Source organism: Nocardia veterana NBRC 100344, from assembly GCF_000308855.1.
GTDB classification, from domain to species: domain Bacteria; phylum Actinomycetota; class Actinomycetes; order Mycobacteriales; family Mycobacteriaceae; genus Nocardia; species Nocardia veterana.
Genome location: NZ_BAGM01000033.1, coordinates 1 through 57,671 on the forward strand (window position 1 = coordinate 1; position 57,671 = coordinate 57,671).

48 protein-coding genes and 1 pseudogene (1 of these 49 running past the window's edge) are annotated in these 57,671 nt (G+C 68.5%); 28 read left to right on the forward strand and 21 right to left on the reverse strand.

Annotated features, from left to right (window positions below; translation table 11 throughout):
• Positions 1–142: 142 nt before the first annotated feature.
• The 4 genes from ON37_RS06170 to ON37_RS06185 all read left to right on the forward strand — a co-directional run bounded on the left by ON37_RS06170 (position 143) and on the right by ON37_RS06185 (position 3,290).
• Positions 143–757 carry a DUF4232 domain-containing protein gene (locus ON37_RS06170; protein WP_040717782.1) on the forward strand — a complete coding sequence of 205 codons (615 nt, stop codon included), beginning with the start codon at positions 143–145 and terminating at the stop codon, positions 755–757.
• Positions 758–914: 157 nt separating this feature from the next.
• Positions 915–1,865 (forward strand): hypothetical protein, encoded by a 951-nt coding sequence (locus tag ON37_RS34555; protein WP_306306458.1) that lies wholly within the window; start codon positions 915–917, stop codon positions 1,863–1,865.
• Positions 1,866–1,882: 17 nt separating this feature from the next.
• A complete protein-coding gene (locus ON37_RS32735) occupies positions 1,883–2,218 on the forward strand; it encodes a hypothetical protein (RefSeq protein ID WP_040717784.1) in 336 nt (111 codons plus the stop codon).
• A 16-nt stretch (positions 2,219–2,234) separates the two neighbouring features.
• Positions 2,235–3,290, forward strand: a complete 1,056-nt coding sequence (locus ON37_RS06185) for a glycoside hydrolase family 183 protein (RefSeq protein WP_040717785.1) — start codon at positions 2,235–2,237, stop codon at positions 3,288–3,290.
• A gap of 10 nt (positions 3,291–3,300) precedes the next feature.
• Here the strand turns inward: ON37_RS06185 and ON37_RS06190 are convergent, their stop codons facing one another.
• The 3 genes from ON37_RS06190 to ON37_RS06200 form a co-directional block, all read right to left on the reverse strand.
• A complete protein-coding gene (locus tag ON37_RS06190) occupies positions 3,301–3,774 on the reverse strand; it encodes a hypothetical protein (RefSeq protein WP_040717788.1) in 474 nt (157 codons plus the stop codon).
• 92 nt (positions 3,775–3,866) lie between these two features.
• The gene (locus ON37_RS06195) at positions 3,867–5,402 is read right to left on the reverse strand and encodes an acyl-CoA synthetase (RefSeq protein WP_040717792.1); all 1,536 of its coding nucleotides are present in this window, start codon (positions 5,400–5,402) and stop codon (positions 3,867–3,869) included.
• A 74-nt stretch (positions 5,403–5,476) separates the two neighbouring features.
• Entirely contained in the window at positions 5,477–6,235 is a 759-nt protein-coding gene (locus tag ON37_RS06200; protein ID WP_040717852.1) for an IclR family transcriptional regulator, read from the reverse strand.
• Positions 6,236–6,513: 278 nt separating this feature from the next.
• Here ON37_RS06200 and ON37_RS06205 point away from each other — a divergent pair, with 278 nt between their 5' ends.
• From ON37_RS06205 to ON37_RS06240, 8 genes are read left to right on the forward strand one after another with little or no spacing between them, the layout of a single operon-like run.
• Complete coding sequence (locus ON37_RS06205) at positions 6,514–7,557, forward strand: NrtA/SsuA/CpmA family ABC transporter substrate-binding protein (RefSeq protein ID WP_040717795.1); 1,044 nt, start codon at positions 6,514–6,516, stop codon at positions 7,555–7,557.
• A 1-nt stretch (position 7,558) separates the two neighbouring features.
• Positions 7,559–8,398 (forward strand): ABC transporter permease, encoded by an 840-nt coding sequence (locus ON37_RS06210; RefSeq protein ID WP_040717796.1) that lies wholly within the window; start codon positions 7,559–7,561, stop codon positions 8,396–8,398.
• A complete protein-coding gene (locus ON37_RS06215) occupies positions 8,395–9,162 on the forward strand; it encodes an ABC transporter ATP-binding protein (RefSeq protein WP_051031267.1) in 768 nt (255 codons plus the stop codon). Before ON37_RS06210 ends, ON37_RS06215 begins: the two co-directional genes overlap by 4 nt.
• A complete protein-coding gene (locus ON37_RS06220) occupies positions 9,159–10,184 on the forward strand; it encodes an ABC transporter substrate-binding protein (protein WP_040717797.1) in 1,026 nt (341 codons plus the stop codon). Before ON37_RS06215 ends, ON37_RS06220 begins: the two co-directional genes overlap by 4 nt.
• Positions 10,181–11,311, forward strand: coding sequence for an LLM class flavin-dependent oxidoreductase (locus tag ON37_RS06225; RefSeq protein ID WP_040717798.1), 1,131 nt, complete (start codon positions 10,181–10,183; stop codon positions 11,309–11,311). The genes ON37_RS06220 and ON37_RS06225 overlap by 4 nt, the downstream gene beginning before the upstream one ends.
• Positions 11,308–12,477 (forward strand): LLM class flavin-dependent oxidoreductase, encoded by a 1,170-nt coding sequence (locus ON37_RS06230; RefSeq protein ID WP_040717800.1) that lies wholly within the window; start codon positions 11,308–11,310, stop codon positions 12,475–12,477. Before ON37_RS06225 ends, ON37_RS06230 begins: the two co-directional genes overlap by 4 nt.
• Positions 12,478–12,484: 7 nt before the next feature.
• Entirely contained in the window at positions 12,485–13,192 is a 708-nt protein-coding gene (locus ON37_RS06235; protein WP_040717801.1) for a class II aldolase/adducin family protein, read from the forward strand.
• Between the two features lie 35 nt (positions 13,193–13,227).
• Positions 13,228–14,175 (forward strand): ABC transporter substrate-binding protein, encoded by a 948-nt coding sequence (locus ON37_RS06240; protein ID WP_040717803.1) that lies wholly within the window; start codon positions 13,228–13,230, stop codon positions 14,173–14,175.
• 11 nt (positions 14,176–14,186) lie between these two features.
• On the opposite strand, the gene ON37_RS06245 is transcribed toward ON37_RS06240, so the two are convergent.
• On the reverse strand, positions 14,187–14,462 hold the full coding sequence (locus tag ON37_RS06245; RefSeq protein WP_040717805.1) for a hypothetical protein: 276 nt from the start codon (positions 14,460–14,462) through the stop codon (positions 14,187–14,189).
• A 160-nt stretch (positions 14,463–14,622) separates the two neighbouring features.
• On the reverse strand, positions 14,623–14,820 hold the full coding sequence (locus ON37_RS06250) for a hypothetical protein (RefSeq protein WP_040717807.1): 198 nt from the start codon (positions 14,818–14,820) through the stop codon (positions 14,623–14,625).
• Between the two features lie 222 nt (positions 14,821–15,042).
• On the opposite strand from ON37_RS06250, the gene ON37_RS06255 reads away from it, so the two are divergent.
• Positions 15,043–16,578 (forward strand): aldehyde dehydrogenase family protein, encoded by a 1,536-nt coding sequence (locus ON37_RS06255; RefSeq protein ID WP_040717855.1) that lies wholly within the window; start codon positions 15,043–15,045, stop codon positions 16,576–16,578.
• Between the two features lie 125 nt (positions 16,579–16,703).
• Here ON37_RS06255 and ON37_RS06260 read toward each other — a convergent pair whose 3' ends face one another.
• Complete coding sequence (locus ON37_RS06260; RefSeq protein WP_040717809.1) at positions 16,704–16,919, reverse strand: Rv3202a family protein; 216 nt, start codon at positions 16,917–16,919, stop codon at positions 16,704–16,706.
• Positions 16,920–17,354: 435 nt separating this feature from the next.
• Between ON37_RS06260 and ON37_RS06265 the strand changes: the two genes are divergently transcribed.
• Positions 17,355–17,720 carry a MerR family transcriptional regulator gene (locus ON37_RS06265; protein WP_040717811.1) on the forward strand — a complete coding sequence of 122 codons (366 nt, stop codon included), beginning with the start codon at positions 17,355–17,357 and terminating at the stop codon, positions 17,718–17,720.
• Positions 17,721–17,747: 27 nt separating this feature from the next.
• Here the strand turns inward: ON37_RS06265 and ON37_RS06270 are convergent, their stop codons facing one another.
• A complete protein-coding gene (locus tag ON37_RS06270; RefSeq protein WP_040717813.1) occupies positions 17,748–18,917 on the reverse strand; it encodes a zinc-dependent alcohol dehydrogenase in 1,170 nt (389 codons plus the stop codon).
• Positions 18,918–18,926: 9 nt separating this feature from the next.
• The gene (locus ON37_RS06275; protein WP_040717856.1) at positions 18,927–19,442 is read right to left on the reverse strand and encodes an SRPBCC family protein; all 516 of its coding nucleotides are present in this window, start codon (positions 19,440–19,442) and stop codon (positions 18,927–18,929) included.
• 220 nt (positions 19,443–19,662) lie between these two features.
• On the opposite strand from ON37_RS06275, the gene ON37_RS06280 reads away from it, so the two are divergent.
• Positions 19,663–20,412, forward strand: a complete 750-nt coding sequence (locus tag ON37_RS06280; RefSeq protein WP_157171359.1) for a phosphodiesterase — start codon at positions 19,663–19,665, stop codon at positions 20,410–20,412.
• On the opposite strand, the gene ON37_RS32740 is transcribed toward ON37_RS06280, so the two are convergent.
• Entirely contained in the window at positions 20,387–20,527 is a 141-nt protein-coding gene (locus ON37_RS32740; protein WP_157171360.1) for a hypothetical protein, read from the reverse strand. The two genes, ON37_RS06280 and ON37_RS32740, sit on opposite strands and share 26 nt — an antisense overlap.
• Position 20,528: 1 nt before the next feature.
• On the opposite strand from ON37_RS32740, the gene ON37_RS32745 reads away from it, so the two are divergent.
• Together ON37_RS32745 and ON37_RS33415 are read left to right on the forward strand one after the other, a co-directional pair.
• Positions 20,529–20,927: a hypothetical protein gene (locus ON37_RS32745; RefSeq protein ID WP_157171361.1), complete on the forward strand. Its 399-nt coding sequence runs from the start codon at positions 20,529–20,531 to the stop codon at positions 20,925–20,927.
• Between the two features lie 113 nt (positions 20,928–21,040).
• Positions 21,041–21,196, forward strand: coding sequence for a DUF6131 family protein (locus ON37_RS33415; protein ID WP_085997234.1), 156 nt, complete (start codon positions 21,041–21,043; stop codon positions 21,194–21,196).
• A 331-nt stretch (positions 21,197–21,527) separates the two neighbouring features.
• Here the strand turns inward: ON37_RS33415 and ON37_RS06290 are convergent, their stop codons facing one another.
• Positions 21,528–22,751: an oxygenase MpaB family protein gene (locus tag ON37_RS06290; RefSeq protein WP_040717816.1), complete on the reverse strand. Its 1,224-nt coding sequence runs from the start codon at positions 22,749–22,751 to the stop codon at positions 21,528–21,530.
• Positions 22,752–22,893: 142 nt separating this feature from the next.
• Between ON37_RS06290 and ON37_RS06295 the strand changes: the two genes are divergently transcribed.
• Positions 22,894–23,565, forward strand: coding sequence for a TetR/AcrR family transcriptional regulator (locus ON37_RS06295; protein WP_040717859.1), 672 nt, complete (start codon positions 22,894–22,896; stop codon positions 23,563–23,565).
• Positions 23,566–23,978: 413 nt separating this feature from the next.
• Here ON37_RS06295 and ON37_RS06300 read toward each other — a convergent pair whose 3' ends face one another.
• From ON37_RS06300 to ON37_RS06320, 5 genes are all read right to left on the reverse strand, one after another.
• Complete coding sequence (locus tag ON37_RS06300) at positions 23,979–24,536, reverse strand: DUF488 domain-containing protein (RefSeq protein ID WP_245553084.1); 558 nt, start codon at positions 24,534–24,536, stop codon at positions 23,979–23,981.
• A gap of 25 nt (positions 24,537–24,561) precedes the next feature.
• On the reverse strand, positions 24,562–25,674 hold the full coding sequence (locus tag ON37_RS06305; protein WP_040717817.1) for a glutamate--cysteine ligase 2: 1,113 nt from the start codon (positions 25,672–25,674) through the stop codon (positions 24,562–24,564).
• 73 nt (positions 25,675–25,747) lie between these two features.
• Positions 25,748–26,329 (reverse strand): carboxymuconolactone decarboxylase family protein, encoded by a 582-nt coding sequence (locus ON37_RS06310; protein WP_040717818.1) that lies wholly within the window; start codon positions 26,327–26,329, stop codon positions 25,748–25,750.
• A complete protein-coding gene (locus ON37_RS06315) occupies positions 26,329–26,643 on the reverse strand; it encodes a carboxymuconolactone decarboxylase family protein (RefSeq protein ID WP_051031260.1) in 315 nt (104 codons plus the stop codon). The genes ON37_RS06310 and ON37_RS06315 overlap by 1 nt, the downstream gene beginning before the upstream one ends.
• Before the next feature lie 96 nt (positions 26,644–26,739).
• Complete coding sequence (locus ON37_RS06320; protein ID WP_040717820.1) at positions 26,740–27,633, reverse strand: LysR substrate-binding domain-containing protein; 894 nt, start codon at positions 27,631–27,633, stop codon at positions 26,740–26,742.
• A gap of 87 nt (positions 27,634–27,720) precedes the next feature.
• On the opposite strand from ON37_RS06320, the gene ON37_RS06325 reads away from it, so the two are divergent.
• From ON37_RS06325 to ON37_RS06355, 7 genes are all read left to right on the forward strand, one after another.
• Complete coding sequence (locus tag ON37_RS06325) at positions 27,721–28,188, forward strand: GNAT family N-acetyltransferase (RefSeq protein WP_051031261.1); 468 nt, start codon at positions 27,721–27,723, stop codon at positions 28,186–28,188.
• 61 nt (positions 28,189–28,249) lie between these two features.
• On the forward strand, positions 28,250–29,032 hold the full coding sequence (locus tag ON37_RS06330) for an acyl-CoA thioesterase domain-containing protein (RefSeq protein ID WP_040717822.1): 783 nt from the start codon (positions 28,250–28,252) through the stop codon (positions 29,030–29,032).
• 122 nt (positions 29,033–29,154) lie between these two features.
• Positions 29,155–30,678, forward strand: a complete 1,524-nt coding sequence (locus ON37_RS06335; RefSeq protein WP_040717826.1) for an acetyl-CoA acetyltransferase — start codon at positions 29,155–29,157, stop codon at positions 30,676–30,678.
• A gap of 13 nt (positions 30,679–30,691) precedes the next feature.
• Positions 30,692–32,311: a fatty-acid--CoA ligase FadD8 gene (gene fadD8, locus ON37_RS06340; RefSeq protein ID WP_051031262.1), complete on the forward strand. Its 1,620-nt coding sequence runs from the start codon at positions 30,692–30,694 to the stop codon at positions 32,309–32,311.
• 52 nt (positions 32,312–32,363) lie between these two features.
• Positions 32,364–34,088, forward strand: a complete 1,725-nt coding sequence (locus tag ON37_RS06345; protein WP_040717827.1) for a DUF3556 domain-containing protein — start codon at positions 32,364–32,366, stop codon at positions 34,086–34,088.
• 127 nt (positions 34,089–34,215) lie between these two features.
• Positions 34,216–35,037: an SAM-dependent methyltransferase gene (locus tag ON37_RS06350; protein WP_245553085.1), complete on the forward strand. Its 822-nt coding sequence runs from the start codon at positions 34,216–34,218 to the stop codon at positions 35,035–35,037.
• 121 nt (positions 35,038–35,158) lie between these two features.
• Complete coding sequence (locus tag ON37_RS06355) at positions 35,159–36,634, forward strand: glyceraldehyde-3-phosphate dehydrogenase (RefSeq protein ID WP_040717865.1); 1,476 nt, start codon at positions 35,159–35,161, stop codon at positions 36,632–36,634.
• A gap of 45 nt (positions 36,635–36,679) precedes the next feature.
• Here ON37_RS06355 and ON37_RS06360 read toward each other — a convergent pair whose 3' ends face one another.
• The gene (locus tag ON37_RS06360; protein WP_217999920.1) at positions 36,680–37,060 is read right to left on the reverse strand and encodes a hypothetical protein; all 381 of its coding nucleotides are present in this window, start codon (positions 37,058–37,060) and stop codon (positions 36,680–36,682) included.
• 261 nt (positions 37,061–37,321) lie between these two features.
• Between ON37_RS06360 and ON37_RS06365 the strand changes: the two genes are divergently transcribed.
• Positions 37,322–42,778, forward strand: coding sequence for an ATP-binding protein (locus ON37_RS06365; RefSeq protein ID WP_040717831.1), 5,457 nt, complete (start codon positions 37,322–37,324; stop codon positions 42,776–42,778).
• 67 nt (positions 42,779–42,845) lie between these two features.
• Here ON37_RS06365 and ON37_RS06370 read toward each other — a convergent pair whose 3' ends face one another.
• Positions 42,846–43,745 (reverse strand): phosphotransferase family protein, encoded by a 900-nt coding sequence (locus tag ON37_RS06370; protein ID WP_083892763.1) that lies wholly within the window; start codon positions 43,743–43,745, stop codon positions 42,846–42,848.
• A 205-nt stretch (positions 43,746–43,950) separates the two neighbouring features.
• Here ON37_RS06370 and ON37_RS31525 point away from each other — a divergent pair, with 205 nt between their 5' ends.
• A complete protein-coding gene (locus ON37_RS31525) occupies positions 43,951–46,218 on the forward strand; it encodes an MFS transporter (RefSeq protein ID WP_210742331.1) in 2,268 nt (755 codons plus the stop codon).
• 5 nt (positions 46,219–46,223) lie between these two features.
• Here the strand turns inward: ON37_RS31525 and ON37_RS06380 are convergent.
• From ON37_RS06380 to ON37_RS06395, 4 genes and pseudogenes are all read right to left on the reverse strand, one after another.
• Positions 46,224–46,873, reverse strand: a pseudogene (locus tag ON37_RS06380) (PAS and ANTAR domain-containing protein).
• A 138-nt stretch (positions 46,874–47,011) separates the two neighbouring features.
• The gene (locus tag ON37_RS06385) at positions 47,012–47,959 is read right to left on the reverse strand and encodes a helix-turn-helix transcriptional regulator (RefSeq protein ID WP_040717832.1); all 948 of its coding nucleotides are present in this window, start codon (positions 47,957–47,959) and stop codon (positions 47,012–47,014) included.
• A 34-nt stretch (positions 47,960–47,993) separates the two neighbouring features.
• Positions 47,994–48,662 (reverse strand): HAD family hydrolase, encoded by a 669-nt coding sequence (locus ON37_RS06390; RefSeq protein ID WP_040717833.1) that lies wholly within the window; start codon positions 48,660–48,662, stop codon positions 47,994–47,996.
• Positions 48,663–48,874: 212 nt separating this feature from the next.
• Positions 48,875–51,079 (reverse strand): MMPL family transporter, encoded by a 2,205-nt coding sequence (locus ON37_RS06395; RefSeq protein ID WP_210742358.1) that lies wholly within the window; start codon positions 51,077–51,079, stop codon positions 48,875–48,877.
• Between the two features lie 568 nt (positions 51,080–51,647).
• Between ON37_RS06395 and ON37_RS06400 the strand changes: the two genes are divergently transcribed.
• On the forward strand, positions 51,648–57,671 hold the 5' portion of the coding sequence (locus ON37_RS06400) for a type I polyketide synthase (RefSeq protein ID WP_040717834.1). 408 nt of this gene lie beyond the right edge of the window; the window shows 6,024 of its 6,432 coding nt (coding positions 1–6,024); its start codon is at positions 51,648–51,650; the stop codon falls past the right edge of the window.

Below are 57,671 nucleotides of genomic sequence, written 5' to 3' on the forward strand. Positions count from 1 at the left end.
AAGATCTTATTTTGCCACAAGTTTTCCGGAATTCCGAACGGGACGTTCACGCAGGCCCGCTCGGACCGCGCTCGCTCCTCGGCGTGCGGCACCGCGTCGAAAGGCGTTGACCGGGACCGTTCCCGGAGTACGGTGGCCTTTTGTGAAGAGAAGGCGAACGGCGGGCCGGCTGATCATCGCCGCGGTGCTCGTCACCGTCGCCGGTTGCGGCGCGCACGACTCGGCATCGGATGCGACATCGGCTACCACCGGACCGGCGCTGGGGGTCGGGTCGTTACCGCCGGGGGCGGCGGCCACCGCGCGGGAAGCCGATTCCGATGTGCCGCAATGTGCTACGGCCGACTTGCGGGCGAGCCTCGGGCAGGAGACGGCGGCCGCGGGGACGGTCGCGTTCCCGATCGTCTTCACCAACGCCGGATCGGGACCGTGTGTGGTGGAGGGGTTTCCGGGTGTCTCCTATGCCACCGGTCCCGACAGTGAACCGGTCGGTGCGCCCGCGGCGCGGGACGGGGGGTCGGCCGGCCCGGTGCGGCTGGCGCCGGGTGAGCAGGCGTCGTCGTTGGTTTTCGCGGCCGATGTGCACAATATTCCGCCCGATCGGTGCCGGCCGGTGGCGGTGCCGGGCTTGCGGATCTACCCGCCGGACAACACCGCATCGGTGTATCTCGACCGGGCCGCAACGGCGTGCGGTAACGGGCAGGTGACTACCGCGCAGCTCAGGGTGCGTGCGGTCGTGGCGGGCGCCCGCGGGCAGTAGCGCCCGCCGTACGGGTTTCGTTGTGGCAGCGTGGATTACGACGTGGTCACGAGAACGGCCGTATCGATGCCGGGAGCGGAGTAGCCTCGGAGAATGAGATAGCCACCACACGAAACCCGGTCCCGCCCAAGGGCCGGTCGACCTCTTGGAGGGGATTATGGTCGATTCCCTTTTCGCCGACGTGTCCGAGTTCCAAGTGCCGGTCGACGATTCGTATCCCTATCGGATCTTCTCGTTCCGCTCCAACGACGGGACCTACCAGGACCACAACTTCTATCAGAACTATTCCTGGGCGGCGCAGGCCGCCGATTCCGGCCGGATCGCCTGCTTCATCGTCTACTTCTACTGGCGGCCCAATTGGCTCGACACCGTGGACACCCATCGCGGCATGGTCGGCCGGGCGGGTGGCCCGCATCCGAAGATGATCACGATGATCGACGTGGAGTCGGGTGGCAATCCCGGCGGCGATCAGTCCGACGGCATCAACCGCGCCTACTGGCGGCTGGCGGATTGGCTGGGCTCCACCCGCCGGGTCATCGGCTATGCCAACCGGCCCGATTTCGACAGCATGTGGCCGATCCGACCGGACGGGCTGAACATGATCGGCGCCGGGTACGGCAGCAACCCCAATCTGCCCGGGCAGATCGCGCACCAGTACACCGACGGTCAGGGGTACGGCGGGGGACTGCCGGAGGGCGCCCCGCCCTTCGGTAACTGCGATATGAACTCCGCCGACGGGTTCTCCCCGGAGGAGTTCGCCAACCAGGTCGGGGTGGGTGTCGTCGCGCCGGACCCGGTGACGGACATGTGGATTCAGTTCATGGGGATCGGCGGCAACGGGTGGCCACAGCTGGCCGGTCACACACTGGTCGACGGGGTCGCCGCCGTCGGGCAGACGCTCGGCCTGCCCGGCTTCGCGCCGCCGCCGGGGCCGACGCAGGTTCCGTTGCCGCGCGACACCGACGGCCGGATCCGCGACGAGTGGATTCAGATGCGCGGTCTGCAGGGTGACGGCTGGGCACAATTGGGGGGCAGGTCCCTGGTCGACGCGATCGCGGCGATCGGCCGGAAACTCGACATCCCCGGCTTCCAACCACCTACTCGCTAGTCCGACGGAGTCTTCGCATGCCGACAATCGCCAGCACGAACGGCCGCTTCTTCGTGATCACCGAATGTGTGCCCCAGGTCCGGGCGGCGGCGACGGCCGCCGCCGCCGGGGGCGCCCTGGCCGCCCTCACGTCCGCGTCCGTGGCCGAAATCGTCTTCCCGGACGGTGCGTTCGACGGTGTCACCGCGTGTGATGCCGCACAAGCCGGGCCGACCGCGTGGTTCGCCACCTACAACGGCGGAGTTCCCGCCGGGTGTGTCTACGCCATCGATCTCAGCACCGGCAAGATCACCACCGAGAACGCCAACAGCGCGGCGGCTTGGACCAGGTTCGTCCTCGCCGCACCGGCCTGAGCCGGGATCGGCCACCATGCCGAACCACTGGGGCACCCCGCTCACCGGATACTCCGGAAGCTCGGCCGCGCAATTCGGTGTCGGCGGTACCGATCTCGGCATCCCGTACGACCGGAGCCGCTTCGAACCGGGTGGATCGGGTTTCGTCTTCGGTGACACCTTCACCGGCGACAGCCAGGGATCCGGCACCTGGCTCGGTTCACCGGTCCTGTTGTTCGCGTCGGATCCGCCGGATGTGACGACGACGTTCACCGCGACACCCGGCGGGGGACCGGCACGGCAGGCCCTGACCTACGCGCACAACGCCGACAACGGCTACGGGGTGGAGGTCAGCCGGATTCCGTCCGACGCCTTCGTCGACCCGAACGGCCGAACCTGGTTGAGCTACACCAGCGTTCACGACTGGTACGCCCCCGGCGATCGATACGGGGCGCTGTTCTGCGGACTGGCCTACTCCGACGACGACGGCCGCACCTGGACCGACTACGCGGCCGTGTGGCCGAACGACGGCAGCGACGGCTACGACGGCTGGAGTCCGTTCATGATGCAGACCTTCGCCGGTATCGGGAACAACAACGACGACGGCTACGTGTACGTCCTGGCGAAGGAGTGGGGGCGGATCCACAACCGGAACGGACCGATTCTGATGCGCGTGCCGTGGCAGCGGGTCGCCAGTCGCGCCGACTACGAGTTCTGGGGTTACAACGGATCGGACTGGCAGTGGGGAAATCCCACGCCCACGCCGCTGTTCGCCGGGGCCGGGCCGATCGGTGAGCTGAGCGTGAAGAACATCGTCGGGACCTGGGTGATGGCGTATTTCGATGTCGACGGCTACTGCATCTCCACCCGCACCGCGCCGGCGATCGACCGAGTGTGGACCGCCGCGAAGCCGCAGATCTACGGCGCCGTGCCGTGGTGGCGGTTCTGGGTGCGTTCCTTCCCGCAACTCTACGGCGGATTCGTTCATCCTCGCTCGGTCTCACCCACCGATGTGACCCTGTATGTGTCGCAATGGAACACCACGACGAACAACCCGTATCGGGTGATGCAGTTCGACGGCATCCATCCCTGAGCCGGTTGGATCAGAACCGGTACTGCCCCACCGGATTCGGCCGCACCTCGATCGGTGGCCGCGCCTGCTCGGGGACGGCGTTCAGTGGGGCGTACCAGGTGACGCGGTTGCCGGGCCCGTATTCGCAGCGTCCGGACACCAGGCGGGCGCGCGCCTCCAAAGCGGGAAAGGCATCCGGCCGGCCCCCGTCCCGGCCCGGTTCCGTCCCGAGGGTTTCGACGGTCACCGTGAGGTAGTCGTCGAGGGAGACGGTGACGACCAGCGTGTCGGCCCCGGCGTATTCGAGCGCTCGGCAGGCGATCTCGCGGACGACGACCTCGGCGTGCCCGGCCAGACGGGCATCCACCGCCTGTGCCGGTCCGGTGATCGCCGTGACGATCCGCAGCATGGTATGCCCGACACATCGGTGCACGATTTCGTCGATCCGACTGAGCAGACGTGCCCCGGAGAGCACGTGGTCGTCGTCCGTCGGGGCAGCAGCCATCGCGGCCAAACCTCTTTCACCCGCCTACGACGAACCCGCCCGTGCGCTCGAGCCGGGTACGTCCCCTTCAGTATGTCCCATATCTTTGAAATCTAAACAACTGTATTCCCCGATGTGCGAAGTTCGCGTTTGAGTAGCTTGCCGCTCTGGTTGCGCGGCAGCGCCGCGACGAAGCGAATGCGCTTGGGCACCTTGAACGGTGCGATCCGCTCCCGGGTGTGGGCGATCAGCTCCTCGGCGGTCACCGACTCCCCGTCGCGGACGACCACCACGGCGGTGACCGCTTCGATCCATTTCTCGTCCGGGGTGCCGACGACCGCGACCTCCGCGACCGCCGGATGGGTGTAGAGCGCGTCCTCGACCTCGCGCGAGGCCACCAGGATGCCGCCGGTATTGATCACATCCTTGATTCGGTCGACGACCGTGATGTATCCCTCGGCGTCGCGGGTGACCAGATCACCGGAATGGAACCAGCCGTCGCGAAACGCCTCGGCGGTCGCCTCCGGATTGTCCCAGTAGCCCTGGCACAGTTGCGGTGAGCGGTACAGGATCTCCCCGGCCTCACCGGCGGCGACGTCGTTGCCCGCGGCGTCGACGATCCGGGTTTCGACGAAATGGACGGCACGCCCGCACGAGGCCGGCCGCTCGGCGTGCTCCTCGGGCCGCAGCACGGTGGCGAGCGGGCCGATCTCGGATTGGCCGAAGCAGTTGTAGAAGCCGAGATCGGGATACCGCTCGCGCAACCGGTTCAACACGGTGACCGGCATGATCGACGCCCCGTACTGCGCCTTGCGCAATGCGGACAGATCCCGCCGGTCCAGGTCGGGATGATTCGACAGCGGCACCCATACGGTGGGTGCCAGGAACAACGACCCGATCCGCTCGGCCTCGATGCGCCGCAATATCTCCGGAATGTCCGGGGTGGCCATCAGGTTCACGGTGGCGCCGACCGACAGGTACGGCAGCGCGAACACGTGCATGCCGGCCGAGTGGTACAGCGGCATGGCGACCAGTGGATTGTCCTCGGCGGTGAGGTCCAGGGCGATCACCGAGGAGACGTACTCGTAGCCGAGCGCCTCGTGAGTCATCATGGCGCCCTTGGGCTTCGACGTCGTGCCGGAGGTGTAGAGCAACTGGGCGAGGTCGGTGGCGCCGGCCTGGGGCGCCACCTCCGGCACCGGGCCGGAATCGGCCACGGTGAGCAGCGACGGGTCGGCGTCGCGGAGTGGGACGATCCGCTCGAGCGCCGGCAACTCGGCGCGCACGCTCTCGACGGTGTCGACGAGCGCGGGATCGACCAGCACCGCCCGCGCACCCGATTGGCCGAGGAGATAGCTCAGCTCTTCGCCGCGCAGCGCGTAGTTCACCGGCACGTGCACCAATCCGGCGCGGGCGCAGGCCAGGAAGCCGATGAGATAGGCGTCGGAGTTGGTGCCGTAGGCCGCGATCCGGTCACCGGCGACGAGTCCGAGCCCGAGCAGATGTGCTGCGGCCCGGCTGACCGCGGCGTCGAGTTCGCGATAGCTGCGCGAGCGGCCCTCGAAGGTCACTGCGATGCGGTCGGGGACGCGGGCCGCCGAGCGGCGCAGCACGCCGTCGACGGTGTTGGTGCGAGGATCGAGACTCATGGACGTCAGAGTATCGGCCGTCAAACTATTTCGGATCGGTTTGCGCGGTCGTCGAGATCCCGTGGGGTGTGCGGTTATCCCGGCCGGCCGTCGGTGGCGAATCGGGTGGCGATGTCGGCGGCGGTCACCTTGCTCAGTTCGACCAGCAGGGGAAGGCGTTCGGGGAGCATGAGGGTGGTGGGGCCGCGCAGGCCGAGGGCGAATCGGCAGTCGCCCGCGGGGGAGAGGATGGGCAGCGCGATGGTGCGGAAGCCGGGATCGAGTTCTTCGTCGTTGTAGGCGTAGCCGCGGGCGCGGGTGCGGTCGAGTTCGGCGCGCAGTTCGGCGGGACTCGACACCGAGCGGTCGGTGCCCTCGTCGTAGGGGAGGGTGGCGAGGAAGTCGTCCGGCACCTCCGACCACGCCAGCAGTGCCTTGCCCAGTGCGCTCGCGTGCAGGGGGAGGCGCACACCCATCAGCCGGTGGCCGTCGGTTTCGCGCCACCGGCTGGTGCCGAGCAGCACCGCGTGGATGCTGTGCCGGATCGCCACCGAGGCGCTGGCCCCGGTGCTGACCGCCAGTTGTTCCAGGCTCGGTTCGGCCAGGTAGATCCGGTGCTGCCGGTAGGCGATCTGCCCGTATTCGGCCAGTGCGCCGCCCATCCGATAGCGGCTGGAGGCCTCGTCCTTCTCCAGGAAACCGGCATGTACGAGGGCGCTGAGCAAACGGTGCGTGGTGCTGACGGCAAGGCCTTGCCGCCGCGCGACCTCGGAGACGCCACGTTCCTCGCCGTCGCGGAAACAGTCGAGCACCGACAGGGCACGGGTGACGGTCTGCACGCCGGAGGCTTCCACGACGGCGACGGTAACACACGCCGTCACCGGAGACGGCTCGTTCATTCCATTATTCGGGAAGTCGGTCTCGGTCCCGCTTCGGCTTACGCTGCGCAAAATTCTGGACCCGACTCGTAATTTGCGCATGGCACCCGGCGTATCGGACACCTACACCGATTCCGAGTGGTGCGTCAAGTTTTCCGATCTGCGGAAAGCATTACCTCGCAACGGCAGCGCTTCGTCCCTACTGTCGCGGTATCCCGTCGACTTCGGTTCGTATTCGGAAGAGGTGCTCCACGATGTTTCGCACGCGCAGGCCACACGGTTGGCGACTCGCGATCGCGCTCGCCCCCGTCGTCGCTCTGGTCGCGGCGTGTGGCTCCGGATCCGCGACCGAATCGGGCGCCGGATCGCAGCTGGTGTTGAAGGTGGCCGATCCGGGCAACGCGGGCCCACTCGCGGTGGCCAAACGCGACGGCACATTCGACAAGGCCCTGGCTCCACTGGGCGCCAAGGTCGAATGGGTCAACACCACACCGGGTTTCAGCTCCATGCTCAAGCTGTTCAACACCAAGCAACTCGACGTCTCCGGCGCCGCGTTCAGCCCGGTGGTGGGTGCGCTGTCGAAGGACGTCGCGGTCCGCATCGTGGCGGTGCAGGATCCGGCCGGGAAGGACCAGAGCGGCATCATCGCCACCAAGGAATCGGGCATCCACTCGGTGGCCGAACTGGTCGGCAAGCGGGTCGCGGTGAATCCGGCGGGCAAGGGCGAGTACATCCTGCTCAAGGCCCTGGCCCAGGCCGGTATCCCGGCCGACAAGGTGACGCGAGTTCCGTTGCAGCAGAAGGACGCCGCCTCGGCCTTCGCCACCGGCAAGGTCGATGCCTGGGCCTCGTTCCTGGTGCCCTATCAGGAGGCCAAGGCCAACGGCGGCGTGGAAATCGCGACCGAGCAGAGCATCGGCTCCAAGGACAACACGGTGGTGGTCTTCCGTACCGAGATCCTCGACAAGCGCCCGGAGATCGCCGCCAAATATCTGGAGGTGTTGCAGGGCTTGACCGTTCAACAGCACGACAATCCGTCCGCGTTCGAGAACGTCTTCGAGCAGACCGGCCCGCGCGCACTGACCGGCGCCCGGCTCGCCGATGCCATCCGGGTGGACAGCGAGGCCACCGTTCCGCGCCTGCCGCGGGAATCCGATGCCGCCGACCTTGCCGACGTGGTCGACCTGTTCGCCGGTAACGGCGTGATCAGCCGTACGATCACCGCCGCCGACATCTTCTACGACCTGAAGGCCAAGCTCACCCCCGACCAGCTGGCCGCGCTGAAGACGGGCCGCTGACATGACCGCCGTCATCGCTCCCGTCGTATCCACGGGCCGGCTCGCACCGCCGCGCAGCCGGATCGAGAAGCGCAGGCCCGCATGGCTGTCGGTGCCGCTGCGCTTCCTGCTTCCGGTGCTGATCTTCGCCGGCTGGTGGATCGGGTCGGCGACCGGCGCGCTGTCGCCGGAGGTGCTGGCCGGCCCGCCGAAGGTCTGGTCGGCGTTCACCGAACTGGTGAACAACGGACAGCTGGTCGATTTCGCGCTCGCCTCCTTCGTCCGCGCCGGACTCGGGGTGCTGCTCGGCGTCTCGGCCGGGTTGCTGCTCGGCTTGGCCGCCGGACTGTCCAGCCTCGGTGAGGAATTGGTCGATTCGACGATGCAGATCGTGCGCGCCGTCCCCTTCCTCGCGCTGGTGCCGCTGTTCATCGCCTGGTTCGGCATCGACGAGTTGTACAAGGTGCTGCTCATCGCCGTCGCTACCGTCGCGCCCATGTACGCCTACACCTATCTCGGCGTGCGCAATGTGGACCGCAAGGTGGTGGAGGCCGCCCGCGGCTTCGGGCTGGCCGGGCCGCGGCTGGTGCTGGAGGTGATCCTGCCGTCGGCGCTGCCCGGCATCCTGATGGCGCTGCGAGTCTGCCTGTCCATCAGCATCACCGGCCTCATCGCGGCCGAACAGGTCGGCACCAGCAAGGGTGTCGGATATCTGGTCACCCTCGCGCAGGAATACAACCGCACCGACTACATGGTGCTGTGCGTCGTGCTCTACGCGGTCCTGGGCTTGATCTTCGACGGCGCGGTGCGGCTGATCGAGCGCTTCGCGATGCCGTGGCGCGGGCAGGTGGCGATCCGATGACCGCCGTCGACGAACCACACACCGACACAGCGCTCGCCGTGCGGCTGGTCGGACTCCGAAAAGCCTTCGGCGACAAGGTTGTTCTCGACGGTGTCGAGCTGAGCATCCGCCGCGGTGAATTCGTGGTGCTGCTCGGCCCCAGCGGCACCGGTAAGACGACGCTGCTGCGACTACTCACCGGACTCGAGGCCCCGGATGCGGGCGACGTGCTGGTGCCCGCCGTGCGTACCACCGTCTACCAGGAGCCCCGGCTCATCCCGTCCAAACGCGTTCTGGCGAATGTGGTTGTCGGGCAACGTCGTTCCAAGCCGGTCCGGGAGGCAGGCCTGCGCGCCCTGGCCGAGGTCGGACTCGACGGGAAGGCGCGGCAGTGGCCGGCCACCCTGTCCGGCGGCGAAGCCCAGCGCGCCGCTCTCGCCCGCGCACTGGTCCGGGAGCCCGAACTGCTGCTGCTGGACGAACCGTTCGCCGCACTCGACGCCCTGACCCGGTTGCAGATGCAGGACCTCGTCGGCGACCTGGTGGAGCGGCATCGCCCGGCGGTGCTCATGGTGACCCACGACGTGGACGAGGCGGTTCGGCTGGCCGACCGGATCCTCGTGCTGAACCAGGGCCGCTTCGCCGTCGACATCGATATCGACCTGCCCCGGCCGCGTGACCGGACCGACCCCGCCGCCCTGCGCTATCAGGCGGCTCTGCTCGCCGAACTCGGCGTCGGGCACACCCAACCATCGAATTCCCCGAACTCACGGAGCATTTCATGACCGACACCCTCTGGTACACCCGCTGCCCCGTCCCGACGGCCAGCGGTCTGGCGCACAGTCTGGGCTGGCTCGGGGAAACCGCGCAGCGCAGCGGCCTCATCTTCGGCGTCCTGCAGGACGCCGGGCCCGAACTGGCCGGATTCCACTTCGATCACGCGCTGCCCGGCCTGGTGCGCGAAGGCGGCAACGTGCCCGCGCTGGCGGCTCGCGCCGCCGGCTCGCCCACTCGGCTCATCGGCCTCACCTGGATCGACGAATCGCAGGCCATCCTGGTCGGCCCGGATTCACCCGTCACCACCCCGGCCGAGTTGGCCGGTCTGCGCATCGGTGTTCCGGCATGGGCACAGGATCAGGCCCGCAGCTTCCCGCGGGCCATGGCGTTGCACGGCTTCGCGAGCGCTCTGCGGCTGGGCGGTCTGACCCTCGCCGATGTCACCGTGGTCGAACTCGCCGTCGAACGAGATCCGCAGGTGCGCACCGATGTTCAGCAGCGGACCCGCCGTGTCACCTGGGGCGCGGAGGAGCTGCTGCGCGGCGAGGTCGACGCGATCTACGTCAAGGGCGCACGCGCCCAGGAAGTGGCTACCGAGCACGGCTTGCGGGTGGCGGTGGACCTCGACGCCACCGACAGCAAGCGGCTGCGCGTCAACAATGGCACCCCGCGGCCCATCACCGTGCATCAGCATCTGCTCGACACCCGACCCGAGGTGGTGATCGACTTCCTCGCGCAGAGTCTGCGCGCCGCCGACTGGGCCGCCGGCAATCTCGACGGCGTCCGCGCGGTACTGCAACGCGAAACCCTCTCCGGCCCCGACGGAGTCGTGGCCGCCTACGGGGAGGACTTCCACCGCGGCCTGCACCCCAGCCTGGACGACGAACGGCTCGAACTGCTGGGCGTGCAGAAACAGTTCCTCTACACCCACGGCTTCCTCGCCGCCGACTTCGACCTCGACTCGTGGGTCGCGCCGGAACCCCTGGCCCGAGCACAAGAGCTGGTCGCGGCCGAACGGGCGGCGGCATGACCGAGTATCTGTGGCGGCTGCCCAGCCGCGGTGACGGCCGCCGGGCACGCCCGGAGCTGCGGCATCGCGGTGGTTTCGGCGCTCCGGCGCCCACCCCGGCGAGCGGGCGCACCGGTCATGGTGTGCCCGATCGCGAACCCACCGATGTGCGGCCCGGCCGCTTCGGCCCCTTCGACGACCTGCACCAGGTGATCGACGCCGCCGAACTGGCCGGACTCGACGGCGTCCTCGCACCCTACGATCCGCTCGGCGAGGAATCGTGGATCGTCGCCGGCGGCGCCCTGCGCGCCACCCGGCACAGCCGGGTGATCGTCGAATTCCAGCCCGCCTTCGGCACTCCCGTCTACGCGGCGAAGGTGTCGGCCACCCTGCAGCGCCTGTCGGCGGGGCGGCTGGGCTGGCGCCTGGCGGTCGACACCGACGACGCGGAGGCGCGCTCGCGCGGCGACCGGGTCTCCGGTGCCGACCGCTACCGTCGCGCCGCGGAATTCCTCACCGTCGCACGCGGTGTGTGGAATCGGGATCCGGTGCCGGCGGCCGGATTCCAGGGCACCGGATTCGATTTCGCGGGCGACTACTACGACGTGATCGACGGCGGTTTCCGCGGCGTGCTGTCGGGCCTGCCCTTCCCGACCGTCTACCTGTCCGGCACCTCGCCCGAGGCCCTGGACCTTTCGGCACGTCACGCGGATGTGCACGTATTCACCGAATCCCCCGACGGCCCGGGCGAACAGCTGGCCGCGCTGCGCGCCCGCACCGGCGAGACCGGACGCACCGTGCGCGCCGGACTCGAGATCCCGGTCATCGCGCGCGAGTCCGAGGACGAAGCCTGGGCGCGAGCGGAACGGCAATGGCGTGAGGTGCGCCCGGACGGGCCGGGCGCGCGATCGCTGGCGCTGGGCGACGGCCGCTGGGCCGGATTCGACCTGCTCGGGTATCCGCAGGCCATCGGTCTGGTCGGCAGTTACGAGCAGGTGGCCCGGCAGCTGCAGGTCTATGCCGCAACGGGTTTCGACACCGTCGTGCTGTCCGGGCACCCGCACATCGAGGAGATACACCGGGCCGGTGAGCATCTGCTGTTCCTGGCCGATCCGGCCGGACGCACCCTGAAGGAGGTCGCGCTGTGACCATCGACGTCTACTGGCGCATCGGTATGGAAGGCGACCACGCCTCGCTGCGCACGCCACGCCGCTACAACCGCGGCAACGCCGGCGGCTACGGTCCGGGCAATATCGCCCCGGCCGTGCGCGGCGGTGAACTCGACGGCTACAGCTATATCGATCACGTCGCCGCCGTCGCGCGAGCCAGCGAATCCGCGGGATTCCTGGGCGGGCTCCTGCCCTCGTTCCCGGTCACCGAGGATCCGTGGGCCTTCGCGGCCGCACTGGCCCGCGAGACCACCACCTACCGCTTCATGGTCGCCTTCCAGCCGGGCTTCCTGCACCCCGTGCAGGCCGCGCGCATGTCGGCCAGCCTGCAGCGCGCCACCGGCGGGCGGCTCGTCTACAACATCATCAGCGGTGGCGGCGGTCCGGCCCAATTGTGGTGGGGCGACAAGGTTGCCCACGACGACCGCTACGCCCGCACCAGTGAATTCCTGGATGTGCTGCGCGGAGTCTGGGACGGGCGGCCGTACACCCACGACGGCCGGTTCTTCCACACCGAGGCCGCCGCCCTGCCGCCGGGCCTGGCCGGGCAACCGTTCCCGGAGGTGTACTTCTCCGGGTCCTCCGGCGCCGCGGTGCAGGCCGCCGGACGCCACGCCGACTACTACCTGTCCTGGCTGGAACCCTTCGGCGACCTGCGGGCCAAATTCGACGGTGTGCGCGCCCACGCCGAAAAGATCGGCCGCACACCGAAGTTCGCGGTGCGCATCGACATCCTGGCCCGGCATACCGAAGAGGCGGCCTGGGACGAGATCCGCAAGGGTTGGGCCTTCGTCGACCGGGAGGCCGCCAACCGTGCCGCCCAGGGCGATTCGGTGGGAGCGGCGCGGATCAAGGGCTGGGTGCCCGAAACCATCACCGGCTACCGGGATCTGGAGGTGCAGCCCAACGTCTGGTGCGGTTTCAGCCTGATCCGCGGCGGGCCCGCCTTCGGGCTGGTCGGCAGCTACGAACAGGTCGCCCAGCGCCTCGACGAGCTGATCGACCTCGGGGTCGACGCCTTCATCCTCGCCGGCAATCCGCATCTGGAAGAGGCCTACCGGGTCGGCGAGGAAGTGCTGCCGCTGCTCGGCCGATCCCGCCTGACCGCACCCGATGCCACCCCCGCCCTGACGCACGCCCACTAGGAGAATCGTGACCACCACCGAAATCCGGCTCGACGACACCGTCACCGAATTCGTCGCCGCCGCCACCCGCGACGCCGAGAAGGCGTTCCGGGTCTTCCGCGAGACCGGCACCGTCGCCGGCAACGGGACCGTCAACTTCGTCGAACGCGTCCCCGGCACGGAGATCGCGGTCGCGCTCAACGAGCCCGGGCCCTGGGCCGACGACCGCACCGTGCGACCGGTCGTCGCGACGTTCGACGGAGAGGTGTTGTCGGGCACCGGTTCCGCGGGATTCGTCACCGGCTACGCCGCGGTCTTCCGCGCACACTCGGACATCACCTCCGTCGTGCACGTGCACAGCCCGTGGCTGGGCGGCTGGGCGCAGACCCACCGCACCTTCCCGATCCGCTACGCCGCCGTGCAGCGGCTGACCCTGTCGCGAGAGATCCCGCCGCATATCGACCGCAGTATCGGCGCGGGCGAGTTCATCCTCGGTCAACTGGACCGCGACCCCGACCTCATCGCCATCTTCGAGGCCAACGGCGGCGCGAACGTCATCGGCCGGGCCGGACTGCTGGACCTGGCGAAGCTGGTCGTCTTGCTCGAGGAGGGCGCCCAATACCAGGCGATCGCCGAAACCCTCGGCGGCTCCGTCGAATTCGACGCGTCCAATCTGGCGGTGCAGTGGGGGCGCACCGGGCTGGCCGACGAGGCGCGCCGCCGCGGACTGATCTGACCCCCTACTTCCGTACTTTCCCGAGGAGCATCCCCATGAGTGTTCGGGTCGGCTACTTCCCGCACAACAATTCGCTGTTCGTCCTGCGCCACCGCGGCATCCTGGAACGCGCGCTGCCCGACGTGGAGTGGGTGGATCTGCGCGCCCTGCCGCAGCCGCCCCGCGCCGACGTGAAAACCGCACTGCCGTCGCTGCATTCGGACTACCTGTTCGGCGCGAACGGCTACGACTTCATCGGCACCGGCTTCACGCCGCCGATCACCGCGCTCGGCAACGACCGCGACATCGTCTACGTCGGCATCTCCGGCCCGCGCATCGAGAACGGCAGGTTGGTCACCAAGGCCGGCAACGGCATCGAATCGGTGGCCGATCTGAAAGGTAAGCGGGTCGGCATCGCCCACGGCTCCTGGCAGACCACGCTGCTGCTGTTCGCACTGGACCGGGCCGGACTGGGATGGTCCGATATCGAACCGGTCGACACCGACGTCCACGACGGCGGCGCCCTGCTGCTCGATGGCACCCTCGACGCGTGGGTCGGCGCCTATCCGGGTCTCGCCGCGGTCGAGGCCGAGGCCGCCCTGCACACGCTGGTCGATACCGAATCCGTCTTCAGCCACCCGTCGCTGTGGTTCACCCGCCGCGATTTCGCCGAGGGCAACCGCGCGGCCCTGGAGGCGATCGTCACCGCTCTGCAGGAATCCGACGCCTGGATCGAAGCCAATCCGCGCGCGGCGGCCCGCTACTTCGTCGACGATGTGGTCGCGCGCGGTGGCACCGCCGACCTCGACGCCTGGGAAGCCGCCCTGCGCGGGCGGCCGTTCGGCATCGGGCCGGTGACCGAGGAGTTCCTCGACGAGCAGCAGCGTGCCGCCGACCTGCTCGCAGCGAACGGGCTACTGCCGGAACGGATTCGGGTGCGCGACGCGGTCGATCCCGCGATCGGTGAATTCGTCGCCCGCCGGCAACCGACCCCGGCCAACTGAGCGGACGCGAATCAGACCCGCTCCACCGTGCTGCGGCGCAGGATCCGGATGGCGCCGACGCACAGGAACGCCAGCACGACGAACACCCCGGACACCACCACATTCCTGGTGGTGGAACTACCGCTGACAGCGGGCGTGGTGATCGCGAGGAGCACCGAGGCGATGCCGCAGGCCGCCAAGCTGGCCTGGAACGCCTGCGCCCGTCGATCCTGAAGGGCGCGGGCGACGAACATCGCGGCGACACTGGTGAACCAGACCGCCATCCCGATCCCGAACAGAATGCTCATGCTGCCCCTGCCTCTCGGGTGCCGCGGATCCGAGCGAGACCGCTTGGCTCCGCGGCACATTCATGTCTGTGACCGAGAGAGTATGACGCATGATCGGCGCGGTACCGGGCACGGACCGCTCGTTCGGGAATCGCTCGTTCGGGAATTCGGATACCGCGTGTCACCCCGCGACGGTGCGCGGCGGTGTGATCACTCGGGTACTGCGGCGGGCGATACCGCTCACCGGCTCGCCCGCCATCACCGCGGTCCACCAGTCGTCCAACGCGCTGGGTTCGGGCCACCGCACCACCGGTTCCCGATCGTCGGCCCGGGTGGGCGCCCCGGCCTCGGGCTCCTCGAAGCCACCTTCGACAGGCATACCGCTCATCTCCCTCATCGAGGATTCACGCTGCACAGCCAGGAAACCCCGGATTCGGGCCGGTAAACACCCGATCCGAAACTGGAACGAGTTCTAGCCATGGGTAGACAGATTTGGTAAGTTGTCTACTGCGTCACAGGGGACGGTCGTCGTGCGGTGAGCTCGGTAGCGGCGGTCCTCGTGTATCGAGCGAATCGGACCGCGACCACCGAGGGGAAGAGCATGGCCATCGTCCACGCATTGCCGACCACCGACGGCGACCGGCGCAAGCTGGCGTTGGACAGTCCGGTGGACCGTCGGCGAATCGGGGAACTCGAGGTCGACACCGCCGACGAGGTGCGCGCGGCCGTGGCCCGGGCCCGGGCCGCGCAGCCGGCCTGGGCGGCGCGCAGCGTGGCCGAGCGGGCCGCCGTTCTGCGCTCCGCGATCGGCGTGATCGTCGCCCGCCGGACGGAGATCGTCGAGACCATTCGCGCCGAAACCGGCAAGCCGGAGGTCGAGGCACTCGGGGTGGAGATCGTGCCGTCGTGCGACTTCCTCAACTACTGGACCGGGCGGGCCCGCCGCGATCTGCGCCCGCATCGGCAAAAGCTGCACGGCTATCTGCGCCCGATGAAGAAGCTCTACATGCAGTACCAGCCGCTCGGCGTGGTGGGCGTCGTCACGCCGTGGAACGCGCCGTTCGTCCTCTCGCTCAATCCGGTGGTGCAGGCGCTGGTCGCCGGAAATACGGTGGTGTTCAAACCTTCCGAGGTGACACCGCGCTCGGGTGAATGGGTGGCCAGGGTCCTGCACGAGGCCGGGGTGCCCGAGGATGTCGTGCAGGTGCTGCACGGTGACGGCGAAACCGGTGCGGCACTGGTGGATTCGGATATCGACAAGGTGTGCTTCACCGGAAGTGTCGGCACCGGTCGCAAGATCGCCGCCGCGTGCGCGGCCCGATTGCTGCCCTGCACCCTGGAACTGGGCGGCAAGGACGCCATGATCGTCTGCGCCGACGCCGACCTCGAGCGGGCGGCCGCGGGTGCGGTGTACCTGTCGATGTTCAACACCGGACAGGTCTGTATGAGTGTCGAACGCATCTACGTCGTCGACAGTGTCGCCGACGAGTTCATCCGATTGGTGACCGAGAAGGCGGCCGCGGTCACCTACGGACCCGGTGCCACGGATATGGGTCCGCTGTTCTGGGATCGCCAGCGCGACATCGTGATCCGGCATATCGACGACGCGAAGGCCAAGGGCGCCGAGATCGTGGTCGGCGGCGCCGCCGATTCCGGTGACGGCCTGTATTTCCAGCCCACCGTCGTGGTCGGCGCCCACCACGAGATGGAGCTGATGACCGAGGAGACCTTCGGGCCGGTGACCGCGATCATGCGGGTGCGCGACGAGGAGGAAGCCATCCGGCTGGCCAACGACTGCAAATACGGGTTGAGCGGTTCGGTGTTCACGAAGGACGCCGTCAAGGCGCGCCGGATCGCCGCGCGGCTGACCACCGGTTCCGTCGTGCACAACGACGCCGCGGTCATCTACGGCGTGCCCGAGGCGCCGTTCGGCGGTCGCAAGGACAGCGGCGTGGGGCAGGTCAACGGACCCGATGCGCTCCGCGGTTTCACGCACGCGCAGCCGGTGCTGATCGACCGCTGGCAACCGAAGGGGGAGAGCATCTGGTACCCCTACTCGGAGAAGACGATTCGCAGCCTGGACGGTCTGATCCGGTACGGATTCGGCAACCGGATCCTGCGCCGCCTACTGTCCTGACGCCGACTTCGCGCGCCACTGCCGTCGCCGCAGTGGTCCGATCTCTCCGAAGCGGGTAACCACCCGACCGGCCCGGGACCCCACCGCGGGGGGCGATGAGGTCCCGGGCCGGACAAGGGCCGGATTCAGTACGCGAGACAGTCGTACTCGTCGTCGTCGTGCGGCGTGATCCAGTTCTGATCGATGCGGTCGCTGATCTCGGCGGCATCGAAGGCGGCGCGGATGCGTTCGGCCAGCGGATGCATCGCCGCGGTGTCGAGGCCGGCTTCGAGGTCGCGGTCGATGACCGGCGTGTTCTGCTCGGCGCGGTCGAGGTCGCTGCCGGATTCCAGGATGGGCATGGCGATCTCCTCCCTCGAACGTGAACGAGTGGTGGCAAAGAGCCGGGTGAGCCCGGCAGCGTCCGCGAACCGGGCCCACCCGTCGACGGAAGGAACATGAGGACTGACCGATTACCGGGTAGACGAGTTGTGTCGCACCCGGCGGAAGGATCTTCCGGAAGACGGGCACCACCTCGCTTTCGATCCTCAGATAATCTCTGTCAGATCACACAGATAATAGGTAGCACTCGGCCATGATGTCTGCAAGGCGTTGCCGAGAAAAAGTCGAGCGATTCCGGTAGGAACGACGCCGGCGGAGTCCGGCTGAACAGGGATAGTGCCAGGTCTTCCGGTCGGATAATCTCTGGAGTGCGCCAGAGATTTTTTCCGTGGATGGCCACAGGTGGAGGTCGACAGCTGCGGAGATACGCTGTAAGGGTGACAGAAAGGAGTGAGATGGGTTCGGACCGGCCCGATGGACACCTCCCGGACGCGCAGCAGGCGGTCTACACCATCTCCGTCGCTGCCGAACTCGCCGGTATCGGTGTCCAGACGCTGCGGCTGTACGAGCAGCACGGCTTGATCAATCCCGCCCGTAGTGCGGGTGGAACCCGTCGCTACAGCGGAAACGATCTGGCTCGACTGCGCCGGATCACCACGCTCGCCGGACAGGGTATCCATTTGTCGGCGGTCGCGCGGATCCTCGATCTCGAGGACGACAACATCGCGCTGCGCGAACACAATACGGTGCTGCGTGAGCGCAATACGGTGCTGACCGCCGAACGCGACCAACTGCGCGACGACCTACAGAATCAGGCGTAGCCGGGGATCGGCGGCCGAGCGAGGGGCTCACGGCCGGAAGATCGCGCGAATACACCCTTGTTCCTTGTTCTTGAACAGTTCGTATCCGCGCACCGCGTCCGTCAGGGGCATGTCGTGGGTGACCAGATACGAGGGGTCGAGGTCGCCCTGACGGATGTAATCGAAGATCCGCGGCACGTAGCGTTGTCCGTGTTGCTGGGAGGTGCGGATGGTCAGGCCCTTGTTGGTGACGACACCCATCGGGAATTTGTCGGTGAGCCCGTAGATTCCGAGCACGGAGACCACACCGCCCTTGCGGCAGGCCAGCAGGGCCTCCCGCAGTGGTGTCGCCCGGTCGGTTTCGAGGCGGAGCAGCTGTTTGGCGCGGTCGTAAATCTGCTGGAGCCCCGTTCCGTGCCCCTCCATGCCGACGGCCTCGATGCAGGCATCGGGCCCGCGGCCGCCGGTCAGCTCGAGGATCTCGTGCTGCACGCTGTCCACCGCCGTGTAGTCGATGGTTTCCGCGCCGAACTGCTTGCGCGCCAAGGCCAACCGTTCCGGATAGCGATCGACGACGATCACTCGCTCGGCGCCGAGCAGCCGGGCCGAATGCCCCGCCATCAACCCGACGCCGCCACTGCCCCAGACCGCTACCGTGTCCCCGGGCGCGATATCGCAGAACTCGGCGCCCATCAATCCGGTGGGCACTGCGTCGGAGACGAACAGCGCCTGTTCGTCGGTGATCCCGTCCGGCACGGTGAAGCAGTTGACGTCGGCGAACGGCACCCGGATGTACTCGGCGTGCGAACCCTGGTACCCGCCGAACGGATGGGTGTAGCCGTAGATGCCGGCCGTCGGGAACCCCAGAACCGGACGCTGCATCGCGGCATTCGGGTTGGTGGTGTCACAGGACGCCCACAGCTCGTGGGAACAGAACCAGCACGAGCCGCAGCCGATGAAGGAGGGGACGACGACCCGCTCGCCCAGCGTCCGGCGAGTCACCTCCGGCCCGAAATCCACGATCTCGCCGGTGAACTCGTGCCCGAATACGTCTCCGTGCCGCATCCCGGGCAGGTAGCCGTCGATGAAATGCAGATCCGAGCCGCAGGTCGTGGTGAGGTTGACCCGCACGATGGCATCGTGCGGATTGACCAGTTGTGGATCCGGGACCGTCTCGACCGCGAGATCGTTGACACCGTTCCAGCAGAGTGCGCGCATCCGTCGCTCCTATCCGGTAGTGGCCGACCGGGCGCTGGGGTTGTGCGCCAGGGTGGGGACTTCACCGGTTTGCAGCAGTGCTCGCGCGCGATAGAGCACGGTGTAGACGACCGGATCGGTGAGGACATCGGGCGCGGCGGTGCTGGTCGTCAGCGTGACCTCGGTGCCGAGGTCGTGCGGCGCCGTACGCAGATCGACGCGCAAGCCGGGTCCGCTCTGCGTACCGGGTTCCCCGATCGCGGTGAACCGCACACATCCCGGTTCCGCGGTCAAGGCGGTCGCCCAGGTGACGGACCCGCCGCCGGGGACGAGCCGCCATTCGTAGCGGCCGTTCTCGACCGCTCGCACCTCCGCGATCCCGCGGAAGACGGTCGAGAGCCGTTCGGGATCACGCCAGAACTGTTCGATCTCGGCCCGGGGCCGGTCGATCGTCACGGTCTGCGGGTGCCCGGTCCTACCCGGCCCGCCGAGCACCGTCCCGACCAGATCACCCAGTTGGTCTTTCGCCTTGTCGACAACGCTCACGCCGAACTCCTCGCATGGTCGCTTCGGCCGCGAGCTACCCACCTCGGCCCGCACCAAACACCGCGCGGCGACGACCACCGGCGACGCGGGAACCCTGCCACCCCGCTTCGGCGGCCCAGGCGCGTGAATGCCCATGCATGCGGGGTACAGGCGAGATGACAACGGCCGGGCAGGCGCATCGCCCGGTGTGACCGTCCGCCAGGAAAGCAGGTCCGTGGAAATGATCGAAGCGAGAGCGTCTGCCGTCGGCGCGTGGGTGTCCGCCGCCGGGGATCGGCTGATCGAGGAATCGTTCGCGGGGGCCGCTCGGCTCCGGCGGGCGCGGGTGTTTCATCCGCGGGGCATGTGGTTCGGCGGCAGGCTGCGGGCCGCCCCCGGGTTCGAACGGTATTTCGGCGAGGGGGATCGCGAGGTCACCGCCCGGCTGTCCAAGGCGATCGGCTTGCCGGGGCGACTGCCCGATGCGGTGGGGCTCGGCCTGCGGGTGTACGCCGAGTCCGGGCAGCGCTGGGATTTCGCTCTCGCCTCCACCCGGTCCGGGCCGGTGACCCGGTTCGTCCCGGTGCCGGTGCGCTCCTGGCGGGCCGCGACCTACGGCTCACTGCTGCCGTACCGCTTCGACGGCGGTAGTCCGATGTGGGTCTTCGCGCGGCCCGCCGGCTCGCAGCCGGCCGATCCCTCGTTGGCCGCACTGCGCCAGTACTCGTCCCGCGCGGATCTCGAGTTCTCCCTGACGATCGGCTCGATCGGTGGGCCGCCGCAGCCTTTCGCCGATCTGAGACTGTCCCTCGAGTCCGCCGCACCATCCGACGACGCGATCGACCCGACCGTCTTCCATCCGCCGGGAGTGGTACTGGTTCCGCACGTAGTCACGCGAATTCGGAGCAACGCCTATCGCGGCAGCCGGGCGGGCCGAGGAGCCCCGGCTGATAGCGGCGTGCGGACTACAGGACGAGCAGCGCGACCGTGAGGGCGATCATCGAGGCGATCCAGACGGCCCAGATGCCCAGGGCCGAGCGGGTACTGCCGTAGCAGTCGGCCACTCGAATCGGCGGTCGACGGGTGGCGACACCGGACATTCTCACCGTGATCAGCTCCTTCCGCTCGCGAATGCATTGCGGCCGAACCGATTCCGCTCAGCGAGCTGCGTTCGGCGGCCTCGTGCCGAGTCCTACCCGAAATGGCATGCGCCACAACACAACTACCGAGCTTTCCGAATGGCCTGCGTCACAGTTGCGCCGCGGAACCGGCTGTTTGAAAGTGTCGGGGGCGGTGAATACGGCGAACATGATGATCACCTCAGGTAACCGGAGCCCGAACCGCACCAGCATCGATCTGCCCGGCACCCTGTTCGGTGCCGGCATCTGTGCGTTCTTCCTACTCGGCCTGTCCACGCTGGCCTCGCTGCCGGTGGCGATCGCCGGGAGTGTCGGTCTGGCCGTCGCGACGGTGCTCGTGTTGAAGATGATGGCGTCGGAAATCTGACGGTCTCTTTCCCCGTTTGCCGGCGACGCGGCCGGGTATCAGGCAAGAGCGGCCCCCGATTCGACCAACGCGGCCTACCGGGCTGGGGGTGCTACGCAGTAAGGAGCAATACCATGATCGTCCTCGGAGTAATCCTCCTGGTTCTCGGGTTCATCTTCGGAATCCCGATCCTGTGGACGCTGGGCATCATCGCCGTCGTGATCGGCGCGATCCTCGCCCTGCTGGGAATGATGGGTCGGCCCGTCGGCGGCCGCGCCCACTACTTCTAGATGTTTGCACGCGGCGCGGGCGCCGAACGCTCGCGGTGCCGGATTTCCGTCGCACCACGACCGACCGCGCCACTTCGCCCCGGGACGATCACCGGATCGTCCTGGGGCTTGCTTTTGTCCGAAATGACTTGCTGTCCATTTGTTTTCGGATCGTAGCCTGGCGAACACGCACGCAGCGTGGATGATTCGCACAGGCGCTGCTCGCCCCGACTCGCCTTGGCGGCGTAGCGCGGGGTTCGTCGAATACGCTTGCGGTCGTTGCCCTTCGACCGAGGGGACGGTCGTTCCGGTGGTCCGCCGCACCGCGCCGCGCGGCGGATCACTGGATGAATCATCGGTTGGTCTGGGGGATTTCGATGCTGATCGGCATGCGCAGTTCCGCCATGTACCACAGCACGAACTGGCGGAGGAACTCGTCGAACAGCCAGGCGGCGTCGGCCGAGGGCGGGATGGCGCCCAGGACGCCCTCGCGCACGGCCACGAACGGGCCCCAGCTGAACTTCAGCAACGGATCCCACACCGGTTCGCGGGCGATCTGCAACCAGTCGGCGATCCGATCCCCGAGGATGAACCGGGTGAACGCCCCCAGGATGGGTTTGCTCAGCAGCGTCAGATCGAGGTCGAAACCCAGATCCAGGAGTTTGTGGGCGAGATCGATGCCCTCCGGGGTCGGCGCCAGAATCGGGTCGAGTACCTGTTTCGCCTGCGCGTCGGCCTGCTCCCAGGTTGCGGGGATGTACTCGTCGCGGATGCCCAGCAGATGTCCGGCCAGCTGCCAGGTGTGCAGGTAGCCGTCCGATTCGACCTGCGGTATCCGCACATTCCAGGTGTGGAAGGTCCGCATGATCGTGGTGGCGAGACTGTGCCAGGTGACCATCAGGTCGTCCTGGCTGATCGGGACGTGTTCGGCCGGCCAGTGCGGGGACTGCGGCAGCAGATGACGCACGGCGGCGTGGATGATCCTGGTCTTGACGCAGGTCACCACCATTTCCCCGCCGGGCCCGTAGGCGTTCACGGTGCCGATGTCGTACCCGAATTTGGCGGTCTTGGCGATGCGGTCCTTCAGATGGGATCCGCCGCGTGAGTAGTACACCGCGCGGGCCTCGTGCGGGATGACGGTCGACATCATGCCGCTGGCGAAGGCGTAGAGCACGCCGAGATAGGTGCCGCGCTTCTTGTTGAACTCGAAGCCGGCGGCCAATGCGGCTTCATCGGTCCACGGCGGCAGTTGCCGGGCGTATTCCATGAAATCGCGCAGGTTCTTCGGCAGTCCCGCCGGAACGGGCTGGTCGTTCTTGGTCCAGGTGCGTAACAGGTTGTTGATCGCCGGCACGTCCGCGTGATCGAGCACATCGGCCAGCACCGGATCGGCTTCGGGATCCCACAGCGTCAACGGGTCGGCGCCACCGCCGCTTCCGACCACCGAACCGCCCGGTGACCAGGTCCAGGGCTCCGCGCGCGCCGTCCGCGCTCCCAAGGCGAGCGCGCCCACCGCGCCCAACAGTCCACCGCCTGCTCGCAAAGCATCACGCCTGCTGAGACCGAGTCCATCCATGTCAGGTTCCTCTACATCGAGTCACAGATACAGAGATACAAGTTCTGCATCTGAGTATCCTGATAAGAACACACCGTGTGCGTGATCACAAGAAGTTGGCAAGATTTCGGAAGACCGACCCGCACGAGAGGAAAAAGTGAAGCTGGAATCCGCGGCCCCCGGGCAACCAACAGACCCCGATTCCCTGTTGCAGCGCGCCTATTCCGCTGCTGTCGAGGGCGCGGAGGAGGATGACGACATCCGGACCCGGGTGCTGGATGCCGCGTGCGAACAGTTCGCGCTGCTCGGGGTGCGGCGCTCCACCATGGACGATGTCGCACGGCGGGCCAATGTTTCGCGGATCACCGTCTATCGTCGTTTCGCGACCAAGGACGCACTGGTCGAGCAGGTGATCCTGCGGGAGTATCGCCGCTACTTCGATCAGTTCCTCGTCGAAATCCGGCAGGCGCGCAGCGCCGCCGACCGAGTGGTGCTCGGCTTCGTCAGTTCGTTGCGTGCGATCCGGGCCAACCCGATCATCGGCGGGTTGCTGGCTCTGGAGCCGGATATGTTGGTGGGCACCATGATCGGCGATCAGGGCCGTACCGTGGCGATGGTCAGCGAGTTCGTGGCCGGCCAACTGCGCCGCGAGCAACGCGCCGGCCAGGTCTCGACGGAGATCGATGCCGAATTGGCGGCCGAGTTGATGGTCCGGATTTCCGCGTCGTTCCTCGCGATTCCCAGTCGGCTGGTCGATCTCGACGACGAACAGCAGTTGGCCGATCTCGCCCGGCGTTATCTGGTGCCGATGATCGAACCGCCGGCCGGGCGCTGACCATCGGGGCAACCGGCCGGCGTGCGGTCAGCCGCCGAAGGCGGACGATCCCATGTCCAGGCGGTAGAGAAGTTCCTGGATCCACACCCACGGGTTCATAGCTGCTCCGTCGTATCGATCGGTCCGTTGTTCGGTACGTGCACCCGCCCTCGGTGAGCGGCAACGGTTGAGAATGATTAGTAACTTACTGTCCAGATCGCATGCTTGTGGCAGATTTCAGTGGAGAATTGAGAGAAACTTGTATTGTGGTCGGGGTGGCGGGGATCTGCGATGTCGAGCCGCACCCGCGGCCTGCTCCGCAGTCGGCATCCCGTCCGCGAGCAGACCACGATCGAGCACCGATCCGCCCGCTCCGCAGTCGCCCCGCTCGGCCGCCGGTCTCGTGGCGAGTCGGGTTCGAACGCCGTTGTCGCTCAGCCTTCCCCGCTGGGCGGGTAGGTGAGGTGGGTGCCGTCGGCGCGTGCGAACGAGGTCAGGGTATGGCGACGGAAACCGGTGCGGGACAGGATTTCCACGACCTCGACGCCGCGGACGGTGAGGGCATCGGCGACCAGTGAGCGATGACAGCGCCACGGCACCGCCTCGGCGCACATGATGGCGGTGCGATCCCGACGCCCGAGGGCGATGAGCTCGGCGAGCGCCGTCTCGAACTTGTCGGTCCGCATGTAATCGGCGTAGCCGCGAAAGCTGGTATTTCGCCAGACCGTATTCGGCGAGTCGGCACGAGTCCTGCGCAGACCACCCAGCGCAGCCAGATGGCGATAGCCGAATCCGGCGCCCGCGCAGCTGCGGGCCAGTTCGGTCGCCTCGAATTGCGGATTGTGCCGGGACCGGGGAACGGTCCGGATATCGACCAGAATGCGAATGCCATAGTGGCGCAACAGGTCCAGGAATCGATCGATCGGCATCGTGGAATGGCCGAGGGTGAAGATCGTGCCCGCGGGCCACTCGGTCGGCGGTTGCTCGGTCACGGCTGACGCTCCCGTGCCGCGGCGATCAGCGCGGTTCGGCGCCGGGCGCCATGGCCGTGGCGTGGGCGAGTTCGTTCACCACGTCGGTCAGTTCACCGCGCCGCAGCGCCGCCAGCTGGCGGCGGGCGCCGTTGCCGCGGTGAGTGAGCGCGGCGAGGGTTTGCGTGACGAACTCCTCTTCGCCCAGCTCCCGAAGCGCCGGCCGGGCATAGTCGACGAGCCGGGACAGCCGAACCGTCGCCGGCTCCACCCGCCCGGTCAGCGGGTCCAGGGCGTCGCCGTCGAGACCGTCGTGGGCCGCCTTCCAATACGCGGCGCGCAGGGTCGCCGCCGGCACCGCCGGTGCGGGCCGGCCCCGCCGCAGCCGATCGTGCCCGACGATCGCCGCCGCTCGTACCAGGCAGGCGAGCAGCGCCGATTCCTCGACCGTGGCGGGAACGTCGCTGATCCGGATCTCGAGGGTGGGAAAGGTGGTGTTGCGGCGAATGTCCCAGTACACCATCGCCGGGTCGAGGATGCTGCCACAGGTCAGCATCATGTCCACGGCCGTGTCGTAGTCCGCGCTCGAGGTGAAGTACGGCGGCGGGCCCGCGCTCGGCCAGCGTCGCCACAGCACATTGCGCCAGCTGGCGTAGCCGGTGTCGGTGCCACGGTAGATCGCCGAGTTGGCGGTCAGCGAGAGAAATACCGGCAGCCAGGGTCGCAGATGATTGCTGATCTGCACGGCCGTTTCCGGATCGCTCACCGAGACGTGCACGTGGCAGCCGCACAGCCCCTGCTCGTGGGCCAGCATCCCGAAATGTTTCTCGATGCGTCGATAGCGCGGCGTGTCGGTGACGGGATAGGCGTCGGGAATCGTCGGCGGAACTCCGGCCGCGAGCAGTCGCGCGTCGTTGTCGGCGGCGCAGCGAACCACCGCGCAGCGCAACTCGTACAGATCGCGCAGCAGCTCGTCGGCTCGGCTGTGCACCCCCGTGCTCGTTTCGACCTGGCAACTGGTCAACTCCAATTGCAGGTCGACTCCCATGGCGCGGGCCGAATCGGCCACCTGCGTATTCTTCGGAATCGGCGCGCCGGACCGCGGATCCACCAGCAGGAATTCCTCTTCGACGCCGAAGGTCACGTCCGCGACATCCACGGGTGCTCACCCGCCCCCGTCGCCTCGGGATCGTCCATGCACCGAAGATGCCCCGGCACGGCGACGGCAAACGCTATCGGTAACCGCGCCGGAGCAGGAATTCGGCGCCGGCGTCGAACCCTTCCGGACTCAGCAGTTCGAAACCGAAGGCGTCGGCGAGGCGGTCGGTGACGGCGAAGGCGGCGGCGACCGCCAAGGCGTCCTCGATCTGTTCCCGGGTCACCCCCGCGGCCAGGACCTCGCGCATGTCCGTGCCGCTCACGGTGCCCTCCCGGGTCAACCTGCCGAGCATTCGCAGGGTGGCCCGCAGGCCCGGCTCGATCGGTGCTGTCTCCGGATCCTGCAGCGCCGCGGCAACTTTCGCCTCGTCCCCGTAGGCCCGCGCGGCCGTCGCCGTGTGGGCGCCGATGCAGAAGGCGGTCCCGTTGACCTGCGATACGTAGGCGGCCATCAGCTCGCGGTCGGCGACCGACCATGCCGAGGGGCCGCGCATGGCCGCGTGGGTGAAGGCTTTGGCGCGGGTGCCGTAGAAGCCGGGCCGGTAGAACACGATCTTCGCCGCGTCCGGTACTCGATGCCCGGAGAAGCGGCGGATGAGCGCGAACAACAGTTTCGTCTGCGGGCGGTAACCGTGGTCGAGGATGGCCAGCCGCATCAGCGTGCCCCCTCGTCCGCCTCGGCCAGTGCCGCCAGGCCCGCCTCGTACAACCGGGCCGAAGCTCCGACGGCGGCGCAGACCACGAGCTCGAACAATTGATCCTCGCTGTAGCCGGCGGCCTTCGCGACGGTGAAGTCCTCGTCGGTGACGGCGGTGGGCCGGGTGGCGACCTTGTCGATGAGCGTATGCAGCGGTGGCGGGAGCTCACTGTTGTCGAAGGCGCGAGCACGCTGCTCGGGCGACGCCTTGCCCTTTCCGTGCAGTACGCCCGCCACCAGCGCGCGGTGCGCCGCTTGCTTGTCGTCCGGCACGACGGCCTCCGTCCTGTTTCGGCAGCAGATCGAACCCACCCGCCAACCTAGGACGGCGGGCCGCGCCGCGTCGTGGATTCACCGAAAGCCGCACTGTCACCGCTGCGGCGGGTCGGGGAGCAGGTCGAGCAGGTTGAGAACGAGCGGACGCGATTCCGCGGCGCGGTTGGCGAGATAGATCGTTGTGGCGCTGTCGGTTTCGGCGAGCGGAACGATGCGGACCGAGGCGGGTGCGGTGAAGGTGGCGCTGCGGGGTGCGACCGTGATGCCGAGCCCGGCGGCCACCAGATACAGGATGATGGTCCAGTTGGTGGCCTCCTGCACGATGTGTGGGCGGCGACCCGACCGCAGCAGCGGGGCGAGGTTCTTGTCGTGGGCGAGCGAGCCCGCGGCGCGGGGGAAGAAGACGATCGGATGGTCGGTGAGTTCGGCGCCGGTGACCTGCTCCCGCGTGGCGAGGTCGTGATCGTCGGGAACCACCGCGACGAACGGTTCGGTGATCAGTGGGGTGACGACGGTGCCCGCGTGCGGGTCGGGATCGCGGACGATGGCGAGGTCGAGGGCGCCGGTGGCCAACCGCTCCATCAGATGGCTGGTGAAGCCCTCCACGAGGTCCACCTCGACGAGCGGGAATCGTTCCCGGAAGGCCCGCACGCCGCGTAACGGTTCGAGCGGCAGCACGGACGGGACGAACCCGAGATACAGCGTTCCCTGACTGCCCCGGCCGATGCGGGCGATTTCGGCGAGATCGCGCTCGGCGTGGCCGAGCAACGCCGCGGCTCGTTCCCGCAGTACCGCCCCGGCGGGCGTGAGCGCCACGCTGCGGGAGGTCCGGTCGAACAGGCGAGTGCCGAGCAGGGATTCCAGCCGGCGGATCTGCTGGGTCAGCGCCGGTTGGGCGATGTGCAGCCGGGCGGCCGCCCGGCCGAAGTGGAGTTCTTCGGCCACTGCCAGGAAATAGCGCAGGTGGCGCAGCTCGACGTCATCCATAAGGTCAACGTATCAATTCGAGCTATCGAGTATTGGACGTTATGGTTCCAGGTGGGTGATCCTGGACGGGTGATAGTCATCGAACCGATGTCGACGTCCGCGGACGCGCGCGCCTTCAAGGAATTGAATCTGGAGTGGATCACGGCCCTGTTCGGTGTCGAACCCGCCGATCTCGCCACCCTTGATCATCCGGACCGCATCGTCGCGGCGGGCGGGCAGGTGCTGATCGCCCGCGAGGGCGGCGAGCGCGTCGGTTGTGTCGCGCTGGTCGCGGCGGAGCCCGGCGTCTTCGAGATCTCGAAAATGGCTGTGTCGCCGCTGGTCCGGGGTCGCGGTATCGGGCGGCGGCTGCTGAACGCGGCCGTCGACCGGGCGCGCGAACTCGGCGCCACCAGCCTGTTCCTGGCCAGCAATCGGCGCCTGGCCGATGCCGTACACCTCTACGAATCGGTCGGTTTCGTACACGTCCCGCCCGACCAACTGCATCCGATCCCGTACGACCGCGCCGACGTGTTCATGCGCCTCGATCTGGACAGTCGAGTCCCCGCCCTGTGACGGCGTGCCCGCGTGACCGCCGCGGATTCGGCGCATTCCGGGCATGCGAGATCATGAGCCCATGACTGATATGCCCGCGATGTTCACCCTCGACGACGACGGCCGGTACCTGCCCCAGCGCTGGGCGTACGGCCGGTGGGCGGCGGACATGCTCAGTGGCCCGGCGATCTGCGCCGCGGCGGCCCGCTCGCTGGAACGCGCACACGGGTTGCCGGGCTTCGTGCCCGCCCGATTCACCATCGACCTGTTCAAGGCGGCGCGCGGCCGCCCGCTCGAGGTGTACACCGAGGTGGTGCGCGCCGGCCGGCGCATTCACGTCGCGGCCGCCCGGGTGCGTCAGGACGGGGTCGACGTCGCCGAGGCGCGACTGGTCCAGCTGCGCGCCACCGACACCCCGCCCGGCGCGGAATGGCATTCCGAGCACCCCTTCGACCCCCCGGCCGACACCGGCCTCGACTGGTGGTATCGCAGCGACCACGACTGGTCCACCCGGATGGGTGACCATCAGAACGCCGGCCGCAAGAGCCTGTGGGTGGTTCCGCTGGGCGCGGTCGAAGGGGAGGAGCGCAGCCCGTTCGTCGAGGCGGTGATCGCCGCCGAATCGACCAGTCTCGTCACCAACTGGGGGTCGGAGGGCATCGGCTACATCAACGGTGATCTCACCGTTGCCCTGGACCGGCTGCCCGTCGGTGACCGGATCGGGCTGCACGCCGGGACGCACCTGACCGCCAATGGGATATCCGTCGGCACCGCAACCCTTTTCGATTCGCGCGGCCCGATCGGGACCGGGCTGGTCACCGCCGTCGGCAACGCCGCCGCCCGGATCGACTTCTCGGGGAACTGATCGCACCGCACCGCCGCCTCCTCGCCGATATCTAGAACATGTTCCAGTTTTCGTGATAGCGTCGCTGTCATCCGAGCGTCGAGACCGCGGGTTCGGCGCTGCGGCGCGAGACGAGGCGGTAGGTGTTGATCGATCCACGTACACCGGTGGTCGTCGGTGTCGGGCAGGTGGCCGACAGTATCGACGACCCGGGCTATCGGCGATTGTCGTCGGTCGAGCTGGCGGCCGCGGCGGCGCGGCGCGCGATCGAGGACACCGCGGCCGAATTCGCCGGTGTCGCAGCGTCGATCGAGGTGATCGCCGGCGTCCGGCAGTTCGAGATCTCGGCACCGGTGACCGCGCCGCTCGGCCGCTCGGACAACTATCCCCGTTCGGTGGCGCGGCGGCTCGGCATCGACCCGGCACACGCCGTGCTCGAGGTGGTGGGCGGGCAGGGACCACAGCATCTGGTCACCGAGTTCGCGAGCGCGATCGCGGCCGGGCGGCTGGAGTCGGTTCTCGTCATGGGTTCGGATGCGATCTCGACCGAGCGCCTCTACGCCGATCGCGACGACAAACCCGACTTTTCCGAAACGGCCCCCGGGCAACTGGAGGACCGCGGCTTCGGCTACGAGTCGTTCATCGACGAGAATCTCGTCCGGCACGGGGTGATGGGGGCGCCCACGCAGTACGGCCTGCTGGAGAACGCGCGGCGCGCCCGCGTCGGCGCGAGTCCCGAGGACTATCGGCAGCAGATGGCGGAGCTGTTCGCGCCGTTCACCGCGGTGGCGGCGAAGAACCCGCTGGCGGCCTCGCCGGTCGTACGCACGGCCGAGGAACTGGCCACGGTCACCGCGAGCAATCGGATGATCTGCGATCCGTATCCCCGGCTGCTCGTGGCCCGGGATCTGGTCAATCTCGGTGCGGCCGTGGCCCTGATGTCGGTCGCGGCGGCGCGCCGGCTCGGGGTGCCGCCGGAGAAATGGGTGTACCTGCGCGGCCACGCCGACCTGGTGGAACAGCCGCTGCTGGCCCGGCCCGACCTCGGCGCCGCACCGACGGCCGCGGCCGCGGCCCGAGAAGCCTTGCGGGTGGCCGGAATCGGCTTCGACGAGGTCGCCACCTTCGATCTGTACAGCTGCTTCCCGGTGGCGGTGTTCAATTTCTGCGACGGCACCGGCCTGGCCGTCGATGATCCGCGCGGGCTCACCGTGACCGGCGGCCTGCCGTTCTTCGGCGGCCCGGGCAACAACTACTCGATGCACGCCATCGCCGAAACCGTCGCCGGGGCGCGCGCCGAACCCGGAACGTTCGGACTGGTCGGCGCCAACGGCGGCATCATGAGCAAGTACTCGGTGGGCGTGTATTCGACCGCCGCCGCGAATTGGTCGCCCGACCGCAGTGCGCAACTGCAGCAGGAGGTCGCGGCGATGCCCGTCGTCCCGCATCGATCGCGGACCGAGGGGCGGGCTCGGATCGAAACCTACACCGTGCGCCACGAAGCCGATCCGAAGTCCGGCCTGGTGATCGGCCGGCTGGCCGCCGACGGCAGCCGCTTCGTGGCCCGAATCGACCCCGAAAGCCTTGCCGCGGTGGCGGATCCACTCGGCCACGACATCCAGGTCACCGCGGACGAGAACGGCAACACCGCCGTCGTGGTGAATTGACATACGGAGAGAGATGATCGAAACAGCGACAACCACAGTGGATCCCGCGACCCGGCTGCGCCTGCCGACCCACAACGGTCACGCACTGCTCGCGGGCCTGCGCCGGCACCGCCGCGAGCCGGTGATGACCCTCGGCGACACCGTCCTCACCGGGGCCGACGTCCTCGACGCGATCAGCCGCTACGTGGCTGCCTTCGCCGCCCACGGCGTCGAAACCGGTACGCCCAGTGGGCTGCTCGCGCTCAACCGGCCCGAGGTGTTGTTCATCCTGGGCGCCGGGCAGGTCGCCGGGCACCGGCGCACGGCCCTGCATCCGATGGGCGGGCTCGACGACCACGTGCACGTGCTGAGCGATGCCGGGATCACCAACCTGGTGATCGATCCGCAGCCGGCCTTCGTCCAGCGCGCGCGGGAACTCGTGGACCGGGTGCCGGAGCTGAAGCGGGTGCTCGTGCTCGGCCCGGTGCCGGCGGAACTGTCCGACGTCGGCGTCGACTTGATCGCCGCCGCAGCACAATTCGAGCCGCAGCCGATCGAGGCCGTGGATCTGCCGCCGGACGCGGTCATCTCGATCAGCTACACCGGCGGAACCACCGGAAAGCCCAAGGGCGTGATCGGCACCGCCGCCACGATGGCGACGATGACACAGATCCAGCTCTCGGAATGGGAATGGCCGAAGCGGCCGCGGTTCCTGATCTGCACCCCGCTCTCGCACGCCGGTGCCGCCTTCTTCCTGCCGGTGGTCGTGCTCGGCGGACAGTGTGTGGTGTTGCCGCGCTTCGACGCCGGTGAGGTGCTGCGCGCCATCGAGGAACACCGCATCTCGGCCACCATGCTGGTGCCCTCGATGCTGTACGCACTGCTCGACCATCCGGATATCGACAAGCGGGATCTGTCGTCGCTGGAAACGGTCTACTACGGCGCCTCCGCCATCGATCCCGGCCGGCTGAGCCAGGCCATCGAGCGGTTCGGGCCCATCTTCGCGCAGTACTACGGGCAGTCCGAGGCGCCCATGGCGATCAGCTACCTGGGCAAGAACGAACACGATCAGGCCCGCCTGACCTCCTGCGGCCGGCCCTCGGTCGTGCTGCGCACGGCACTGCTCGGCCCCGACGGACAGCCCGTCGAACGCGGGGAGGCCGGAGAGATCTGCGTGTCCGGTCCGCTGCTGGCCGGCGGGTATCTCAACCTTCCCGAGGTGACGGCCGAGACCTTCCACGACGGGTGGTTGCACACCGGCGACCTCGCCCGCGAGGACGAGGACGGCTTCCTGCACATCGTGGGACGCAGTAAGGACATGATCGTCACCGGCGGGTTCAATGTCTTCCCGCGCGAGGTCGAGGACGTCATCGCGACCCATCCGAAGGTGTCCGGGGTGGCGGTGGTCGGCGTGCCGGATCCGCGCTGGGGTGAGGCGGTCACGGCCGTCGTCGTGCTCACGCCCGGAACCGCGGCGGATCCGGCGGCCGTCGCGACCGTGATCGAGGAGATCGGGCAGGAGGTCAAGCGCCGCAAGGGGTCGGTGCAGGCCCCCAAACACGTTGTCGTCGTGGACGAATTGCCGCTGACCGGGCTCGGCAAGATCGACAAGAAGGCGGTCCGGGTGCGCGCCGAGGCCGAGCTCGGTATCTGAAACCCGGTGGGGTAGCGGTCTTTCCGGTTGGGATGCGGGAACGGAGACAAGGATGGGGTTCGTGCGGCCGGAGCTCCCGGTTGTCGATCAGCAGGTGTGGGAGCGCAGTGACCGCAGTGCGCGGATCCGGCTGATGGCCCGGCACTGGGCCGAGGTCGGATTCGGCACGCCGGTCGTGCTGCATCTGTTCTACGTGGTCAAGATCTGCCTCTACATCCTCGGCGGCTGGTTGTTCGCGTTGACGACCACCGGCATCGACGGCTTCACCGATGTCGGGAGCTGGTGGTCGGAGCCGATCGTGCTGGAGAAGGCCGTGCTGTTCACCATGCTGTTCGAGGTGGTGGGGCTCGGCTGCGGCTTCGGCCCGCTGAACAATCGGTACTTCCCGCCGATGGGCTCGATCCTGTACTGGTTGCGGCCGGACACCATTCGGCTGCCACCGTGGCCCCGCTACGTCCCGCTGACCCGCGGCACCCGTCGCGGGCCGGTCGATGTCGCGCTCTACGCCCTGCTGCTGGCCTTGCTGGTGTGGGCGCTGGTCTCCGACGGCACCGGCCCGATCCCGGAGCTCCACACCACGGTCGGGGTGCTGCCCGCCTGGCAGATCGCCCTGATCCTCGCCGTGCTGGTGGTGCTGGGCCTGCGCGACAAGGTGATCTTCCTGGCCGCGCGCGGCGAGGTGTACGGGTCGCTGGCGGTGGCGTTCCTGTTCACCGGCGCCGATATCGTGCTGGGCGCCAAACTCGTCTTCGTCGTCATCTGGATGGGGGCGGCGACCTCGAAACTGAACCAGCACTTCCCGTTCGTGGTCTCGACCATGATGTCGAACAGTCCGATCGTGCGGCCACGCTGGTTGAAGCGGCGCTTCTTCGCGAAGTTCCCGGACGATCTGCGGCCCGGCCGGCCGTCGCAGATCGTCGCGCACAGCGCGACCGTGGTGGAGCTGTGCGTTCCGGTGGTGTTGTTCTTCTCCCGGGGCGGCTGGGTCACCGCCGTGGCCGCGGTGATCATGCTGTGCCTGCACCTGGCGATCCTCACCGCCATCCCGATGGGGGTGCCGTTGGAGTGGAACGTCTTCATGATCTTCGGGCTCGGGGTGTTGTTCGTGGCCTACGCGGATATCGGCTTCGCCGAGGCCGCGCACCCGTGGCTGCCGGTCCTGCTGTTCGCGGTGCTCGTCGCGACCGTGGTCGCCGGAAATCTGGCCCCGGCCAAGATTTCGTTCCTGCCCGGGATGCGGTACTACGCGGGGAACTGGGACACCACCGTATGGTGCATCAAACCGTCTGCGGCACAGAAGATCTCGGAGAACGTGGTCGCGATCGCGAGTATGCCGCAGGCCCAGATGGAGCGGTTCTACGGCAAGGACCGCGCCCAGATCCCGCTCTATCTCGGTTACGCCTTCCGCGCGATGAACACGCACGGCCGCGCATTGTTCACCCTCGTCCATCGGGCCATGGCCGATGGACGCGAGGAGGATTACACCATCACCGACGGCGAGCGGATCTGCAGCACCGCGATCGGCTGGAACTTCGGCGACGGCCATATGCACAACGAGCAACTCATCGCCGCGCTGCAGCAGCGGTGCCGTTTCGAGCCCGGCGAGGTGCGGGTGGTGCTGCTCGACGCGCAGCCGATTCACCGGCAGTGGCAGTCGTATCGGCTGGTGGACGCGGCTACCGGGGAGTTCGAGCGGGGTCGGGTGCGGGTCGCCGACATGGTGGGCAGCCAGCCCTGGGCCGACGATCTCCCGGTCCACGTGCTCCCGGCGACCTGACCGCCGCGCGGCGAATCGGGCAGCGGCACTCGGCGCGATCGCGCCGATATCGCGAAAGGCGTTGGCCCGGTTGAGCGGATGCGGTATATCTGCGCGGTACGGATTCGACCTCAGGAGAGGATCTACGGTGCCCCACGGCCCAACCGAACTACGTACCGACGTGGCCCATCCGGCGCGGATGTACGACTACTTCCTCGGCGGCAAGGATTTCTACGACGCCGACCGAGTGGCCGCCGAACAGGCGTTGCGCGATTTCCCGGCCGTCCGCGTGACCGCGCGCACCAACCGTGACTTCATGCGGCACGTGACCCGATATCTGGTGGAACAGGGTGTGCGACAGTTCCTCGATATCGGCACCGGGATTCCGACCGAGCCGAACCTGCATCAGGTGGCGCAGGAGCACGCGCCGGAATCGCGGGTCGTCTACGTCGACAACGATCCGATGGTGCTGGCGCACGCGCGGGCGCTGCTGGTGAGCACCGAACAGGGCCGCACCGCGTACCTGCAGGCCGACGCGGGGGATCCGGCAGCGATCCTGGCCGCGCCGGAGGTGACCCGGACCCTCGACCTGTCCCGGCCGGTGGCGGTGTCGCTGATGGCGGTGCTGCACTTCGTTCCCGGCGACGTCTACGACATCGTGTCGACCCTGATGGCGCCGCTGGCGCCCGGGTCGTATCTCGCGATGTCGCATGTGACAACGGATTTCGACGACGGCGAGCGCGATCCGGAAGGGATGGGACGGCTGCTGGACGTCTACCGGGAGCGCGGCATTCCGGTGCGGCCGCGGACCCGGGACGAGGTGGCGCGGTTCTTCGACGGGCTGGAACTGGTGGAGCCCGGTGTCGAGGTGATCCATCGCTGGCGCAACGGCGGCATCCAGCATCCCCCGAGCCACGACAAGCAGGTCTCGCTCTACGGCGCGGTGGGGCGCAAGATCCGGGCGGACTGAGCGGGCGATCCTCGGGTTCCGTGCGGGGAAGATCTCACCGCCGGGTGGGCGGCCGCGGTGATATTCGCCGTGCTCATAGCATGAGTGGGGCGACCCCATCGATGGAATCCGAGGATCTGTGTTGACTACCGAACAACTTGACCGCTGGAACGCTCAGGAAGCCGCCGCGGAGGCGATGATCCCGCTCATCGGCACGCTGTACCGGGCGAAAGGGGTGACGATCCTGCTGCACAGCCGGTCGCTGGTGAACAAATCGGTGATCAGCATTCTGCGGACCCATCGCTTCGCCCGGCAGATCGAGGGCGAGGAACTGTCGGTGGACGAAACCCTGCCCTTCCTGCAGGCGCTCAGCGAGCTGGACCTCGGCCCGTGCAAGATCGATCTCGGCCAGCTGGTGACGGCCTACCGCGGTGACGACCGCGGTCTGTCGATCCGCGAATTCGCCGCGGAGGCACTGGCCGAGGTCGTCGACGGAAACAAGGCCGAGTCGCCGGGGCCGCGCGACGTCGTACTGTACGGATTCGGGCGGATCGGCCGGCTGGTCACCCGCCTGCTGATCGAGAAGGTCGGTTCCGGAAACGGTTTGAATCTGCGGGCGGTCGTCGTGCGCCGGGGCGGCGCCGACGATCTGACCAAGCGGGCGTCGCTGCTGCGCCGGGACTCGGTGCACGGCCACTTCAACGGCACCATCAAGGTCGACACCGACACCGACACGATCATCGCCAACGGCAATGTCATCAAGTTCATCTACAGCGACGATCCGGCCGCGATCGATTACACCGACTACGGGATCGAGAACGCGATCCTGATCGACAACACGGGTAAATGGCGCGATCGCGAGGGACTGTCCCAGCATCTGCGGCCCGGCATCGCCAAGGTCGTGCTCACCGCGCCCGGCAAGGGTGACGTGCCCAATATCGTGCACGGCGTCAACCATCGCGACCTCGACCTGTCGCAGCGGATCTTCTCCTGCGCCTCGTGCACGACGAACGCGATCGTGCCACCGCTGAAGGCGATGGACGACGAATTCGGCATCGTCCGCGGACACGTCGAGACGGTGCACTCGTTCACCAACGACCAGAACCTGCTGGACAACTACCACAAGGCGGATCGCCGCGGCCGGTCCGCGCCGTTCAACCTGGTGCTGACCGAAACCGGCGCCGCCTCGGCGGTGGCGAAGGCGATGCCGGACTTCAAGGCCAAGATCACCGGCAATTCGATCCGGGTGCCCACCCCCGACGTCTCGGTGGCGATCCTGAACCTGCAACTGGAACGGGAGACCACCAAGGCCGAGGTGCTCGAATATCTGCGCCAGGTCTCACTCGCCGGTCCGCTGAGCCGCAACCTGGACTACACCGCGGCCACCGACGTGGTCTCCAGCGACTTCATCGGTTCGCGGGCGGCCTCGATCATCGATGCCAACGCCACCATCGTCGACGGCGACACCGTGATCCTGTACCTGTGGTACGACAACGAATTCGGCTATTCGTCGCAGGTGGTGCGGACCGTGCAGTACATCTCGGGCATCGAGTACCCGACCTATCCGCGTCTGTCCGCCGCGGACGTGCGTACCCCGGTCGGCGTCGACGCCGGCTGATACCGGCGTCGGATTCGCCTGCGCCGCAACGGTATCGGCGTCCGCTCACCGGGCGCTGGACAGCCAGCGCCAGCGGGGGAGTTCGGCGATCACGGTGGCGGCGGCCAGAATCGTGACGAGGACGGCCGCCCACACCGGCCAGGCGAACCAGGCGCCCAGCACGGCGGCGGCCAGCAAGACCACCATCATCGCGATGGTCGCCCAGCCCGGCACGGCGACCGGTACCTGCTTCTTGTCCCCGCGGGTGGCGAAGACCGACGGGACGCCGATCAGGATCACCACCGCGACGACGGCGGCCGCCACCGACCACCGGCTCAACGCCCAGGGCGCGGCGATCCACGCGACGAGTTCGGAGGCGAACCGCAGGATCGCCGGACCGCGCCCGCGGTCGGTGAGATTGGGCGAGACATCCACGCTGTCGGACACGTGGATCAGCCTCGCACGTCCGGCGGCGTCGCGCAGGATTCGGTACGGCCATGCAGAGATGGCCTTCTCGTGGTTCGAAACTGCTCGAATTGGCGAATTCCCGCTGATGACGGGGGTTTCGTTGAGGGATTTCCCACTATACGTGCGGGTAACCCGTCACGCGGTGTACCTGTGAGCGATAGACGTGCAGACTACGCGGGACCGGCAGTCGCAAACCCCGCCCCCATCGGGCCCGTGCTGTGAGATGAAAGGAGCTGGCGAGTGTTCAGCCGCATCGCCATCGTGAACCGGGGTGAGGCCGCCATGCGCCTCATCCACGCCGTCCGAGATTTGGCCGCGGCGACCGCGACACAGATCGAAACCGTCGCTCTGTACACCGATGTCGACCGGACCGCGACCTTCGTGCGCGAGGCCGATATCGCCTACGACCTCGGCCCGGCATCGGCCCGGCCCTACCTGGATCTGAAGGCGCTGAAACAGGCGCTGGTGACGACGAAGGCGGATGCCGCCTGGGTCGGTTGGGGTTTCGTCGCCGAGGATCCCGCATTCGCGGAACTGTGCGAGCAGATCGGGGTGACCTTCATCGGTCCCAGCCCGGACGCGATGCGCAAACTCGGTGACAAGATCGGCGCGAAGCTGATCGCCGAGGAGGTCGGTGTACCGGTCGCCCCCTGGAGCCGTGGCGCGGTCGAAACCCTCGACGCCGCGATCGCCGCGGCCGCCGACATCGGCTACCCGCTGATGCTGAAGGCGACCGCCGGTGGTGGTGGCCGCGGTATCCGCGTGATCAACAACGAGGCCGAACTGGTCGACGCCTACGAGCGCACCAGCCAGGAGGCCGCCCGCGCCTTCGGCAGCGGTGTGGTCTTCCTGGAACGCCTGGTCACCGGCGCCCGCCACGTCGAGGTCCAGGTGATCGCCGACGGTCAGGGCACCGCGTGGGCGCTGGGTGTGCGGGACTGCTCGGTGCAGCGCCGCAATCAGAAGGTCATCGAGGAATCCGCCTCGCCCGTGCTGCGGCCGGAACAGGTCGCCGATCTGAAGGCCTCGGCGGAGCGGCTCGCCGTCGCCGTCGGCTACCGCGGTGCGGCGACCGTCGAATTCCTCTACCACCCCGGTGACGAACTGTTCGCCTTCCTGGAGGTCAACACCCGCCTGCAGGTCGAGCACCCGATCACCGAGTACACCACCGGGTTCGACCTGGTCCGGGCCCAGCTGCACGTCGCGTCGGGCGGCCGGCTCGAGGGGGAGCCGCCGGCCGAACGCGGACACGCCATCGAGGCCCGGCTCAACGCCGAGGACCCCGACCGCGACTTCGCCCCGGCGCCCGGCCGGATCGCCCTGCTCGATCTGCCCGCCGGTCCGGGCATCCGCGTCGACACCGGAGTCAGCGAGGGCGACACCATCCCCGCCGACTTCGACTCGATGATCGCCAAGATCATCGCCTACGGTCGGGACCGCGACGAGGCGCTCGGCCGCCTGCGGCGCGCGGTCGGCGAAACCCGCGTCATCATCGAGGGCGGCGCCACCAACAAGAGTTTCGTCCTCGACCTGCTCGATCAGCCCGAGGTCATCGACGCCAGCGCCGACACCGGCTGGATCGACCGGGTGCGCGGCGAGGGCCGGTTGGTCGCCCAGCGGCACACCGCCGTCGCGCTGGCCGCCGCCGCGATCGACGCCTACGAGGAGGAGGAGCGGGCCGAGCGGAATCGGCTGCTGTCCACCGCCGCCGGTGGCCGTCCGCAGGTGCAGCACGAGAGCGGCCGCCCGCTGGATCTGAAACTGCGCGGCGTGACCTACCGGCTGCGGGTGGCCCGGGTCGGTGCGCACCGGTTCCGGATCGGGATCGAGGCCGGTGGCGAGGTACACACCGCCGATGTCGATCTGGAGCGTTTCGACCGGCACACCGGCCAGGTCGTGGTGAACGGCGTCCGGTATCGGCTGGTCACCGGCACACACGGACCGACCCACCTGGTCGACGTCGACGGTGTGACCCATCGGGTCAGCCGCGACGAGGGCGGCGTGGTGCGCTCCCCGGCGCCCGCGCTGGTCGTCGCCAAGCCGCTCGAGGTCGGTGACGAGGTCGAGGCCGGCGCCCCGGTGCTGGTGCTCGAGAGCATGAAGATGGAGACGGTGCTGCGGGCGCCGTTCAAAGCGCGGCTCAAGGAGTGCGGCGTCTCGGTCGGTAGCCAGGTCGAGGCCGGCGCCCCGCTGCTGCGGCTGGAACCGATCGCCGACGACGAGGAGGCGGCCGACACCGCGGCGACCGAGACCGTCGAGCTGGATCTGCCCGCCGCCCCCTCGGTCCGTGCGCACGAGCGCACGCTGCGGGGCCAGCAGGATCTGCGTGGCCTGCTGCTCGGTTTCGACGTGGACCCGCACGACAACGGGCGCGTCCTGGCCGACTACCTCGCCGCCCGCGCCGAGGCCATCGCCGACAACCGGCGTCCGCTGGCCGAGGAGCTCGAACTGGTCGAGCTGTTCACCGATCTCGCCGAACTGACCCACAACAGGTTCTGGGGTGAGGACGCGGCCCACGGCCACGTGCACAGCGCTCGCGAGTACTTCCACACCTACCTGCAGAGCCTCGACGTCGAGCGGGCCGGCCTGCCGGAGTCCTACCGCGCCAAACTGGCCAAGGCACTGGCGCACTACGGCGTCACCGATCTGGAACGCACCCCGGAGCTCGAGGCGGCGGTCTTCCGGATCTTCCTCGCTCAGCAGCGCCCGACCGACACCGTCACGGTCGTCACCACGCTGCTGCGGGAATGGCTGTCCGAGCCGGTGCCCGACCGGGTGCTGCGGGAGCCGGTCGGCCTCGCGCTGGAGCGTCTGGTGGCGGCCACGCAGGTGCGCTTCCCGGCGATCGCCGATCTCACCCGCGGCGTGGTTTACGCCTGGTTCGGTCAGCCGCTGCTGCGGCGCAACCGGGCTCGCGTGTACACCACGGTCCGCAAGCACCTGAGCCATCTGGACGCGCACCCGGACGCCGCCGACCGCGGCGACCGGATCGCCGAGATGGTCCGCAGCACCGAACCTTTGGTGCGACTGCTCGCGCAGCGACTGTCGCGCGGCAACCCGGACAACGCGGTGATGCTCGAGGTGCTGACCCGCCGCTACTACGGCAACAAGGGACTCTCCAGCGTCCGCACCCAGGAGGCCGGCGGCTGCACCTTCGTCGTCGCCGAACGTCGCGGGGTCAGCCTGGTCTCGGCGGCGGTGAGCTTCGGCGAACTCGAGACCGTGCTGCGTGGTCTCGCCGAACTCGCCGGCGGTGCGGCCTCGGTCGAGGCCGATATCTACCTCGGCTGGGAGAAGCAGCCGGAGGACTTCGACGCGATGGCCGCCGCGCTGCAGGAGGTGCTGGGCGCGAATCCGCTGCCCAATCAGGTGCATCGGATCACGGCGACCGTCGCCGGCAGCGGTGGCGCGGTCATGCACCACCACTTCACCTTCCGGCCGTCGGCCACCGGCATGGCGGAGGAGCGGCTGATCCGCGGCCTGCATCCCTACATCGCCGAGCGGATGCAGATGCGCCGGCTGCGCAAGTTCGACCTCACCCGGTTGCCGTCCTCCGACGAGGAGGTGTACCTGTTCCGCTGTGTCGCGAAGGAGAATCCGGCCGACGAGCGGCTGGTCGCCTTCGCGCAGGTGCGCGATCTGACCGCGTTGCGTGAACACGACGGCCGGCTGCTGGCGCTGCCGACCGCCGAGAGCACGGTGGCCACCTGCGTCGACTCCATTCGCCGGGCACAGTCGCGGCGGCCGTCGGCCAAGCGGTTCCACACCAACCGGATCGTCCTCTACATCTGGCCGCCGCTGGATGTGACCCGCGCCGAGCTGGACACCATCGTCGGCCGCGTGGAGCCGACGACCGCGGGCGCCGGGTTGGAGGAGATCCTGCTGATCGCGCGGCAGCCCGATCCGCAGACCGGTGAGCTGGTCAAGATCGTGGTCCGCATCCGGTTCGATGCCACCGGTGGCACCGAGGTGACCGTCGGCGAACGCACCGACGATCCGGTCGAACCGCTCGACGAGTACCGGCAGAAGGTGCTGCGGGCCGCCGCCCGCGGCACGGTCTACCCGTACGAATTGACCGGCCTGCTCGGTGATTTCACCGAATACGACCTCGACGCCGACCATGCCCTGGTCCCCGTCGACCGGCCGAAGGGGCACAACACCGCGGCGATGGTCGCGGGTGTGGTCACCACGCCGACCGAACGGCATCCCGAGGGTGTCACCCGGGTCCTGCTGCTCGGCGATCCGACGAAATCGCTGGGCGCGCTGTCGGAACCGGAATGCCGCCGGGTGATCGCGGCCCTGGATCTGGCCGAGCGGATGCAGGTGCCGCTGGAGTGGTACGCGCTGTCCTCCGGTGCCCGGATCTCGATGAAGTCCGGCACCGAGAACATGGACTGGGTGGCGGCCGCGCTCAAGCGGATCGTCGAATTCACCCAGGACGGTGGCGAGATCAACATCGTGGTTTCCGGCATCAACGTCGGCGCGCAGCCGTACTGGAACGCCGAGGCGACGATGCTGATGCACACCAAGGGCATCCTGGTGATGACGCCGGATTCGGCCATGGTGCTGACCGGTAAGCAGGCGCTGGACTTCTCCGGTGGCGTCTCCGCCGAGGACAACTTCGGCATCGGTGGTTACGACCGGGTCATGGGTCCGAACGGTCAGGCCCAGTACTGGGCGCCGAACCTGGCCGGTGCGCGTGATGTGCTGATGGCGCACTACGACCACACCTATATCGCCCCCGGTGAGCAGAGCCCGCGCCGGGCGCAGACGACCGACCCGGTCGACCGCGACGTGTGCGACTACCCGCACAGCATCCCGGACAGCGATTTCCGCACGGTGGGCGAGATCTTCTCCGCTTCCGCCAACCCGGATCGCAAGAAGCCCTTCGATATTCGCACCGTGATGCGGGCGCTGTCCGACCAGGATCATCCGGTTCTGGAGCGGTGGGCCGGGATGGCCGACGCCGAGACCGCGGTCGTGCAGGACGCGCATCTGGGCGGTATCCCGGTGTGCCTGCTGGGTATCGAATCGCGGGGTGTGCCGCGGCGCGGGTTCCCGGCCACCGACGGTCCGGACACCTACACCGCCGGCACGCTGTTCCCGCGGTCGTCGAAGAAGGCGGCGCGGGCCATCAACGCGGCCAGCGGCAACCGTCCGCTGGTGGTGCTGGCGAATCTGTCCGGCTTCGACGGCTCGCCGGAGTCGATGCGCAAACTGCAGCTCGAATACGGTGCCGAGATCGGCCGCGCGATCGTGAATTTCCGTGGGCCCATTGTGTTCTGCGTGATTTCGCGGTACCACGGCGGTGCGTTCGTGGTCTTCTCCAAGGCGCTCAACCCGAATATGACCGTGCTGGCGATCGAGGGATCGTTCGCCTCGGTACTCGGGGGCGCGCCGGCGGCCGCGGTGGTCTTCGCCGGCGAGGTGAACACCCGCACCGCGTCCGATCCGCGGGTGCGCGAGCTCGAGTCCCGGGTGGCGAACGCCTCCGGTACCGAGCGTGCGGAGCTGTCGGCCGAACTCGACGAACTCCGGTCGACGGTTCGCGCCGAGAAGCTCGGTGAGGTCGCCGCGGAATTCGACCGGGTGCACAACATCCACCGCGCCGTCGAGGTCGGTTCGGTGGATGCGGTGATCAGCGCCCGCGAGCTGCGGCCGCGCATCATCGCCGCCATCGAGGGTGCGTCCGCGTAGCACTGTCGACCGACGTCCCGGCCGGGCCCGCCTCGTGCGGCCCGGCCGGGCCCGTATTCGGCAACGTCTAGGGCAGCGGAACCCATCCCGGCCACTGGCGCGGTCCCTCGTCGCCGCGAATACAGCGCAATCGCAGCCGCGCCTGGTCGCGGTGGGCGGGGTTCTCCGCGGCGGCCCGGGCCGCGGCCATCGTCATCCGCAGTTCCAGGATGTCGCGCATCAGGTAGAACCCGCCCCATCGCAGCACGTCCTGGCGGTAGACATCGCAGAATCGGGCGTATTCGGCGGCCGTGATCCAGCCGAAGGACAGATATTCGACCGCCGTCGGAACCAGGTCCCATTCGGGCGGGCCGATCGCGAGATTCTCCGCATTCAGCAGGATCACTCGATCATCAACGGTTGCTGCAAATTCGCCATCCCAGGCTTCGCCGTGGATGACACACCACGGCCTGCCCGGCGGCAGCGTCTGCCACCGGCTGCGGAGCTGGTTCAGGTGTTCGGTGAGCCAGCGCCGGTCGGCGGGCCCGAACACCCGGGTGGTCTCGATTTCGTGGGCCAGACCGAGGAAGGGCTGGAAACGGCCGAGGGTGAAGCTCGTCGGCGGGGGCAGCTCGTGCAGGCGGCGCAGCACCGTGGCGACGTCGCCGAGGGTGCCGTGCTCGTGTGGGGGCGGGTCGAGCCAGAACGTGACCGTGCGGCCGTGCACGTCGACGGGCTGGCGCACGTGGGGGACGGCTTCCATCGCCGGGATGCCGGATTCGGTCAGCCAGCGCGCCGCCTCGATTTCGCGGCGTGCTCCCGAGCGGTGCTCGGGTCGGCTGATGCGGACCACGACCCCGCTGGGAAGCCGGTAGTCGGTGCTGGTCCCGAACTGGATCCGGCGAGCGCCCCCCGCTTCCATTCCGACACTCAAACATGCGGCGCGCAGAACGGACAGTAATCCGTTTCCTGCCAGTTCTGCCGTCATGCCGTTATCCAAGTTCGTGTGGAATCCTCATCGTTGTCGTTCATTGTGGGGCATCAACCGACCGTGGGTCACGATTTCGGCAACATTGTGGTTACTGGACGCTGAGTCCAAGATCACGTCGCACGGCCTGAGTCCGGCCCGGCGTTCTGTTACGGTCTATAACCGGAGATTCACTCCGTTTCAGATCGTGGGAGGAAACGTACCCGTGGCGCGTGTCAAATCCCGCCCGCACTACAACGTCGTCTTCGCGGTGCTGCTGCTCGGAATATCCGCGTACGCACTGCTGCAGTCGATGATCGTTCCGGTGCTGTCGCTGTTGATCCCTGCCCTGCACACCACCCAGAACACCGCGACCTGGCTGATGACCGGCTACCTGCTGTCGGCCTCGGTCGCCACGCCGATCCTCGGCCGGATCGGCGACAAGGTGGGCAAGGAACGCATGCTCGTCGTCACCCTGGTCGCGTTGACGGTCGGCTCGCTGATCGCGGCTCTGACCGACTCGGTCGGCGTGATGATCGTCGCCCGGGTGATCCAGGGGCTGGGCGGCGGCGTAATTCCCTTGGCGTTCGGCATCATTCGTGACGAGTTCCCGGCGGAGAAACTGCACGGGGCGGTGGGTGTCGCCTCGTCGCTGATCGCGGTGGGTTCGGGTGTGGGCCTGGTGCTGGCCGGTCCGATCGTGGATCACCTCAACTACCACTGGCTGTTCTGGGTGCCGATGATCATCACCGCGGTCGCCGCGGTGGCCGCGATGCTGTTCGTGCCGGAATCACCGGTGCGCAGCCCCGGACGGATCAATTGGGCTGCGGCGCTGTTGCTTTCGGCCTGGCTGGTGGCGCTGCTGCTGGCCGTCAGCAAGGGTCCGTCGTGGGGGTGGGGTTCGGCGGTGACGCTGGGGCTGTTCGCGGCGGCCGTCGTGTGCGCGGCGGCGTGGATCGTGGTCGAGCTGCGATCGGAGACGCCGCTGATCGATATGCGGACGATGCGGATTCCGGCCGTGTGGACCACCAACCTGGTCGCCGTGCTCACCGGCGCCGGTATGTACGCGATGATGACGTTCCTACCGCAGCTGCTGCAGACGCCGAAAGCCGTGGCGGGATACGGACTGAGCGCGAGTATCACCCAGTCCGGGCTGTACATGCTGCCGCTGTCGGTGGCGATGTTCGTGATCGGCCTGACGATCGGCCCGCTCGCGGCCTGGGTCGGGCCGAAGGCGATCGTCTTGATCGGCAGCGTGATCACCGTGCCCGCATTCGTGATGCTCGCCGTCGGGCACGACCACAGCTGGGAGATCTACCTGGCGGGCGCGCTGCTGGGCATCGGCATCGGGCTGGCCTTCTCGTCCATGCCGGCGATCATCGTCGCCGCGGTGCCGCCCGCCCAGACCGGCGCGGCGACCGGGATGAACGCCAATGTCCGCACGGTCGGTGGCGCGATCGGCAGCGCGGTCTCCGGCGTGCTGCTGACCTCCGGGGCGACCACCGCACACGGCCTGCCCGCCGACTCGGGCTATTCCCACGTGTTCTGGTTCCTGGCCGGAATCTCGGTGCTGGCTGCCCTCGCCGCCGTGATCATTCCCGCGGCCCGGGCGCGGGCGCCGCAGCAGGTGGTGGCCGCCGAGGAGGCGGGCCTCGATGCCACGGCCGGTATCACCGGGGTGACGGCGCCGCAGGGTGCGCAGGCGGTGCTCGATGCGGACCCGCACGCCGTCACCGGAACCGTCCGTCGCGACGGCGGGTCGGTCGTCCCGGGAGTGGCGCTGACGCTGATCGACCAACGCGGACACCAGGTTTCGCGTGCCCACAGCGGCGGCGACGGCGGCTATGCCATGACCGCGCCCGCGCCGGGCGCCTACGTCCTGATCGCCTCGGCGGCCGCACATCAGCCGGTCGCGGTGAATGTCGTGGTCGGCGCGCGGCCGCAGTGGGTGGAGTTGACGCTGCCGAGTTCGGGTGAGGTGTCCGGCACGGTCCGCCGTGCGGGCGACGGCCGACCGGTACCGGGCGCCACCGTGACCTTGACCGACCCCCGCGGCGAGGTCGTGGGCGCGGCGGTGACCGGTGCGGACGGCGGCTACCAATGCCGCGGCGTCGCGCCGGGCACGCACACCCTGGTCGTGGTCGCCGAGGGGATGCGCCCCCATGCCACGACGCTGACCGTGCCGGAGAGCGGGCTGCTGCGACACGACCCGGAACTGGAGCCGACCGCCACCCTGGCCGGTGCCGTCCTGGCCGATGGCCAGGCGGTGCCCAACGCGCAGGTGACCGTACTGGACGAACACGGTGCGCGGGTCTGCGTCGCCCGCACCGATCGGACCGGCCGGTACCACGTCACCGGGCTGCCGTCCGGTCGGTACACGGTAGTGGCTCGCGGATATCCGTCGGTGCGCAGCAATGTCACCGTGGCCGCCGGCCGAACCAGCCACGACCTGCACCTGGGCTATGAAGAGACGGCGGAGCTACCGGTCCGGTAGTGCCGTCACTTGCGGTCGGGTTTCTCGGACTGCAACCGGGTGTGGACGGTCAGCAGCAGGTGGTCGAAGGCGGTGATGGTTTGCGGGGACGGGGCGGGGAGCAGCGGAAGCTCCTCGATGATCTGGGTGGCCAGGTCGCGAAGTTTGGTGTTGGTCTCCTGGGAGCGCCAGGCCAGCACCTTGAAGGCCTGATCGGCGCTGATGCGGTACATCCGCATCAGCACCCCCTTCGCCTGCTCGATCACGGCCCGGTTCTCGATGACGTCGGGCAGGGTCGAGGTCAGCGTTTCGCGCTCGTTCTCCGCCAGGGTGTCGGTCAGATCGATGTAGAAACCCGCCGTCGCCGCGACCTTGCCCTCATCGTCGAAGATGCGGTCGGCGACCACCATGACGTTGTGCACCTTCCCGCCCGTATCGACGAAGCGGTGCCGGCTCGAGAACGATTCGCCGAGCTCGATGGCGCGGGCGATGGTCCGGGCGACCTCCTCGCGGTCGTCGGGATGTTTGTGCGCCAGCAGCAGCTCGGTGGTGGGGACGACGCCGCCGGGGCGTACCCGTGCATGCGGTAGACCTCTTCCGACCATTCCCAGCGGCGGGTGGCGAACCAGAATCGGAACGATCCGACCCGCGGCGCGGAATCCGCGCGCGCACTCATAGCGGAGCTGTTGTTCCTGGTCGGGTCGGTTCTATGCACAGACATCAGTATGTGTGAACGCTATCGGTAGCGCCGTAGGTGGGGACTGAACTGGACAGAACCGTTCGCTTTTCGGCTCGTCCTTCGCCCGATGGGTCGTCAGCGGCCGAGGGTGGCGGCCGGTGACCGCCCGTAGTGGCGGCGGTAGAGGGCGGCGAAGCGCCCGGGGTGTCCGAACCCCCAGGCGGCGGCGATGGCGGCGACACTGTCGCCGTCGGCCGGACAGCCCGCGACGAGTTGTTCGTGCGCCCCACGCAGCCGCAACTGCTTGAGATAGGCCATCGGGGTCGTGTCCAGATGGCGTCGGAACGCCAGCTGGAGAGCGCGGACGGTCACGTAGGCCGCCGCCGCGATATCGGCGACCGTGATATCGCGGTGCACATTCGATTCCATATACGCGATCGCCCGGCGCAGGGCCGCCGGATGCGCATCGCGGTTGTCCCGGGGGCCGGGCTCGGATGCGGCGGTGTTCGGGAAGGCGTGCAATACGCTCGCGGCCAGATACTGGGTCGCCGTCGCCGCCACCAGCGGCGGTACCTCGCCGTCGTAGGTCGCTGTGAGCTGCTGGATGTGCGCGAGGACCGAGGCCAGGCCGCGGCCCGCGGCAGCAGTGACCGGCCGGTGCCCGGTCAGCCGGACGGGTGCGCCGTCGGGGTCGTCCGTGGTAGCGACCTGGTTCAGCACGGCCGGGTCGAACATGGTGATCGTGTACCGAGCCTGGTGGACCGTCCCGGAAAAGGGCAGTTCGGGCGGGGTGAGAACACCCACGTCGCCCGGGCCGAAGGTGTCGGTGCCGATGTCGACGTAGTTCTCCGCGATCCGCCCCGATTCCACCGCGCACAGGCAGATCTTCTGCAACGGATCGGCGTCGTAGGCCATGTCGAAGCCGAGTTCGAGCCGATCCAGGCTCACCGACCCCAGCATGTCCCGGGTGATGTGACTGCGCACGGGCGTCTCGGCGGCGTTGCCGATGTGCATTGTCGTGTAGTTCCGGTTCAGGAACTCCTCGGTATCCGCCAAGCTGGCGCTCTCGAACTGCACGGTCATCTCGTCTGCGCTCCTTCGCGGGCGAACCCGAAGGCTACCGCAGGGCGGCGATGGGGGTCCGCGCGATCCGGTGCCGCAGCTGCTCGACATCGTCGCAGACGACGGCCGCTCCCTCGGCCTCCAGCTCGGCCCGGCCGATGCCGCCGCTGAGCACCCCGACCGCGGGAAGTGCGAGGTCGGCGCAGGCCCGCATATCCCAGACGGTGTCGCCGACGAACACCGCGCGCCGCGCCGGCACCCCGGCTCGTTCCAGCGCGATGCGCACGATCGTGGGATCCGGCTTGGCGGTCTCGACGTCCTCCCCACCGGTCACCGCGTACAGCAGGGATTCGCTGTCGAGCAGGTCCCGCAGTACGGCCAGTTCGTCCGGCGGTGCGGAGGTGGCCAGCACGATCCGCAGCCCGTCTCGGTGCAGATCGCGCAGGATTTCGCGCGCGCCCGGCAACAGCGTCAGTTCGTCGGCACGCTCGAGATAGAGCCGGCTGTGCAGGTCGCTCGCGGTGTCGGCCGCGTCGTCGTCGAGTTCGGGGGCCAGTGTCCGGACCAGGGTGTCGCCGTCCATCCCGATACTGCGGTGGATTCGCCAGATCGGGACGTCGAGATCGACGGCGCGAAAGGCGCGATGCCAGGTCAGGGCGTGCAGATAGTTGGAATCGACGAGGGTTCCGTCGATATCGAACAGTACGGCTGCGGGCTCCGGCACGGCGATGTCCTCCTGTCCCGTTCGGCACCCGGTCGGGTCGACCCGGAGACATCCGGGCCGACCCGACCGTAGCCCGGGGTGCGCTGGTGATCGGGCACACGCGGACCGTGTCGGCGGTCCCCGTGTGCACGGCAGTACCCACTGTGCCCCGCCGTATGCCGGTCACCGGACGGCGTGCCGCATCGAAGCTGCCCCGGCTTCGGCGACCCGGATCAGACCCGCTGCGGCAGCGGGGCCGCCGGCTCCGCTTCGGTGCGCGCGGACATGCCGTCGGCACACCGCTTTTCGGTGTCGCCGCGCCCCGGCCGTCGCAGTCGGCGCGGTGCCCACCAGCACGCGTCGCCGAGTAGTCGCATCGTCGCCGGGACGAGCACGACGCGCAGCACCGTGGCGTCGATCACCAGCGCCGCCACCATGCCGAAGGCGATGTACTGCATCATCACCAGATCGGAGAGGGCGAAGGCGCCGGTGACGACGAGCAGGATGAGCGCGGCCGCGGTGATGATGCGGCCGGTGTGCGCGACACCGGCCCGGATCGCCTCCGGTGTGGTCGCCCCCGCGGCCCGCGCCTCGACCATCCGGGAGAGCAGGAAGATCTCGTAGTCGGTGGACAGTCCGTAGATCACCGAGACGATCACCACCAGCACCAGCGCCATGATCGGCTGCGGAGTGAAGCCGAGCACCGCCGCACCGTGGCCGTCGATGAAGATCCAGGTGAGGATGCCGACGGTCGCGCCGAGCCCGAGCAGATTCAGTCCCGCCGCCTTCAGCGGCAGGACCAGCGAGCGCAGGCTCAGCGTCATCAGCACGGTGGTCGCCAGGAATACGAGCGCGACCACGAGCGGTATGCGGTGCACGAGGGCGTCGATGCTGTCCTTCTCGATGGCCGGTTGGCCACCGACGAGCAGGGTGGTGCCCGGCGGTAGCGGCAGCGAGCGCAGCCGCTCGATGGCGGCGTCGGGGTCCGCATCGGCGGTCAGCACCGTCTGGGTGGTGAAGACACTGGACTGCGCGGGCCGCTGCAGCCAGTCGGGGAAGGGTGCGGCCAGCCCCGGGGTGCGATCGGCGGCGGCCAGCACGGTGTCCTTGGCGGCCGGGTCGTAGGTGATCAGCACCAGATCGATCGGGTTGATCCGGCGCAACGGAAAGATCTCGTCGAAGTGCTGCTGCGCCACCCGGGTCGGATGATCGGGCGGTAGAAAGCGCTCGTTGATGGTGCCGAACGCGAGGTCGCGAAGCGGCGCGATGAGTACCAGCAGGCCGAGACAGACCGGAACCGCCACGGCGAGAGGCCTTTTCATGACCCGCGCCGCGATCCGGCTCCACAGGTTGTCCGGAATACGGCCGGGTGGCGTGCTGCGCCGGAACCAGTCGACCCCGAACCGGTCCACCCGGTGTCCGAGCACGGCCAGCATCGCGGGCAGCAGCGTGATCGAGGCGAAGGCGGCCAACGCGATGGTGATGATCGCGCCGTAGGCGAACGAACGCAGGAACCCCTGCGGAAACACCAGGATCCCCGCGGCGGCGACGGCGACGATGGTGCCGGAGAACAGCACCGTATGTCCCGCGGACCCGACCGTGCGCCGCACCGCCTCGTCGACCTCGCGCCCGTCGGCCAGCTCATCGCGGAACCGGCTCAGGACGAACAGGCCGTAATCGATGGCGAGGCCGAGGCCGACCATCGAAACCACCGGGGAGACAAAGGAGTTCACCTCGGTGACGGTGGTCAGCAGCCGAATGAGCCCCCAGGCCCCGAGTACGGTCAGTCCGCCGACGATCAGCGGTAGCGCGGCGGCCACCACCCCGCCGAAGACGAAGAACAGCAGCACCGCTACCGCGGGAACGGCGAACAATTCCATCCGCTGCTGATCGTGGGCCATGGTGTCGTTCAACGCACCGGCCACCGCCTGTCCGCCGGCGACCTCCATATCCACTCCGGGCACGTCGAAGGCGTGCGCGAGGGTGCGGAAGTTGCGCATCTGCTCGGTCGGGGTGTCGCCGTGGATCGCGACCGAGGCGAAGGCGTGGGTGCGGTCGGGCGAGCCGAAGACGTCGGGTAGCGCCGATCCGGTACGGGTCGGCCAGTACGCGCCGTTGATCCGGTCGATGCGACCCGGATAGCGTTCGGGCAGACTGTTCAGGCTCGCGACGACGGGGCCGGAGAATGCCGGATCGTCGATCGTCGTTCCCGGTGGGGCGTGATACAGCAGGATGACGTCGGCACTGTGGTCGCGTCCGAACACCTCGGCGCGAATCCGCGCCGCCTGCACCGACTCCGAGTTCGGATCGTCCCATCCGCTGGAACTGAGATGGTCACCGAGTCCGAGCCCGTAGCCGCCGAGCGCGAGCAGGCCGGCCACCAGGGCGACGATCACTGATCGCCGCCTGCGCAGCACGATATCGGCCCAGCGCGTCATACCGGCGAACACGTGCCGCCTCCCACCTGTGTGTGCGGCTCGGTAGGGAACCGGGTCGCGCCGAGCGCCGGTCCGGTCGCCGAGAATTTCTGGAAATTAGCTGTCCGGACGCTGCGCTGCAGGACCGGCAGTTCCCCGCTGAAAATGGGCATCGAACGAAAGATTAGGACGCCACGCGCTTCGGGTCGGCGGTGGCGTATTCAATTTTCCGACCGATCATAATTTCACCGCGGCGGTGTTGTGACCGGTGGGTACGAGACGCGGTCGCCAGGCCGACGGTACCGCCGCATCGCCTTGAATACTGTTGCATTCCAGCGCTTTCGGACTCCGTGTTGCCCGGTCGATGGCAGTCCGGCCGATGATCACGGGGCAGGGCGCGAGGCCACTGGGCGAGTTCACAATTTCGGGCCGGGACCGTGGTTGGCGGATCCAAATGTCCGGTAAAGCATTTCTTTCCGTAGTGATCGGCCAATAGCGTGGGCGCCATCGGTCAATGCCCAGGACCAAAAAGACGAGTGAGTCGCCGAGTCGGCCCCGGTGGCTGTGTAGGCGAGACCGGAGGATATTCGTGTCGGATATTGCAATTGTGGGTATCGGATGTCGGTTCGCGGGCGGAATCGACTCGCCTGAGACATTCTGGGACTTCGTGGTCGACAAGCGCGACGGCGTGGTCGACATTCCGGCGGATCGCTGGGATTACCGCAGGTACTACGACCCGGAACCGCGTACCCCGGGGCGCAGCTACACCAAGCGCGGCGCCTTCATGACCGTCGACCCGTGGCAGTTCGACCCCGACTTCTTCGGCATCTCCCCGCGCGAGGCGACGGTGCTCGATCCACAGCAGCGCCTCATGCTCGAGGTGACCTGGGAGGCGCTCGACGATGCCGGGATGGCCGGGCGCGCGGCCGGCTCCTCGGTCGGCGTGTACGTCGGCGGGTTCGTGGTGGACCAGTCGGTGATCGGCGTGGTCGGGCCCGCCCTGTTCCACACCGATATGCACACCCCCGCCAGCGCGTCCTACACCATGCTGTCGAACCGAATCGCCTACGCGCTCAACCTGGTCGGGCCCGCGATCACCGTCGACACCGCCTGTTCCTCCTCCCTGGTGGCCTTCCATCTGGCCTGCCAGGCGCTCGAGAACGACGACTGCCGGGTGGCGCTGGCCGGCGGTGTGAACGTGATGCTGCAGCCGGAAACCTTCGTGCTGATGTGCAAGGGCGGATTCCTCGCCGCCGACGGCCGGTGCAAATCCTTCGACGCCTCTGCCGACGGATACGGGCGCGGCGAGGGCGCCGGCATGGTGGTGCTGAAGAAGCTCGACGATGCGGTGCGCGACGGCGACCGGATCTACGCGGTGGTCAAGGCCACCGGTTCGAATCAGGACGGGCGCACCACCGCGATCACGGTCCCCAACGTCGATTCGCAGGAGGCCCTGGCCCGCACGGTGTGTGAACGGTCCGGCCTGGCGCCGCACTCGATCACCTACCTCGAGGCGCACGGCACCGGGACACTGGTGGGCGATCCCGTCGAATTGCGCGCACTGGGACGGGTTTTCGGTGCGCAGTCCGGTCGCACCGACGCGGTGGGCGTCGGTTCGGTGAAGGCCACCATCGGCCACACCGAGGCCGCCGCCGGCGTCGCGAGCGTCATCAAGGCGGCGCTGGCGATCAAACATCGCACGCTGCCCCCGCAGGGCTGGCTGGAGAAGCAGAACCCCGACATTCCCTTCGACGAGCTGGGCCTGTACGTGCAGACCGAAGCGCAACCGCTGGCGCCCGATGCGGGACCGATGTCGGTGGCGGTCAACGGATTCGGCTACGGCGGCACCAACGCCCACGCCATTCTGCAGGAGTACGTGGGCGATCGGCAGCCCGCGGCGACCGCACCGAAACGCCACTTCGGCATCCTGCCGATCTCGGCGCGCAGCACCAGCGCGGCGCGGGCGCTGGCCGGTCGCTTCGCCGACCTCGTCGCCGCGGGCGCCGATCCCGACCATCTCGCGGAGGCGGCCTGGACGCGCATGGCGCACCACCCGTTCCGCACCGGCGTGCTGGTCGGCGAGTCGACCGACGATCTCGTCCGGGATCTGCGCGACTACGCGGCCGGCGAGGGTCGCGACGCCTCTCGCACCATCGTGTCGCGGGCCGCCGAACCGGTCTTCGTCTTCTCCGGCATGGGTCCGCAGCATTGGCGGATGGGCCGGGAACTGCTCGCGGCCGGTGGCGCGTTCGCCGCCGCGGCGCAGGAGATCGACGCCGAATTCCGGAAGCTGTCCGGCTGGTCGATCATCGACGAACTGAACAAACCCGAGGACGAATCCCGGGTCACCCGCACCGAAGTCGCGCAGCCGGCGAACTTCCTGGTCCAGGTCGGGATCGTGCGGGAACTGGAACAGTACGGCATCACCCCGGCCGCCATCGTCGGCCACAGCGTGGGCGAGGTGTCGGCCGCCTACCTCAGCGGCATGTTGTCGCTGCGGGATGCGGTGCGGGTTGCCTACCATCGCGCCCGGTTGCAGGCGACCACCGCCGGCACGGGCGGGATGCTCGCCGTCGGCCTGCCGAAGGACAAGGCGCTCGAACTGATCGGCGACGACGGCGGTATCGACATCGCCGCCGTCAACAGCCCCAGCGCGGTCACCCTCTCCGGTGAGGTCGAGCGGCTGGACCGGCTGGCCGAAAAGCTCACCGAGGACGGCGTTTTCGCGCGTCGCCTGCGCGTCGAGGTCCCTTACCACAGCCGCCTGATGGCCCCGATCGAGGCCGAATTGCGCTCCGAGCTGGCCGATCTCACACCGCGCAAACCGTCGGTGCCGCTGTATTCGACGGTGACCGGCATGCAGGTCTCCGAAGGCGATTGGGACGCCTCCTACTGGTGGTCCAACGTCCGGCAGCCGGTGCGCTTCTTCGACGCCGTGACCGCGTTGATCGGCGCCGGGCACCGGATCTTCCTCGAGGTCGGTCCGCATCCGGTGCTGTCGGGCAATATTCGCGAAGCCCTGCTGGGCGCGGATGCGCAGGGCACGACCGTGGCGACGCTGGACCGGGAACAATCCGACGCCGACAGCCTGCGCCGCACCCTGATCGGACTGCATGCCGCGGGCGTCCTGGACCGCGAGGTGCTGTTCCCGTCCGATCGTGCCGCGACGCCGCATCTGCCGCTGCCGCGCTACCCCTGGCAGCGCACCCGCCTGCACTCGGCGCTGCCGCTGTTCGAACAGGCCCGCCTCGGCACCCCCGGTTCCTACGCCATGCTCGGCGATCCCGATGTCGAGGGCCGGCCGGAGTGGCTGCTGCAGGTCGGCGCCGAATTGCTGCCGTGGCTGGCCGATCACGTCGTCAACGGCATCAAGATCATGCCGGGTGCCGCATATCTGGACGCCGCGCTCAGCGCCACCAAGTCGCGGATCGGCTCGGACCAGGTCGCGCTGGAGGGGGTCCGATTCGTCGCACCCCTGATCATGGGCGCCCCGGATGTGCCGCTGGTCGCGCTGAGCATCGAGGAGGCCAGCGGCCGGTTCCTGATCCGATCCCGCAGTGCCACCGGTACCGCGTGGACCGTGCACGCCACCGGACGCACGCTCACCGGCAGCCACGAGCAGACGACGGTCGATGTCCCGGAGATCGAGGTCGGCATCGACGTGGACCCGGCGATGTTCTACACGGGCCTGGCCGCGGCCGGGCTCCAGTACGGGCCGTCGTTCCGGCGGGTGACCTCGGTGCGCGTGGGCCGGGATGTGGTGGTGGCGACCGTCGACGGCGAAATCGCCGCCGACTCCGGCCATCTGGCGCATCCGGCGGTCGTGGACGCGGCCATGCAGTGTGCCGCCATGCTGTTCGCCGACGAACGCATCGACGAGGGCGTCATGGTGCCGGTCGGCGTCGGCGCGGTGCGCTTGCTCGCGGAACTGCCGAAGGAGGTGACGGTGGTGGCGCGGCGCGATCCGCATGCGCGACTGCGCGCCGATGTCGATCTGCTCGACGCCGACCACAAGCTGGTCGTCCGCCTCTCCGGCCTGCAGATCGGCGCGCTGCGTCCCGGTGACGACCCGCTGCACCGGATGGCCGACTTCTACTACACCGAAACCTTCGAGGAACGCGATCCGATCGACCCGGCCGCATTGGCCGATGTCGGCTCGGCGAGCACCGTGGTGGTCCGACTCGGCGAGACCACACGGGCCGCCGAACTCGCGGCCGCGCTCCCGGATTCCCGCCTGCACGTCGTGGCCTCGACCGGTCCGGAACTGGAGACCGAGTTGATCGAGCAGCTGCGCGCCGCCCGTGCGGAACCGACGCAGCGGTTGCACATCTGCGTGGTGGCCGGTGCGGTCAGCGACGATATCGCCGATCTATGGACCCTCAAACGCCTCGCGGTGGCGATCGCCGAATTCGTCGAACCGGACGGCGAAAATGCCGCTCCACAAACGATTTTCGGAGACGGCGCGGTGCATTGCACCCTGGTCACCGAATCCGCGTTCGCCCTGCCCGGCAGTTCCGCCGTTCCCGATACCGGGCAGGCCGCGCTGGCCGGCGCGCGGCGCGTTCTGCTCAACGAGCAGACCGCACTGCGGTGGCGGCTGGTCGACACCGAACCCGGCACGCCGATCGCCGATCTCGTGGCGGAACTGGCGGTCCCCGGCGCTTTCACCCACGACAACTGCGACGAGGTCGTGCTGCGGGACGGGAAGCGCTGGGCGACGGTGATCACCAAACCGCTGCCCGAACGCCTGGAGGCCCTGGAAACCTCGGCGCCGCTGACCGATCCGGAGGCCAACTTCGAACTCGATATGCCGCGCACCCGGCTGCTGTCGGCCCTGGCGTGGCGCGAATGCCCGCGGGTGGCACCGGGTCCGGGCCAGATCGAGATCCGGATGCAGGTCGTCGGATTGAATTACAAGGACCCACTCAAGGTCATCGGACTACTCGGCGAGCGGGAGCTGGCGCCGACGTACTTCGGCACCGTGCCCGGGATGGAGGGCGTCGGCACCGTGGTCCGGGTCGGCCCGGGCGTCGAGGACGTCAAGGCCGGCGATCTGGTCGGTGTGGCCGCCAAGGGCATGATGCGCCGGTTCGCGGTCGTGGACCGCCAGCTCGCGGTGGTGCTGCCCGAGGGCACCGATCCCGGGCACTGCACCAGCATCATCGCGTTCGGCACCGCCGAATACGCGCTGCTGGATCTGGCGCGGCTGGAACCGGGGGAAACGGTGCTGGTGCACGGCGCGGCCGGTGGTGTCGGCACCGCCGCGATCCAGGTGGCCAAGGCGCGCGGCGCCACCATCATCGGCACCGCCAGCACGCCGGAGCGGCGTGCGCACGTGCTGGCGATGGGCGCGGACTACGCGGTCAATTCGCGGTCGCTGAACTTCGTCGACGAGGTCGCCGCGATCACCGGCGGCGCGGGCGCCGACGTGATCGTCAGCAGCGCGCCGGGCGAGATCCTGCGCCAGAACTTCAATGCCGCAGCGGAATTCGGTCGCATCGTCGAGGTCGGCAAGGCCGACATCTACACCGGTGGACTGCTCGAGCTGGCCAACTTCGACAAGAACCTGTCGTACTTCTCGATGGACCTGGACCGGCTGGTCAAGGTGAAGCCGCAACGGCTGGCGGCGCTGCTGCAGCGGGTGTTCGAGAAGGTCACCGAGGGCACCTACCGCCCGCTGCCGTACCACTTGTTCGACACCGCCGAGGTGAGCAAGGCGTTCGAGGAGACGCTGCGCTCGTCGCGGCCGGCCCGCATCGCGCTGCGGATGGATGCCGCCGAACCACCGGTGCGCCCGTATCTGCCAGGTGTCGAGATCAGCGACAGCGCAACGTATTTGATCACCGGAGGCTTCGGTGGCTTCGGGCTGGCGATCGGCCGATGGCTGACCCTGCGGGGTGCGCGGCGGCTGGTGCTGGCCGGACGCCGGGGTGCCACTACGGAGGAGGCGCGCCGTCAGCTCGAGGCGTGGCGGGCCATCGGCATCGAGATCGTCGAGGAACTGCTCGACGTGACCGACGCCGACGCCGTGGCCGCCGCGATCGGGCGCATCCACAGCGCCGAGCATCCGCTGCGCGGCGTCTTCCACGCCGCGGGCGCGGTCGCGGACAACAATCTCGCCAAGATGGAACTCGGTCAGCTCGAACAGGTCTATCTGCCGAAGGTGCTGGGCGCCCAGCTCGTGCACCGCGCCGTGGCCGAGGCGGGCATCGACCTGGACATGTTCGTGCTGTGCTCGTCCGGCGGGTCGATGTACGGCATCTACGGCCAATACAGCTACTGCGCGGCCAATGTCGCGGTCGAATCGCTGGCGCTGCGCTGGTCGCAGGCGGGGGAGCGGGCGTTGTGCGTCGGCTGGGGCCACCTCTCCGGCGCGGGCGGGATGGCGGCGAACGAGACCTCCGAGAAATATCTCGACCTGGTCGGATTCGGTCCCATCGATATGGGCGATGCCACCGCCTATCTGGAACAGTGCTTGCGGCTGGGCGTCTCGCGGGTGGCCGTCATCCCGACCGATTGGGCCAAGCTCACCGGCACCTTCCCACAGCTGGCCCGCACCGGTCGCACCGCCGCGCTGGCCCGGGCCTCGGCGAAGGACACCTCGGAGCTGGCC

Coding starts and splice junctions, on each gene's coding strand:
- ON37_RS06320 (WP_040717820.1), bottom strand. CDS start 27,633: ATGGATGACGTCGAGCTGCGCCACCTGCGCTATTTCCTGGCAGTGGCC.
- ON37_RS06185 (WP_040717785.1), top strand. CDS start 2,235: ATGCCGAACCACTGGGGCACCCCGCTCACCGGATACTCCGGAAGCTCG.
- ON37_RS06385 (WP_040717832.1), bottom strand. CDS start 47,959: ATGACCGTGCAGTTCGAGAGCGCCAGCTTGGCGGATACCGAGGAGTTC.
- ON37_RS34555 (WP_306306458.1), top strand. CDS start 915: ATGGTCGATTCCCTTTTCGCCGACGTGTCCGAGTTCCAAGTGCCGGTC.
- ON37_RS06290 (WP_040717816.1), bottom strand. CDS start 22,751: ATGGATGGACTCGGTCTCAGCAGGCGTGATGCTTTGCGAGCAGGCGGT.
- ON37_RS06395 (WP_210742358.1), bottom strand. CDS start 51,079: ATGACGCGCTGGGCCGATATCGTGCTGCGCAGGCGGCGATCAGTGATC.
- ON37_RS06195 (WP_040717792.1), bottom strand. CDS start 5,402: ATGAGTCTCGATCCTCGCACCAACACCGTCGACGGCGTGCTGCGCCGC.
- ON37_RS06370 (WP_083892763.1), bottom strand. CDS start 43,745: ATGACGGCAGAACTGGCAGGAAACGGATTACTGTCCGTTCTGCGCGCC.
- ON37_RS06205 (WP_040717795.1), top strand. CDS start 6,514: ATGTTTCGCACGCGCAGGCCACACGGTTGGCGACTCGCGATCGCGCTC.
- ON37_RS06240 (WP_040717803.1), top strand. CDS start 13,228: ATGAGTGTTCGGGTCGGCTACTTCCCGCACAACAATTCGCTGTTCGTC.
- ON37_RS06190 (WP_040717788.1), bottom strand. CDS start 3,774: ATGGCTGCTGCCCCGACGGACGACGACCACGTGCTCTCCGGGGCACGT.
- ON37_RS06225 (WP_040717798.1), top strand. CDS start 10,181: ATGACCGAGTATCTGTGGCGGCTGCCCAGCCGCGGTGACGGCCGCCGG.
- ON37_RS06325 (WP_051031261.1), top strand. CDS start 27,721: ATGTCGACGTCCGCGGACGCGCGCGCCTTCAAGGAATTGAATCTGGAG.
- ON37_RS06280 (WP_157171359.1), top strand. CDS start 19,663: ATGATCGAAGCGAGAGCGTCTGCCGTCGGCGCGTGGGTGTCCGCCGCC.
- ON37_RS33415 (WP_085997234.1), top strand. CDS start 21,041: ATGATCGTCCTCGGAGTAATCCTCCTGGTTCTCGGGTTCATCTTCGGA.
- ON37_RS06345 (WP_040717827.1), top strand. CDS start 32,364: ATGGGGTTCGTGCGGCCGGAGCTCCCGGTTGTCGATCAGCAGGTGTGG.
- ON37_RS06270 (WP_040717813.1), bottom strand. CDS start 18,917: ATGCGCGCACTCTGCTGGAACGGTGTCAACGATCTCGCGGTCGAGACG.
- ON37_RS06220 (WP_040717797.1), top strand. CDS start 9,159: ATGACCGACACCCTCTGGTACACCCGCTGCCCCGTCCCGACGGCCAGC.
- ON37_RS06260 (WP_040717809.1), bottom strand. CDS start 16,919: ATGCCCATCCTGGAATCCGGCAGCGACCTCGACCGCGCCGAGCAGAAC.
- ON37_RS06210 (WP_040717796.1), top strand. CDS start 7,559: ATGACCGCCGTCATCGCTCCCGTCGTATCCACGGGCCGGCTCGCACCG.
- fadD8 (WP_051031262.1), top strand. CDS start 30,692: ATGATCGAAACAGCGACAACCACAGTGGATCCCGCGACCCGGCTGCGC.
- ON37_RS06255 (WP_040717855.1), top strand. CDS start 15,043: ATGGCCATCGTCCACGCATTGCCGACCACCGACGGCGACCGGCGCAAG.
- ON37_RS06215 (WP_051031267.1), top strand. CDS start 8,395: ATGACCGCCGTCGACGAACCACACACCGACACAGCGCTCGCCGTGCGG.
- ON37_RS32735 (WP_040717784.1), top strand. CDS start 1,883: ATGCCGACAATCGCCAGCACGAACGGCCGCTTCTTCGTGATCACCGAA.
- ON37_RS06245 (WP_040717805.1), bottom strand. CDS start 14,462: ATGAGCATTCTGTTCGGGATCGGGATGGCGGTCTGGTTCACCAGTGTC.
- ON37_RS06310 (WP_040717818.1), bottom strand. CDS start 26,329: ATGCGGCTGGCCATCCTCGACCACGGTTACCGCCCGCAGACGAAACTG.
- ON37_RS06265 (WP_040717811.1), top strand. CDS start 17,355: ATGGGTTCGGACCGGCCCGATGGACACCTCCCGGACGCGCAGCAGGCG.
- ON37_RS06250 (WP_040717807.1), bottom strand. CDS start 14,820: ATGCCTGTCGAAGGTGGCTTCGAGGAGCCCGAGGCCGGGGCGCCCACC.
- ON37_RS06330 (WP_040717822.1), top strand. CDS start 28,250: ATGACTGATATGCCCGCGATGTTCACCCTCGACGACGACGGCCGGTAC.